Annotated in this window: 57 protein-coding genes and 4 tRNA genes (1 of these 61 cut by a window edge); 28 read left to right on the top strand and 33 right to left on the bottom strand. The window is 67.0% G+C overall.

Translation table 11 applies throughout. The annotated features are described in order from the left end of the window. Nucleotides 1-185: 185 nt before the first annotated feature. From KIK09_RS57480 to KIK09_RS08060, 3 genes are read right to left on the bottom strand one after another with little or no spacing between them, the layout of a single operon-like run. Complete coding sequence (locus tag KIK09_RS57480; RefSeq protein WP_214318092.1) at nucleotides 186-947, bottom strand: SGNH/GDSL hydrolase family protein; 762 nt, start codon at nucleotides 945-947, stop codon at nucleotides 186-188. Beyond that, on the bottom strand, nucleotides 944-1,609 hold the full coding sequence (locus tag KIK09_RS08055) for a hypothetical protein (RefSeq protein ID WP_214318093.1): 666 nt from the start codon (nucleotides 1,607-1,609) through the stop codon (nucleotides 944-946). The genes KIK09_RS57480 and KIK09_RS08055 overlap by 4 nt, the downstream gene beginning before the upstream one ends. Continuing rightward, a complete protein-coding gene (locus tag KIK09_RS08060; protein WP_214318094.1) occupies nucleotides 1,609-2,349 on the bottom strand; it encodes an SDR family NAD(P)-dependent oxidoreductase in 741 nt (246 codons plus the stop codon). The genes KIK09_RS08055 and KIK09_RS08060 overlap by 1 nt, the downstream gene beginning before the upstream one ends. Before the next feature lie 69 nt (nucleotides 2,350-2,418). On the opposite strand from KIK09_RS08060, the gene KIK09_RS08065 reads away from it, so the two are divergent. Both KIK09_RS08065 and KIK09_RS08070 read left to right on the top strand, forming a co-directional pair. Next, nucleotides 2,419-2,871, top strand: coding sequence for a MarR family winged helix-turn-helix transcriptional regulator (locus KIK09_RS08065; protein ID WP_214318095.1), 453 nt, complete (start codon nucleotides 2,419-2,421; stop codon nucleotides 2,869-2,871). A 103-nt stretch (nucleotides 2,872-2,974) separates the two neighbouring features. Next, the gene (locus tag KIK09_RS08070; protein ID WP_214318096.1) at nucleotides 2,975-3,463 is read left to right on the top strand and encodes a DUF6790 family protein; all 489 of its coding nucleotides are present in this window, start codon (nucleotides 2,975-2,977) and stop codon (nucleotides 3,461-3,463) included. A gap of 209 nt (nucleotides 3,464-3,672) precedes the next feature. On the opposite strand, the gene KIK09_RS08075 is transcribed toward KIK09_RS08070, so the two are convergent. Next, nucleotides 3,673-4,125, bottom strand: a complete 453-nt coding sequence (locus KIK09_RS08075; RefSeq protein WP_214318097.1) for a cupin domain-containing protein — start codon at nucleotides 4,123-4,125, stop codon at nucleotides 3,673-3,675. A gap of 87 nt (nucleotides 4,126-4,212) precedes the next feature. On the opposite strand from KIK09_RS08075, the gene KIK09_RS08080 reads away from it, so the two are divergent. Then, on the top strand, nucleotides 4,213-4,734 hold the full coding sequence (locus KIK09_RS08080; protein ID WP_214318098.1) for a GNAT family N-acetyltransferase: 522 nt from the start codon (nucleotides 4,213-4,215) through the stop codon (nucleotides 4,732-4,734). Nucleotides 4,735-4,785: 51 nt separating this feature from the next. Here KIK09_RS08080 and KIK09_RS08085 read toward each other — a convergent pair whose 3' ends face one another. Together KIK09_RS08085 and KIK09_RS08090 are read right to left on the bottom strand one after the other, a co-directional pair. After that, a complete protein-coding gene (locus KIK09_RS08085) occupies nucleotides 4,786-4,944 on the bottom strand; it encodes a hypothetical protein (protein ID WP_214318099.1) in 159 nt (52 codons plus the stop codon). Nucleotides 4,945-4,949: 5 nt separating this feature from the next. Further along, nucleotides 4,950-5,387 (bottom strand): VOC family protein, encoded by a 438-nt coding sequence (locus KIK09_RS08090; protein WP_250572859.1) that lies wholly within the window; start codon nucleotides 5,385-5,387, stop codon nucleotides 4,950-4,952. Nucleotides 5,388-5,576: 189 nt separating this feature from the next. Here KIK09_RS08090 and KIK09_RS08095 point away from each other — a divergent pair, with 189 nt between their 5' ends. After that, nucleotides 5,577-6,671, top strand: coding sequence for a VanZ family protein (locus KIK09_RS08095; protein WP_214318101.1), 1,095 nt, complete (start codon nucleotides 5,577-5,579; stop codon nucleotides 6,669-6,671). On the opposite strand, the gene KIK09_RS08100 is transcribed toward KIK09_RS08095, so the two are convergent. The 4 genes from KIK09_RS08100 to KIK09_RS08115 form a co-directional block, all read right to left on the bottom strand. Then, nucleotides 6,659-9,040 (bottom strand): ATP-binding cassette domain-containing protein, encoded by a 2,382-nt coding sequence (locus KIK09_RS08100; protein WP_214318102.1) that lies wholly within the window; start codon nucleotides 9,038-9,040, stop codon nucleotides 6,659-6,661. The two genes, KIK09_RS08095 and KIK09_RS08100, sit on opposite strands and share 13 nt — an antisense overlap. Before the next feature lie 144 nt (nucleotides 9,041-9,184). Next, a complete protein-coding gene (locus KIK09_RS08105) occupies nucleotides 9,185-9,595 on the bottom strand; it encodes a VOC family protein (RefSeq protein WP_214318103.1) in 411 nt (136 codons plus the stop codon). A 5-nt stretch (nucleotides 9,596-9,600) separates the two neighbouring features. Continuing rightward, complete coding sequence (locus KIK09_RS08110) at nucleotides 9,601-9,981, bottom strand: helix-turn-helix transcriptional regulator (protein ID WP_214319564.1); 381 nt, start codon at nucleotides 9,979-9,981, stop codon at nucleotides 9,601-9,603. 664 nt (nucleotides 9,982-10,645) lie between these two features. Further along, nucleotides 10,646-11,629, bottom strand: coding sequence for an ArsR/SmtB family transcription factor (locus KIK09_RS08115; RefSeq protein ID WP_214318104.1), 984 nt, complete (start codon nucleotides 11,627-11,629; stop codon nucleotides 10,646-10,648). Nucleotides 11,630-11,740: 111 nt separating this feature from the next. Here KIK09_RS08115 and KIK09_RS08120 point away from each other — a divergent pair, with 111 nt between their 5' ends. Beyond that, nucleotides 11,741-12,574, top strand: a complete 834-nt coding sequence (locus KIK09_RS08120) for an isocitrate lyase/PEP mutase family protein (protein ID WP_214318105.1) — start codon at nucleotides 11,741-11,743, stop codon at nucleotides 12,572-12,574. Between the two features lie 49 nt (nucleotides 12,575-12,623). Here the strand turns inward: KIK09_RS08120 and KIK09_RS08125 are convergent, their stop codons facing one another. Further along, a complete protein-coding gene (locus KIK09_RS08125; protein ID WP_214318106.1) occupies nucleotides 12,624-13,496 on the bottom strand; it encodes a permease-like cell division protein FtsX in 873 nt (290 codons plus the stop codon). A 12-nt stretch (nucleotides 13,497-13,508) separates the two neighbouring features. Then, on the bottom strand, nucleotides 13,509-14,087 hold the full coding sequence (locus KIK09_RS08130) for a hypothetical protein (RefSeq protein ID WP_214318107.1): 579 nt from the start codon (nucleotides 14,085-14,087) through the stop codon (nucleotides 13,509-13,511). Between the two features lie 59 nt (nucleotides 14,088-14,146). Between KIK09_RS08130 and KIK09_RS08135 the strand changes: the two genes are divergently transcribed. After that, nucleotides 14,147-15,163: a fatty acid desaturase family protein gene (locus KIK09_RS08135; RefSeq protein WP_214318108.1), complete on the top strand. Its 1,017-nt coding sequence runs from the start codon at nucleotides 14,147-14,149 to the stop codon at nucleotides 15,161-15,163. Then, nucleotides 15,160-16,605, top strand: coding sequence for an MFS transporter (locus KIK09_RS08140; RefSeq protein WP_214318109.1), 1,446 nt, complete (start codon nucleotides 15,160-15,162; stop codon nucleotides 16,603-16,605). Before KIK09_RS08135 ends, KIK09_RS08140 begins: the two co-directional genes overlap by 4 nt. On the opposite strand, the gene KIK09_RS08145 is transcribed toward KIK09_RS08140, so the two are convergent. After that, a complete protein-coding gene (locus tag KIK09_RS08145; protein ID WP_214318110.1) occupies nucleotides 16,561-17,106 on the bottom strand; it encodes a TetR/AcrR family transcriptional regulator in 546 nt (181 codons plus the stop codon). The genes KIK09_RS08140 and KIK09_RS08145 overlap by 45 nt on opposite strands. 476 nt (nucleotides 17,107-17,582) lie before the next feature. Here KIK09_RS08145 and KIK09_RS08150 point away from each other — a divergent pair, with 476 nt between their 5' ends. Next, complete coding sequence (locus tag KIK09_RS08150) at nucleotides 17,583-18,401, top strand: hypothetical protein (protein ID WP_214318111.1); 819 nt, start codon at nucleotides 17,583-17,585, stop codon at nucleotides 18,399-18,401. Nucleotides 18,402-19,179: 778 nt separating this feature from the next. After that, the gene (locus tag KIK09_RS08155; protein ID WP_214318112.1) at nucleotides 19,180-20,304 is read left to right on the top strand and encodes a hypothetical protein; all 1,125 of its coding nucleotides are present in this window, start codon (nucleotides 19,180-19,182) and stop codon (nucleotides 20,302-20,304) included. Between the two features lie 226 nt (nucleotides 20,305-20,530). Here KIK09_RS08155 and KIK09_RS08160 read toward each other — a convergent pair whose 3' ends face one another. From KIK09_RS08160 to KIK09_RS08195, 8 genes are all read right to left on the bottom strand, one after another. Beyond that, a complete protein-coding gene (locus tag KIK09_RS08160; protein ID WP_214318113.1) occupies nucleotides 20,531-21,742 on the bottom strand; it encodes a vWA domain-containing protein in 1,212 nt (403 codons plus the stop codon). After that, a complete protein-coding gene (locus KIK09_RS08165; RefSeq protein WP_214318114.1) occupies nucleotides 21,739-22,947 on the bottom strand; it encodes an AAA family ATPase in 1,209 nt (402 codons plus the stop codon). Before KIK09_RS08165 ends, KIK09_RS08160 begins: the two co-directional genes overlap by 4 nt. Nucleotides 22,948-22,977: 30 nt before the next feature. Continuing rightward, nucleotides 22,978-24,219, bottom strand: coding sequence for a hypothetical protein (locus KIK09_RS08170; protein ID WP_214318115.1), 1,242 nt, complete (start codon nucleotides 24,217-24,219; stop codon nucleotides 22,978-22,980). A 309-nt stretch (nucleotides 24,220-24,528) separates the two neighbouring features. Then, the gene (locus tag KIK09_RS08175) at nucleotides 24,529-25,176 is read right to left on the bottom strand and encodes a hypothetical protein (protein ID WP_250572860.1); all 648 of its coding nucleotides are present in this window, start codon (nucleotides 25,174-25,176) and stop codon (nucleotides 24,529-24,531) included. An 828-nt stretch (nucleotides 25,177-26,004) separates the two neighbouring features. After that, nucleotides 26,005-26,433 (bottom strand): hypothetical protein, encoded by a 429-nt coding sequence (locus KIK09_RS08180; protein ID WP_214318116.1) that lies wholly within the window; start codon nucleotides 26,431-26,433, stop codon nucleotides 26,005-26,007. 248 nt (nucleotides 26,434-26,681) lie between these two features. Next, a complete protein-coding gene (locus tag KIK09_RS08185; protein WP_214318117.1) occupies nucleotides 26,682-26,912 on the bottom strand; it encodes a hypothetical protein in 231 nt (76 codons plus the stop codon). A 3-nt stretch (nucleotides 26,913-26,915) separates the two neighbouring features. Then, nucleotides 26,916-27,062, bottom strand: coding sequence for a hypothetical protein (locus tag KIK09_RS08190; RefSeq protein ID WP_214318118.1), 147 nt, complete (start codon nucleotides 27,060-27,062; stop codon nucleotides 26,916-26,918). Continuing rightward, a complete protein-coding gene (locus KIK09_RS08195) occupies nucleotides 27,059-27,571 on the bottom strand; it encodes a MarR family winged helix-turn-helix transcriptional regulator (protein WP_214318119.1) in 513 nt (170 codons plus the stop codon). Before KIK09_RS08195 ends, KIK09_RS08190 begins: the two co-directional genes overlap by 4 nt. Before the next feature lie 87 nt (nucleotides 27,572-27,658). Between KIK09_RS08195 and KIK09_RS08200 the strand changes: the two genes are divergently transcribed. After that, a complete protein-coding gene (locus KIK09_RS08200) occupies nucleotides 27,659-28,852 on the top strand; it encodes an FAD-dependent oxidoreductase (RefSeq protein ID WP_214318120.1) in 1,194 nt (397 codons plus the stop codon). Here the strand turns inward: KIK09_RS08200 and KIK09_RS08205 are convergent. Continuing rightward, complete coding sequence (locus KIK09_RS08205; RefSeq protein WP_214318121.1) at nucleotides 28,833-29,051, bottom strand: hypothetical protein; 219 nt, start codon at nucleotides 29,049-29,051, stop codon at nucleotides 28,833-28,835. The two genes, KIK09_RS08200 and KIK09_RS08205, sit on opposite strands and share 20 nt — an antisense overlap. 194 nt (nucleotides 29,052-29,245) lie before the next feature. On the opposite strand from KIK09_RS08205, the gene KIK09_RS08210 reads away from it, so the two are divergent. From KIK09_RS08210 to KIK09_RS08235, 6 genes are all read left to right on the top strand, one after another. After that, entirely contained in the window at nucleotides 29,246-30,049 is an 804-nt protein-coding gene (locus KIK09_RS08210; protein ID WP_214318122.1) for an alpha/beta fold hydrolase, read from the top strand. Nucleotides 30,050-30,054: 5 nt separating this feature from the next. Beyond that, nucleotides 30,055-30,828 carry a MerR family transcriptional regulator gene (locus KIK09_RS08215; protein ID WP_214318123.1) on the top strand — a complete coding sequence of 258 codons (774 nt, stop codon included), beginning with the start codon at nucleotides 30,055-30,057 and terminating at the stop codon, nucleotides 30,826-30,828. Between the two features lie 696 nt (nucleotides 30,829-31,524). Beyond that, on the top strand, nucleotides 31,525-32,991 hold the full coding sequence (locus KIK09_RS08220; protein WP_214318124.1) for an alpha/beta fold hydrolase: 1,467 nt from the start codon (nucleotides 31,525-31,527) through the stop codon (nucleotides 32,989-32,991). Between the two features lie 158 nt (nucleotides 32,992-33,149). Next, the gene (locus KIK09_RS08225) at nucleotides 33,150-33,473 is read left to right on the top strand and encodes a tyrosine-type recombinase/integrase (RefSeq protein ID WP_214318125.1); all 324 of its coding nucleotides are present in this window, start codon (nucleotides 33,150-33,152) and stop codon (nucleotides 33,471-33,473) included. A gap of 105 nt (nucleotides 33,474-33,578) precedes the next feature. Further along, nucleotides 33,579-33,998: a site-specific integrase gene (locus KIK09_RS57485; protein ID WP_372455658.1), complete on the top strand. Its 420-nt coding sequence runs from the start codon at nucleotides 33,579-33,581 to the stop codon at nucleotides 33,996-33,998. A gap of 197 nt (nucleotides 33,999-34,195) precedes the next feature. Next, entirely contained in the window at nucleotides 34,196-34,387 is a 192-nt protein-coding gene (locus KIK09_RS08235) for a hypothetical protein (RefSeq protein ID WP_214319662.1), read from the top strand. 520 nt (nucleotides 34,388-34,907) lie between these two features. Here KIK09_RS08235 and KIK09_RS08240 read toward each other — a convergent pair. Together KIK09_RS08240 and KIK09_RS08245 are read right to left on the bottom strand one after the other, a co-directional pair. Then, the gene (locus KIK09_RS08240; protein WP_214318126.1) at nucleotides 34,908-35,087 is read right to left on the bottom strand and encodes a hypothetical protein; all 180 of its coding nucleotides are present in this window, start codon (nucleotides 35,085-35,087) and stop codon (nucleotides 34,908-34,910) included. A gap of 794 nt (nucleotides 35,088-35,881) precedes the next feature. Continuing rightward, nucleotides 35,882-39,862 (bottom strand): DNRLRE domain-containing protein, encoded by a 3,981-nt coding sequence (locus tag KIK09_RS08245; protein ID WP_214318127.1) that lies wholly within the window; start codon nucleotides 39,860-39,862, stop codon nucleotides 35,882-35,884. 690 nt (nucleotides 39,863-40,552) lie between these two features. Here KIK09_RS08245 and KIK09_RS58990 point away from each other — a divergent pair. The 4 genes from KIK09_RS58990 (at nucleotide 40,553) to KIK09_RS08260 (ending at nucleotide 42,857) form a co-directional block, all read left to right on the top strand. Next, on the top strand, nucleotides 40,553-40,678 hold the full coding sequence (locus KIK09_RS58990) for a hypothetical protein (RefSeq protein ID WP_275956068.1): 126 nt from the start codon (nucleotides 40,553-40,555) through the stop codon (nucleotides 40,676-40,678). 483 nt (nucleotides 40,679-41,161) lie between these two features. After that, a complete protein-coding gene (locus tag KIK09_RS08250; RefSeq protein ID WP_214318128.1) occupies nucleotides 41,162-41,320 on the top strand; it encodes a hypothetical protein in 159 nt (52 codons plus the stop codon). 269 nt (nucleotides 41,321-41,589) lie between these two features. Then, nucleotides 41,590-41,922, top strand: coding sequence for a PadR family transcriptional regulator (locus KIK09_RS08255; protein WP_250572861.1), 333 nt, complete (start codon nucleotides 41,590-41,592; stop codon nucleotides 41,920-41,922). Beyond that, complete coding sequence (locus KIK09_RS08260) at nucleotides 41,919-42,857, top strand: hypothetical protein (RefSeq protein WP_214318129.1); 939 nt, start codon at nucleotides 41,919-41,921, stop codon at nucleotides 42,855-42,857. Before KIK09_RS08255 ends, KIK09_RS08260 begins: the two co-directional genes overlap by 4 nt. A 97-nt stretch (nucleotides 42,858-42,954) precedes the next feature. On the opposite strand, the gene KIK09_RS08265 is transcribed toward KIK09_RS08260, so the two are convergent. Continuing rightward, nucleotides 42,955-44,100, bottom strand: a complete 1,146-nt coding sequence (locus tag KIK09_RS08265) for an IS30 family transposase (protein WP_372455622.1) — start codon at nucleotides 44,098-44,100, stop codon at nucleotides 42,955-42,957. A gap of 817 nt (nucleotides 44,101-44,917) precedes the next feature. On the opposite strand from KIK09_RS08265, the gene KIK09_RS08270 reads away from it, so the two are divergent. From KIK09_RS08270 to KIK09_RS08280, 3 genes are all read left to right on the top strand, one after another. After that, complete coding sequence (locus tag KIK09_RS08270; protein WP_214318130.1) at nucleotides 44,918-45,166, top strand: hypothetical protein; 249 nt, start codon at nucleotides 44,918-44,920, stop codon at nucleotides 45,164-45,166. 202 nt (nucleotides 45,167-45,368) lie between these two features. Beyond that, nucleotides 45,369-45,821: a VOC family protein gene (locus tag KIK09_RS08275; protein ID WP_214318131.1), complete on the top strand. Its 453-nt coding sequence runs from the start codon at nucleotides 45,369-45,371 to the stop codon at nucleotides 45,819-45,821. A gap of 74 nt (nucleotides 45,822-45,895) precedes the next feature. After that, a complete protein-coding gene (locus tag KIK09_RS08280; RefSeq protein WP_214318132.1) occupies nucleotides 45,896-46,171 on the top strand; it encodes a site-specific integrase in 276 nt (91 codons plus the stop codon). A gap of 243 nt (nucleotides 46,172-46,414) precedes the next feature. On the opposite strand, the gene KIK09_RS08285 is transcribed toward KIK09_RS08280, so the two are convergent. The 4 genes from KIK09_RS08285 to KIK09_RS08300 form a co-directional block, all read right to left on the bottom strand. Beyond that, nucleotides 46,415-46,491 (bottom strand) — tRNA-Phe (locus KIK09_RS08285). A 5-nt stretch (nucleotides 46,492-46,496) separates the two neighbouring features. Continuing rightward, nucleotides 46,497-46,571 (bottom strand) — tRNA-Asp (locus KIK09_RS08290). Nucleotides 46,572-46,632: 61 nt separating this feature from the next. Continuing rightward, a tRNA-Glu gene (locus tag KIK09_RS08295) sits at nucleotides 46,633-46,705 on the bottom strand. A gap of 75 nt (nucleotides 46,706-46,780) precedes the next feature. Further along, entirely contained in the window at nucleotides 46,781-48,223 is a 1,443-nt protein-coding gene (locus KIK09_RS08300) for a metallophosphoesterase family protein (protein WP_214318133.1), read from the bottom strand. Nucleotides 48,224-48,256: 33 nt separating this feature from the next. On the opposite strand from KIK09_RS08300, the gene KIK09_RS08305 reads away from it, so the two are divergent. Both KIK09_RS08305 and KIK09_RS08310 read left to right on the top strand, forming a co-directional pair. Continuing rightward, complete coding sequence (locus KIK09_RS08305; RefSeq protein WP_250572862.1) at nucleotides 48,257-48,607, top strand: metallopeptidase family protein; 351 nt, start codon at nucleotides 48,257-48,259, stop codon at nucleotides 48,605-48,607. A 142-nt stretch (nucleotides 48,608-48,749) separates the two neighbouring features. Continuing rightward, nucleotides 48,750-50,030 (top strand): MFS transporter, encoded by a 1,281-nt coding sequence (locus tag KIK09_RS08310; RefSeq protein WP_308163979.1) that lies wholly within the window; start codon nucleotides 48,750-48,752, stop codon nucleotides 50,028-50,030. Here KIK09_RS08310 and KIK09_RS08315 read toward each other — a convergent pair whose 3' ends face one another. Next, nucleotides 50,031-50,309, bottom strand: coding sequence for a PspC domain-containing protein (locus tag KIK09_RS08315; protein ID WP_214318136.1), 279 nt, complete (start codon nucleotides 50,307-50,309; stop codon nucleotides 50,031-50,033). Nucleotides 50,310-50,401: 92 nt separating this feature from the next. Here KIK09_RS08315 and KIK09_RS08320 point away from each other — a divergent pair, with 92 nt between their 5' ends. Next, a complete protein-coding gene (locus KIK09_RS08320) occupies nucleotides 50,402-51,556 on the top strand; it encodes an acyl-CoA dehydrogenase family protein (RefSeq protein ID WP_214318137.1) in 1,155 nt (384 codons plus the stop codon). Here KIK09_RS08320 and KIK09_RS08325 read toward each other — a convergent pair. Further along, a complete protein-coding gene (locus tag KIK09_RS08325; RefSeq protein ID WP_214318138.1) occupies nucleotides 51,553-51,825 on the bottom strand; it encodes a DUF8108 domain-containing protein in 273 nt (90 codons plus the stop codon). The two genes, KIK09_RS08320 and KIK09_RS08325, sit on opposite strands and share 4 nt — an antisense overlap. 63 nt (nucleotides 51,826-51,888) lie before the next feature. Here KIK09_RS08325 and KIK09_RS08330 point away from each other — a divergent pair, with 63 nt between their 5' ends. Together KIK09_RS08330 and KIK09_RS08335 are read left to right on the top strand one after the other, a co-directional pair. Beyond that, a complete protein-coding gene (locus KIK09_RS08330) occupies nucleotides 51,889-53,037 on the top strand; it encodes an alpha-hydroxy-acid oxidizing protein (protein WP_214318139.1) in 1,149 nt (382 codons plus the stop codon). Nucleotides 53,038-53,095: 58 nt separating this feature from the next. Continuing rightward, a tRNA-Lys gene (locus tag KIK09_RS08335) sits at nucleotides 53,096-53,168 on the top strand. A 347-nt stretch (nucleotides 53,169-53,515) separates the two neighbouring features. Here the strand turns inward: KIK09_RS08335 and KIK09_RS08340 are convergent. Further along, nucleotides 53,516-54,367, bottom strand: a complete 852-nt coding sequence (locus KIK09_RS08340) for an oxidoreductase (RefSeq protein ID WP_308163981.1) — start codon at nucleotides 54,365-54,367, stop codon at nucleotides 53,516-53,518. Between the two features lie 131 nt (nucleotides 54,368-54,498). Beyond that, nucleotides 54,499-55,117: the 3' portion of a helix-turn-helix transcriptional regulator gene (locus KIK09_RS08345; RefSeq protein WP_214318141.1), read on the bottom strand. 245 nt of this gene lie beyond the right edge of the window; only the last 619 of its 864 coding nucleotides appear in the window; the start codon falls outside the window, past its right edge; its stop codon occupies nucleotides 54,499-54,501.

The raw sequence follows: 55,117 nt of genomic DNA on the forward strand, positions 1-55,117 counted from the left end.
CTGCGGATACGCCTGCAACGCTGACGTGAACGCGGCCAGAAACATCCGATTGGCCGCCGCAGGGCATGCGGTGGATGCGCGGGGAGGCGACCGGGTTGCCGGGCCTGCGAACCGTGAACCTCAACCCATCCTCCTGTCAGCGTAGAGATGGGTTGAAATCCCCTCCTTCAGGCGGGTGGAGGATGTCAAGAGAGCGCGTCGACCACGGCGGCCGCCACCGCGCGCTGGCCGGCCGGCGACAGGTGCACGCCGTCCTCGATGAGGTCGGCGCCCTCCGCGACGACCGGGGTGGCGGGCATGACCTTGGCGACGGCGGCGACGTCGTCGTTGGCCCAGGTGAGCCTGGCCTGCTGGAAGGGCTGGTAGGCCGCCACCCGCGCCTCGTCGACCGCCGTCGGCGCGACCCACACCCAGCGCGCCGGCACGCTCGCTTCCAGAGCGCGCAGGTTGCGTTCGGTCTCGGCGATGCTGACCTGGGTCGGCCCGTGGGGGGCGGCGACGCGCATGGCGTCGTTGCCGCCCAGCATGCACAGCACCCAGTCGGGGCGCTGGAAGTACAGGCCGGGCAGCGCCGCCAGCGCCTGGGTGGTCGTCTGGCCGGATACCGCCAGGTTGACCAGGCTGATCCCGTCCCCCGGACGTCGCAGGGCCAGCAGGTGGCGCAGGATCTCGAACCACGACTGCAGGTCGGCCGTGGTGCTCTCCCCCACCGCCGCCACCCGCTGGCCCGGCTCGAAGGGCAGCCTGTCCACCTTCTCCGCGAATCCAGGTACGGCGAGCAGTTCCTCCGCCGTCTGCCGCGCACTGGCGTCAAACGCCTGGAGGATGCCTCGATAGGCCTCCAGGTCCAGCCCGAACAGTCCGGCTACGCGCTCCTCGTCGAGCCTGCCGAGGTAGCCAAGCACCTTCTGCGGCTGCTGGAAGCGAATGAGTCGTTCCGTGTTCACTTGATCTCCATCCTCTTACGTGTGCGCGGCAGCATGAATCCCGCCGCGATCAGCCATGCCAACCCCGTGAAGCGCGCCACGGGCAACAGGAACGCCGCATCGGAAACCAGCAGCGTCAAGGTGGACAACTCCGCGATCGCCGCGATGACCAGCCCCGCCAGCGCGAACACCCGCGGCAGCAGTACGGCCAGCCACCCGGGCACCGCGATCCCCGCCACCAGCAATCCCAGGAACACCACGTGCCCGGTGCCACCGGTGGCGAACGACAGGTCCTGCAGCACGGGGACCACCGCGGGCGCCTGCCCCCTGGACAGCGCCCACCCGAACATCGCGCACAGCGCCAGCAAGCCGCTGGCCAGCAGCCCTCCCGCCAGCGCGATCGTCGCCCCCGGCGCCCGGATCCCGAGGTCGCGCAGCCGTACGGAAACCGTGGCGGCGTAGATCGCCATCGGGACAGCGGCCGCGAACTGCAGGAACGCGCTCACCTGGACCGCGTCCCGGTGATCGGCGAAGTAGGCCAGGATCTGCGCCTGCTCCGCGAAGGGCGAAGGGAAGGTGACCCCGCCCGCCATGGCCGTGCTGATGCCGATCCCGGCCACGAACAGGGCCGTGAACACCACGGCGAGGATCCCCAGCGGCGGACCGCCCTGCGTGCGCGCCATCACCCGGTCACCCGCCCGCCCGTCAGGTCGAGCGTCACGCCGGTCACCCAGGACGAGGCGTCGGAGGCGAGATACAGCACCGCCTCGGCGACGTCCTCCGGCCGGCCGACGCGTCCCAGCGGGAAGGCTGCGGCCAGCTCGTCCAGCTGCTCGGCGGACATGTAGCGCCGCATGCGGTCGTTGAGCACCGCCGAGGGAGCCAGGCAGTTGACCCGGATCCCGTGCTTGCCCACCTCGTTGGCCAGGTGGCTGGTGAGCATCACCACGCCCGCCTTCGCGGCCGCGTACGCGATGTTCGCCCCGCCGGGCCTGCGTCCGGCCGAGGAGGACATCGTGATGATCGACCCGTGGTTCTGGTCGATCATGCCGGGCAGGAACGCGTTGATCGTCAGGAACGCCGACGTCAGCTCGGACTCGATGACCGCCCGCCACCCGGCGGCGTCGATCTTCATCGGCCCGCCCTGACCTCCCGCGAACGTCGCCAGGATCTGCACCGGCCCTACCTGGTCGCGTAGCCGTTGGAGGACCTTCTCGTCGGTCACGTCGCCCGGCGCCCTTACCGCCTCACCCCCTTGGCCGACGATGTCCGCCACCACCGCGTCGATCGCCGCCTCGTCGCGGCCGTTCACCGCGACCTTGACCCCGTTCGCGGCCAGTGCGCGGCAGGTCGCCGCGCCGATCCCTCTCGAGCCACCTGTGACCAGGGCGACCTTGCCCGCCAGGTCCGGATAGTGGGCCATCACAGCTCCATTCTCTCCACTGAACTATTCATAGCACAGAACTGTTCTGCCTGGGATACCATCGCTTCCATGACCATGCCACGCCCCGGATCGGCGTTCCTGCTCGCGCAGATCGGAGCCCACGCCGCGGCCCGCTTCGCCGACCGCATCGGCGAACTGGGCGTGGTGCCGTCGGACGTCGGCCTGCTGCGCATGATCGCCACCCAGCCGGGGCGTAGCCAGCAGTCCCTGTCGGAGGAAATGGGCGTGGTGCCCAGCCGGGTCGTGGCCTTGATCGACAACCTGGAACGCAAGGGCCTGGTCGAACGCCGCCGCAACCCCTCGGACCGGCGCCACTACGAACTCCACCTGACGGAGGCGGGCAGCCACGTCATGACGGAAATGCGCCGCCTCGGGATGGCCCACGAGAACGACATCTGCGCGGCTCTCGACGACAAGCAGCGCGTCCGGCTGAAGGAACTCCTGGAAGCGATAGCCGCCCAGCAGGGCCTCACCTCAGGCGTCCACCCCGGCTATCGGTGACCTTTACGGCGATGGTCATGTCCGGGGGATGAATAGATCATGCGCCGACATATCGGTGTCGTGATGCCGGAAGGCTGTCAGGGTCACTCATAGTGTTCGCCACATGGTGGCCTTCATGATCCTGCTGTTCCTGGTGCTCATCGTCGCGCCGCTCGTCCACGTGCTCGTCGACCGGAGCCCGGCCCGCCGTACTCGCCACCGAGTTGTGGAGCTGTGGCTGCTGTGGTGGGTCGGCGGCAGCGGCGCCCTGGGAGTGCTGGCGGGGCTCCAGCACATCGGCCCGTTCGCCCCGGAGATCGCGGACGGCATCGGCTTCGCGCACAGCCCCTTCCAGTGGGAGGTCGGCTGGGCCGACATCGCGGTGGGCACCATCGGCTTCCTCAGCATCTGGAACCGAGGATCATTCCTGACGGCAGCCGTCATCGCCCTGTCGATCCTCTACCTGGGCGACGCCATCGGCCACATCATGCAACTGATCGCCCACGGCAACATGGCCCCGGGCAACGTCTGGACCATCCCCACGGACATCCTCCAGCCCTTGGTCGCCATAGCCCTCCTGATCGCCTACCGCCGCACACCCCGCACGCCGTAAGTGGTGAGAGCTTGGCTGAGACGATTCGAAGGGGTCATGGTCGCGATCGCATTGGAGTTCACCATGAGTGCGGAGTTTTCGTCTGGTCGTACCGAGGCGGCCTGCCGGGCGCGGGAGATTCTTGATCGGTCATCTCGTCACCTGGGCCGAGGACAACCTCCAGGAAATCGATGCGGCACGGGTCGCCTTCGACGTCCGTGCCGAGGAAATCAGATCGACAGCTTCCGGAAATCGATGAGGGACGGCGCGGGCAGCGGATCGTCCTCCGTGCCCGGTGCCGGGCTGCGCTCGAGGAGTTGCGTTCCCACGATGCGGCCTGCGAATACGGCGTGCAGTCTGACGCTGCCACCGGATCTGTTGCGGAATCCGTGTGCCACCCCTGGCGGCACCATGATGACGGCGCCCGGGCCGACCGGCTGCCATTCCCCGTCGTAGAAGGCTTCGGCTTCACCTTCGTCGATGATGAGGACTTCTTCGTTGGTGTGGACGTGGACCGGGATTATCTCCCCTGCCGCCAGGCGCTCGAAATTCAGCACCAGATCTTTGACGTAGGTGCCGTCAGGGCGGGCGGGGTCGATGACCAAGGAATGGCGGGACTCCGGCTTGTAGTTGTGCGGGTCCGGCGGGAAGGGGACATATTCCAGGTCGCTGATAATGGTCATGAAGTCAGCTTGCACGCCGGCACTTCAAGCCGGTAGATCGCACTTTTTCGTTACCTGGTAATCCCCGGGTAACCAGGGAGGAACCGCGTGAGCAGTATCCAGGCCGAGGTCATCACCACCGAACGGCTGGACCTCCTGCCCCTGCGCGTCGAACATGCCGAGGAGATGGCCACGGTGCTGTCCGACCCCGCCCTGCACACCTTCATCGGCGGCACTCCGGACACCCCGCAAGCCCTGCGCACCCGCTACCAGCGGATGGTCGCCGGCTCCCCCGACCCCGGCGTCACCTGGCTGAACTGGGTGATCCGCCTCCGCGACGAAGCCTGCCTGACCGGCACGGTCCAGGCCACGATCAACGGTCCCATCGCCGAGATCGCCTGGGTGGTGGGAACGCCGTGGCAACGAAGAGGCATCGCCACCGAAGCCGCCCACGGCCTCGTCACCTGGCTAGCCAGCCAGCCAGTGGAATCCATCATCGCCCACATCCACCCAGCCCACGACGCATCCGCAGCCGTCGCCACAGCCCTCGGCCTCACCCCGACCGACGTACGACAGGGCGCCGAGATCCAGTGGCACCGACGCTTGACCACACCGGAGGCCTCGGAATAGGTCGGCGGTGCATACTGCTCGCTCGGCGGTCCCGGCTAGATCACCCCGTGTTCAGGTGGTGTTGGACTGCTCTTGCAGCATGTACTGCGCGTACCAGGTCGGCCAGTCCGGGTCGGGGTGGCCGAGTTGTTCCTCGTACCGGCCGTGGGCGGCCTCCGCGCGGCGTAGGGCCTCGGCCAGGTCGGCGGCGGATTCGTAGGTTGCTCGCATCTCGGTCACCGGCCCGGGAGGCGGGTGGTGACCTCCTGGAGGAGCCACCCGTTGCCGTCGGGGTCACTGAAGGAGACGTAGGAGCCGTAGCTCTTGCGGCCGGGAGCCGGACCGGACGCCCGTCCTTCGGTTCCTGCGTGGGGGAAGATCCCGCCCGCGTCGTGGAAGACCTCGCTCACGTCGACGCCGCGGTCGACGAGCTCGGCTCGCGCCGCTTCGATGTCGTTGACGATCAGGTACAGGCCTTGCGCTGATCCCGGTTCGGCCGCAGTGACCCTGGTGCCGAAGATGATCGAGCAGGGCGAGCCCGGTGGGGTCAGCTGCACCGCGCGGAAGTCGTCGCCGGTCGCGAAGTCGGCGTCCTCCCGCCACCCGAGCGCCTTGTAGAACCCCTTGGCCCGATCGACGTCGGCGACCGGTATCACCACAACCTCAAGCTTCATGTCCATGACCTGTGCTCCTCCCGTTCGATACCAGCGTCGGGGGGAACCAGGTTCCACCATCGCTCCTCTTGAGGGGCGAAGTCCAGTTGATCATCAGGCAGCCCTGAGGGCCTCCCACCTCAGGTGCGCCACAGATCACACGTGTGCGATTTATGGTGATATGTCCATTTTGGTTAGACTTCGCGGCTTGTGGAGATCTACCTGACCCAGGCGAAAATCGCCCTGTTGCTTGCCCCGCTGGCCATCGCGCTGCTGTCGCTGCCCTTCGTGTCGCGCCAGTACCAGCGTTTCGGGCGCATCGGGCGATGGTCGGGGATCGTCACGGCGATGCTCATCCTGTACGCCTGCGGCGTCGTGGCCTTCACGCTGTTCCCCCTGCCCGAGGTGACGCCGGACTTCTGCGCCATCCGGCAGAGCCTCGCCACGCCACGCATGCAGCCGCTGTCGAGCATCCACGACGTGATCAGAGAGAACGCCGGCCAGGGTCTGCTCGCCACGCTGTACAGCAGATCGATGCTGCAGATCGTGTTCAACGTCGCTCTGTTCGTACCCCTCGGCTTCATCCTGCGCTACCGCCAGCGGCTCGACGTCACGCGCACCCTGCTGTTCTCCCTGGCCGGTTCGCTGGCGATCGAGCTCACCCAGCTCACCGGCCTGTGGGGCCTGTACCCCTGCGCGTACCGGCTGTTCGACCTGGACGACCTGATCATCAATACGGCCGGCGCCGGGCTCGGCTGGCTGCTGGCCGGTCCGTCAGCCCGCCTGCTGCCGGACCCGTGGCCGTCGCCCCGCCCGGACCTCGCGCCGCCGACCACCGCCCGGCTGGCGCTCGCCATGGTGCTCGACGGGGTGGTGTGGTTCTTCTCCTCGCCGGTGTTCGGGCTGCTCGCCGTACAGGGCCATCAGCTCGTCACAGGTGGCCCGATGCCGGCGGACGCCCTGCTGCGGGACGTCCTGCCCGGCTTGTCGTACGCGATGACCGGGCTGGTCATCTTCGTCGTCATCCCGGCCGTACGGCAGGACGGCGCCACACCCGGCAGGGCGGCCGTACACGTGGCGCTCCGCGACGCGCCGACCGGCCGGCCGGCGCCTCCGCTCCGGAAGCTGGCCCGGTCCGGCGCGCCGTACCTCGCCCTCAGCGTTGGCGCGGCCGTCAGCGGCTTCCTGCCGGTCCTCGCCCTCCTCACCATCCTGGAACTGGAACGCCGCGGCCTCCTGGCACGCTGGACCCGGACGCGGTTCGTCACGCGAGGCGCGGCCGTCCAGGAGTGTCAGCTGACGTAAGCCGCGAGGTGCTCGCCCGTGAGGGTGGAGCGGGCGGCGACGAGGTCGGCCGGGGTGCCCTCGAAGACGATCCGGCCGCCGTCGTGGCCGGCGCCGGGGCCGAGGTCGATGATCCAGTCGGCGTGCGCCATGACCGCCTGGTGGTGCTCGATGACGATGACCGACTTGCCGGCGTCGACGAGCCGGTCGAGCAGGCCGAGCAGCTTCTCGACGTCGGCGAGGTGCAGGCCGGTGGTCGGCTCGTCCAGGACGTAGACGCCGCCCTTGTCGGCCATGTGGGTGGCCAGCTTGAGCCGCTGCCGCTCGCCCCCGGACAGCGTGGTGAGCGGCTGGCCGATGGTGAGGTAGCCGAGCCCGACGTCGGCGAGCCGGCCGAGGATGGCGTGCGCGGCCGGCGTGCGCGCCTCGCCCGCGCCGAAGAACTCCCCGGCCTCGGTCACCGACATCGCCAGCACCTCGCTGATGTCGCGACCGCCGAAGTGGTATTCGAGCACCGAGGCATCGAACCGCTTGCCCTCGCAGTCCTCGCAGGTGGTGGCTGTGCCGGCGACGACCCCCAGGTCGACGTAGATGACACCGGCGCCGTTGCAGCCAGGGCAGGCGCCCTCGGAGTTGGCGCTGAACAGCGCCGGCTTCACGCCGTTGGCCTTCGCGAACGCCTTGCGGATCGGGTCGAGCAGTCCCGTGTACGTCGCCGGATTGCTCCGTCGCGAGCCCTTGATCGCGGCCTGGTCGACCGAGACGACGCCCGCGGAGACGGGGATGGAGCCGTGGACCAGCGAGCTCTTGCCGGAGCCGGCGACGCCGGTGAGGACGGTGAGCACCCCGAGCGGGATGTCGACGTCGACGTCGCGCAGGTTGTTCGCCGACGCGCCGCGGATCTCCAGCTTGCCGTTGGGCTTGCGCACCGTCTCCTTGAGGGAGGCCCGGTCGTCGAGATGGCGTCCGGTGATGGTGCCGCTGGCCCGCAGTCCCTCGAGGGTCCCCTCGTAGGAGATGGTGCCGCCCGCCGTACCGGCGCCAGGGCCGAGGTCGACGACGTGGTCGGCGATCGCGATCGTCTCCGGCTTGTGCTCGACGACCAGCACCGTGTTGCCCTTGTCGCGCAGCCGCAGCAGCAGGTTGTTCATCCGCTGGATGTCGTGGGGGTGCAGGCCGATGGTGGGCTCGTCGAAGACGTAGGTGACGTCGGTGAGAGCGGAGCCGAGGTGGCGGATCATCTTGGTGCGCTGCGCCTCGCCGCCCGACAGCGTGCCCGCCGGCCGCTCCAGTGAGAGGTAGCCCAGCCCGATCTCCACGAACGATTCGAGGGTGTGCAGCAGCTTGCCGAGCAACGGCGCCACCGTCGGCTCGTCGAGGCCGCGGACCCATTCGGCCAGGTCGCGGATCTCCATCGAGCAGGCGTCGGCGATGTTGATGCCCCTGATCTTCGAGGAGCGGGCCGCCTCGTTGAGCCGGGTGCCGCCGCAGTCGGGGCAGGCGGTGAACGTCACCACCCGCTCCACGAACGCCCGGATGTGCGGCTGCATCGCTTCGACGTCCTTGGACAGGAACGACTTCTGGATCGACGGGATCAGACCCGAGTACGTCAGGTTGATGCCCTCGACCTTGATCTTGGTCGGCTCCCTGTAGAGCAGGTCGTCGAGTTCCTTCTTGGTGAACTCGCTGATGGGCTTGTCCGGGTCGAAGTAGCCGCTGCCTCGGAAGATGCGGCCGTACCAGCCGTCCGTGCTGTACCCGGGGATCGAGAGCGCACCCTCGTTGAGCGACTTGCTGGCGTCGTACAGCTCGGACAGGTCGAAGTCGTTGACCGTGCCACGGCCCTCGCAGCGCGGGCACATGCCGCCGTGGTAGACGGCCTTGCGCACCACGATCCGCTCGCCCCTGCCCTTGTCGACGTCCATCGCCCCGCTCGCCGTACGCGTCGCGGTGTTGAAGGAGAAGGCAGGGGGCGGGCCGATGTGCGGCTCCCCGAGCCGGCTGAACAGGATGCGCAGCATCGCGTTGGCGTCGGTGGCCGTGCCGACCGTGGAACGGGGGTCGGCGCCCATCCGCTGCTGGTCGACGATGATCGCGGTCGTCAGCCCGTCGAGCACGTCGACGTCGGGCCGCGCCATCGTCGGCATGAAGCCCTGCACGAAGGTGCTGTAGGTCTCGTTGATCATCCGCTGCGACTCCGCGGCGATCGTGTTGAACACCAGTGAGCTCTTGCCCGAACCTGAGACGCCGGTGAACACCGTCAGCCTGCGCTTCGGGAGCTCGATGCTGACGTCCTTGAGGTTGTTCTCGCGCGCGCCGTGCACGCGGATCAGGCCATGGCTGTCGGCAACGTGCGGCGCAGGCGACTGCGTGTCCGTCTTGGGGGTCATCGTGTCTCCATCGGTTTGTACTGTCGGCGCCGTCACGGCAGCGGTCCCCTGTCTACCTGATCGTCGGGGGGTTGCGCGACGTCGGGACAGGTACGGCATGCCGGCGTGGCTGTGCGCGGCCGGGCTTCTTCACGGCCGCCTGTGTCAGCGGGCTTCGTTGATGCGGATCTGGTTGCCCGCGGGATCGCGGAAGGCGCAGTCGCGGATGCCGTACGGCTGGTCCATCGGCTCCTGGACGACCTCGGCGCCGGCGGCCTGCACCCGCTTGAAGACGCCGTCGAGATCATCGGTGGACAGCACGAGGCTGGCGAAGGTGCCCTTGGCCATCATCTCGGCGATCATGCGGCGCTCGTCGTCGGTGATGCCGGGGTCGGCGCCCAGCGGATGCAGGACGATGGACGTATCCGGCTGGCCGACCGGGCCGACCGTGATCCAGCGCATCCCCGCGTACCCGACGTCGTTGCGCACCTCGAAGCCGAGAATGTCCCGGTAGAAGGCCAGCGCGGCATCCGGGTCGTCCTGCGGGAGGAAGCTCGCCTGAATGGTGATGTCCATGGCATTCAGGTTAGTTGCGACCCCGTGACCTGCGCTTCTCGATTCCTGACGGGTCGGGTCACCTGCTTGGCCACGCACGACGGGATCCCCTCCGTCGCGCCCGCCGCCTCGCGCCGGTAGACGCTGGGCGGGACGCCGACCAGCTCGGTGAAGCGCGTGCTGAAGGTGCCCAGCGACGAGCAGCCGACCGCGAAACACACCTCGGTGACGCTGAGGTCGCCACGCCGCAGCAGCGCCATCGCGCGCTCGATGCGCCGGGTCATCAGGTAGCCGTACGGCGACTCCCCGTAGGCGAGGCGGAACTGGCGGCTGAAGTGCCCGGCCGACATGTTCACGCCCCGGGCGAGGGCCTCGACGTCCAGCGGCTGCGCGTACTCCCGGTCCATCCGGTCGCGGACGCGACGCAGCCGCGCCAGGTCGCGCAGGTGCTGCTCGGTGGTGGGTCTGCTGGTCACCTGCTCGATCGTGCCACGTCAGACCCGCGATTGCCTAGCGCCGCCTTCGGTCAGGCACAGTACCGGTTCAGACGATTCACGATGATGAGGCCCTTCTGCTTGGTAGTCCCGCTCCAATGCTTGAGCTCGTCCAGGATCCTGTTACGGAGAACCCGCCAGGAACCACTCGACGAACGACCGACCGTTCGCAGCCAGGACCTCGCATCGGCGATGGCACTCCCGCAGGAGCTGGCGGCCACCGCCTCTGTCCTCGATACCTGAGCCCTCTCAGCTGCCTGCGCACCCGTCACCGGCAGGGTGGCGATTGCTGCGGCTACCAGTGCGGCACTCACGATGCCGGCGCGGCGAACGTTCACGTGTCGTCCTTTCACGATGGAGTCATGATCCACCCGCAAGATCGTCAAGAGCCTAGTGGCTGCAGGCCGACCGCACACGCCGATACCCGATGAAAGCGCCACACTCGGCTTTCGGGTTGAACATCACCGAGAGCGAGCAAGGCGGCCTCGGCGTGGTGCGCTCTGGGGACACGCGGTCCGCTGGGCCGCCTCGAGCGAGTGTCGGTGGTCGGTGTGGCCCTGCCGTACAGGGCGATTGTTCACGTCTGCGCGGTGAGCAGGGCGTCGGCGAGGCCGGTGCGGGCGTAGAACACCGAGCGGCCCGCTCGGTGGGTGCTGGTCAGGCCGGCGGCCCGCAGCGCGGTGAGATGCTGGGACACGCCCGCCGCGGAAAGGCCCGACCGTTGGGCCAGTTCGGTGGTCGAGGCGGGCGAGTCCAGTTCGGCCAGGATCAGCGCCCGGGATCGGCCGATCACAGCGGCGAGGGCTTCCATGCGCGCATGCGTCCGGCGCTCCCACAACGTGCCGATCCCCCGCGCCGGGTAGGCCAGCTGAGGCGGTTCCGACGCGACGGAACGGGTCAGCACCCGCGGCCAGGCGAAGACCGACGGCACCAGAAGCAGCCCGGCTCCGGTCTCGATCCTGGTGATGGCGCAGTGCCGCTGTACCAGGTGGAGGCCGCCGCTGACCCAGCGCACCGTGTGGTGCAGCTGGTCGAGCGCCTGGGCCGTACCGTGCTCGGCCACCTGGCGGCCGCGGTGGAAGACGTCCGCCTCCAGCACCGAGTGGATCCTGGCCCAGTAAGGCGCCATCGCGAGCTGCCAGTAGACCTCGATCTCCGCGACGATCCTGGGCAGATAGGTCCGAGGGTTCCGGTGAAGGCTCAGCAGCCGGGAGGACAGCCGGCCATCGCGCTCGGCGGCCAGCTGGTCGAGGTCCCGCCGTACCTGCTCGGGGTCTGTGGCCTCGATGGCGGCCAGTTCTTCGGAAAGCTCGTGGGACGCAGTCGTCGGGTTGAGGAAGTCGGGGAGATGGCCGGTGGGCGGAATCATGTCCGCCAGCCAACCGCGATCGAGACCTGCGGCTGCGAGCCGAGGGCGCACCTGGTCGGCCCAGCCGCGATGCGGATCCGGCACCGCGGCGGCGGCCAGCGCTCTGCAACTGGTGACGACTTCCCACATGGGCGAGACGGCGAACCGGGTCTCGGCCAGATCGTCCACCGAAAAGGTCAGCCGCGCCTTCATGCCGCCTCCATAGCCCCCACGATTCGGTCCGAGCTTAATCAATGGACGCTCGCTCCTTCGCCCGGCAGCATCCCGTGCGCAGAAGCCGAACAACGTGAAGGGGTCATGCACATGTCCAATGCCGCGGCCAAGAGAAAAGCCGGGCTGTTCCGCACCCTGAGCACCGAGTCCGTGCTGGTGCTGCCCAACGCCTGGGACGCCGCCAGCGCGGCTGTGATCGCCGCGGCCGGCGCCACGGCGATCGCCACGACCAGCGGCGGCGTGTCGTGGTCCCTGGGCCGCGGCGACGGGCAACGGCTCAGCCGAGACCAGATGGTGGAGGCCGCACGGCGCATCGTGGACTCCGTCGACTTGCCGGTGACGGTCGACGTGGAGGGAGGGTACGGCCCGGCCCCGGCGGATGTCGCCGCGACCATCCGGGCGGTGGTCGAGGCCGGTGCGGTGGGCGTCAATCTGGAGGACTCCGCGGCCGTGGGCGGTCCTCTCTTCGATGTCGCCGAGCAGAGCGGCAGGCTGCGCGCCGCCAGGGACGCCGCGGCCGCGGTCGGCCTGCCGGAACTGTTCATCAACGCACGCACCGACGTCTTCCTGTTCGCGATCGGTCCATCCGATGAACGGCTGGGCGAGGTGATCACGCGCACCGTGGCCTACGCCGAGGCGGGAGCCGACGGCATCTTCGTTCCCGGCCTGCTCGACATCGACGTGCTGAACACTCTCTGCGCCAAGTCGCCGCTGCCGGTCAACGCGATGGCCGTCGCCGGCGGACCGAGCGTCAGCGAGCTCGCACAAGCCGGGGTCCGAAGGATCAGCCTGGGCACCGGACTGGCCCAGGCCGCCTACACCGCCACCCGCAGAGCCGCCGCGGAACTCCTCGGCACCGGAACTCTCTCAGCATTGAACGACTCACTGAACTTCGGCGAACTCGACGCCCTGTTCCGCCATTGATCGCAGGTGTCCAGCAGGCTTTTGCGCCGGCTCAGCGTTGTCAAGTCGGCTACCCGCAGCTACTGCGCCGGAGGCCGTACTCCGACCAGAGCCTCAGCTTCTGGATCAGGCATCTCTGGTCATGCACCTGGCTCACCCCCGGCATCCGCGCCAGCCGGCGGATCGGGGCGTCCCAGTCGGCCTCCGGCCGCATCGACAGCCAGTAGGACTCGGGCATGTCCGACACCCTGGTGGCGGAGACGAGCGCTTCGTTGTCCGCATACGCCTCGACGAATTTCCGGTACGCCGTCGCCTGGTCTTCATACTCGTACGACTCGAGTCCGGGGATCCGCTCGATGACGGCGACGATCGCCTTCTTCTCCTTGGCCGTGGCGACCAATCCGTTCGCCTTGCCTCGCCCCTGCCGGCAGGTACGCCAGACCGTGTCCTTCATGCAGAGGAATACGGCAATCTCCGCCTCTTCGGGTAGCACCGTGGCCTGATTTTCGGCCTGATCGACTGCGAACCCTACTCCTGGCCGCCGGTTCGCCGACGTGGCGATCCTGGCCCGGTCGGCCGCTCCCGACACCCGTACGCGGAACGACTCCGGCAGGTCCCTGGCCCGCACGCTCGCCAGCGCCTTCTTCTGGCCGGCGAACTCACGACGGAGGCTCGCATACGCCGAGGCCCGGCTCACGAAACGCACCTCGGTCACCTCGGGCGTGGACTTCAGGAACCTCTCGACGTCGCGCCGCTGCTTGGCCGTGGCGTAGCGCTTGTGACACCCGTACGAGGACGGCGTACACAGGAAGACCGCGATCTCCCAGTCGTCGCTGACGCTGGCCTCCGGCGGCGCCGCCGCGCGAGCCGGCACGACCGACCCGGTCATCCCGGAAAGTGCGACGACACCCGCGAGCATCACCCGCGATAACCAGCGCTTCACCGAACTCCTCGCTCAAGGATCAGGGGTCGCCTCGCGGGGTGCTTCACCGCCTACCGTTCCCGACCCGCATGATCGTAGCAATCGACCGCAATGCCTTTCCGGACCCGGACACCCTGGCCCCTGCATGCTCACGCCTCGCTCGACGCTGGGCGATCCGCTCGTCGGTCGAGGGCGGCGGGTGGTGCTGAACCAGGTCTCCCCGGAGCGATCTTCGCTTCGGGGCTTTCTTGCTGGTCGTAAGTAAGGATCGGAACCAGCGCCGTCTGACCCTGCGCTTTCAAGCGTGCGTCTCAACTCGAGTTCGCCGGCGAGCAGTCCCACCCTGCGCAGCCCGTCTTCGTCGTTCGCGTCGCACAGGGTCCAGAACTGTTCGGCCGCCTCGATCATCTCGATTCGCCTGCTGACGGACCAAGTGTCGATCATCTCCAGCAGCGCCAGTCCTGCCACCGCCCAGCGGTCGGGATCCCCCATCGCGGTGACCTTCGCGACCTCGGCTGGAAGCAGCGCCGCCTGGAGCCGGCGGTCGTCGGCGCGCAGGCCATTGACGGCGTCCACGAGCAGGAGTGCCTGTTTCAACGTGAGCGAGCTCATGCCGTCCACTCTAACGCACGTCACAAACATCTGTTTAAAACATGTGTATGGTTGGCGGCATGGCGCAAGCAACCATGGCCAGCGACTACAGCTGCCTGTCCAGACGCATCAGGCAAGCCGGGCTACTCGATCGGCGGCCGCTCTACTACTTCGCGCGCCTCAGCACCGTGGCCGGGCTGTTCGCCGCGGGACTGATCGCGTTCTTCGCGCTCGGCGACTCCTGGCTGCAGATTCCCCTGGCCGCCTATTTCGCGATCGTCTTCGCGCAGGTCGCGCTCGTCGCCCATGACCTGGCCCACCGCCAGATCTTTGTAATGAAGGGCCCGAGCGACGTGCTCGGGCGCCTGGCTGGGAACCTTGGCATCGGCCTCGGTTACGGCTGGTGGATGAACAAGCACACCCGCCACCACGCCAACCCCAACCACGAGGACCTCGACCCCGACGTCGTGCCCGACGTACTGGTCTGGTCGCAGGAGCAGGCCAGGAACAGCAAGGGGCTGGCCAGGTTCATCGGCCGCAGGCAGGCGTTCCTGTTCTATCCGCTGCTCCTGCTGGAAGGGCTCAACCTCCATGTGAGCGGGGTGCGGGCGTTGCGGCAGCCGTGGATGAAGCACCGCGTACTGGAGGGGACGCTGCTGTTCGCCCACTTCGGGCTGTATCTGGCGGCGCTGGCCCTGACCCTGTCGCCGGGCAAGGCACTGGTGTTCTTCGCCGTCCATCAGGGATTGTTCGGCGTCTACATGGGCTGTGTCTTCGCCCCTGGACACAAGGGCATGCCGACGCTGACCGGCGAGGCCGACCTTGACTTCCTGCGCAAGCAGGTGTTGACCACGCGCAACGTGCGGGGCGGCTGGTTCGTCGACATCGCGATGGGCGGGCTGAACTACCAGATCGAGCACCACCTGTTCCCGAACATGCCCACCCCCAGTCTCCGCGAGGCGCGGCCGATCGTGCGCGCCTACTGCCGCCAGCTCGGCCTGCCGTACTGCGAGACCGGCTTCGTCTCCTCCCACGTGGAGGCCATCAGGCACCTGCACGACGCGGGTGCGCCCATTCGAAGGGAAGCGACCTCATGACCGTCGCATCGGCCCAGCGGGCCGGACGCAAGCAGTGGATCGGGCTGGCCGTACTGGTCCTGCCGGTGCTGCTGATCTCCGTCGACCTGCATGTGCTGTCCTACGCGTTGCCGTTCATCAGCACGAGCCTGGCGCCGACCGCCGCGCAGTTGCTGTGGATCATCGACATGTATCCCTTCATCCTGGCCGGGCTGCTGCTGCCGATGGGCACGCTGGGCGACAGGATCGGCCGGAGGAAACTCCTGATGATCGGGGCGGCCGCGTTCGGCGCCGCCTCGGCCGTGGCCGCGTTCTCCCCCGACGCGGGCACCCTCATCGCCACCCGCGCCCTGCTCGGTATCGGCGGCGCGACACTGATGCCCTCGACGCTGTCGCTGATCAGGAACATGTTCCACGACGAGCGCCAGCGCCGCGTGGCCATCGCGATCTGGACCGCGGCGTTCGCCGGTGGCGCCATGCTGGGTCCGCTCATGGGTGGCGCTCTCCTGGAGTACTTCTGGTGGGGCTCGGTGTTCCTGGTCAACCTGCCGGTGATGGCGCTCCTGCTCCTCCTGGCGCCGCTGCTGCTGCCCGAGTCGCGCGACCCGCGTCCCGGCCGGTTCGACGTGCCCAGCGTGGTGCTGTCGCTGGCCGCGATCCTGCCGACGATCTACGGTATCCAGCACATCGCCGCCGATGGCCTCAGCCTGCCGTCCGTGCTCGCCGTAATGGCGGGGCTGGCGCTCGGCGCCGTGTTCATCCGCCGCCAGCGGCTGGTGCCCGATCCGCTGCTCGACGTGTCGCTGTTCCGCAGCCGCGCCTTCGCCGCCGCGATCGGCGCCAACACGCTCGGCGTCTTCGCGATGGTCGGCTCCAGCCTGTTCACCACCCAGTACCTGCAGATGGTCATGGGCGTACGGCCCTTCGTGGCCGGGCTCTACGCGTTGCCGTCCGCGGGCATGGCGATGCTCACCGCGGGACTGGCACCCGCTCTGGTACGGAAGATCCACCCCGGTCTGGTGGTCTGCGCGGGCCTGCTCGTAGGCGCCTCCGGCTTCGCGTTCCTGGCACTGCTGGACACCGGCGGGCACGCGCTGCCCCTGGTCGTAGGGATCATGCTGATGGCCGGAGGCGTCACGCTTGTGTTGACCGTTTCCTCCGACCTGATCATCGCCGCCGCCCCGCCCGAGCGCGCAGGGTCCGTCGCCGGCCTGTCGCAGGTCGCCACGGAGTTCGGCGGCGCTCTGGGCATCTCGATCCTGGGCAGCATCGGAGCCGCGGTCTTCCGTGCCCAGGCGCCTGGAAGCCAGACCCTGGGTGCCGCGCTCGAGGCCGCCAAGAACCAACCCGCCCTGGCCGCGGCAGCGCGCGAGGCGTTCGTCGCGGGGCAGCACTACGCCATGATCACGGCCGCCGTGCTATTGGTCCTGATGGCGATCCTGCTGCGAGTTCAGCGCACCTAGACCGCGGACGAGTTCCCCGGCCGTGGGCGCGTGATCGGGGTCGATCATCCACTGCACCAGCATGCCGATGACGAGGGTGAGCAGCGCCTTGGACTGCTCCCCCTCATCCCCGCTCAGCGTCTCGGCCAGCTCGGCCCGGGCGCGCGCCTGGCCCTCGGCGAGTTGGCCGCGCAGCTCGGGCGAGTGCGGCGCCTGTGCCAGGGCCACGACGTTGGCTCGCCACAGCTCAGGACGCTCGCGGAAGGATCTGGTCATTCCTTCCCAGAACGCCTCCAGGTTCTGCGGCCCCTCGGGCATCGCCTTCAGGATCTCCTGGACCGCGTCGCCGGTCGCCTCGATCATCGCCTGGTTGAGCAGGGCGTCCTTCGAGCGGAAGTGGTAATTGATCGCCGCCAGGTTGCTGCCCGAGATGGCGATGATGTCGCGTACGGTCGTCTTGGCATAGCCGCGTTCGGCCAGGCACTGCTTGGCCGCGGCCAGCAGATCCTCAGGAACTCCCACAGGGAGTACCCTATCAAACATTTGTTTCAAACAGACGTTTCGCCATTCCTGTGACGACGACAGCCAAGACGAACGCCCAGCGCCCCTTCAGCGACGTGGCCGACGTTGCCGCGACCAGTGCCAGGCGGCGATCGTCCCGGTCGTGTACGGCGGGCAGCGAAGTGAGCGATCGTCACGACCACCCACAGTCCTCTGATCCGCAGGGAAGCTCCAGCGACGTGCGACCATGCCGCAGACCAGGCGCCGATGTGCGCCTACATGCCTCGCTCGGCCGTCATGGGGCCTCACCAGTGCTCTGGGTGTCTCGCCGCAGCTTGCCTTCCTGGAGATGGCCACCGAAATACGAGAGTCCCCATCGTGGGATATCGCCGCTTGGGGCCAACAGTCTGTACAAGATCGTTACGGGAAATCACTTATCTCGTCAACATCATCCACTTACTCTTTTCCCTGCTATATCCCCCCAAACAAGGACGCTGATGAAGCTCTTCTTCGCAGGCCTCGTCGCAACGGCCGCGACCGTGTGCGCGGTGGCCTTACCCGCTCAGGCGGCATCCGTGCAGGCCGCTCCAGTGGACCCGGTGAAAACCCTGAAGGCCCAACTGGTCCCGGGCAAAGGCGTAAAGATCAACGAATCAAGCAGCATCACCGTCGATTTCACCGTCAACGACCAGTCCATGCAGGTACAGGTGAACACCCGCACGATCGGCACCCTGGCTTTCGGCAAGGGCAACGCAGCGGCTGCCGACCTCCGTATCCGCATGTCCTCACGTCAGAAAGGGCCCAACCCTCCCTACCGGGTCATCACTGAGGGCAGAAACGCCTACGTGACCAACGCCGGCATCGCCAAGGCGCTGCCTTCCGGTCGTTCCTGGATCCAGTCGAAGGCCAGTGGGCACGAAAACGCCCTCCTCAACACGGGCGTCACTCCAGCGGACCTGCAGTTCATGCTGAACAACGCATCAGAAGTGGCGACCGGCGAATATGAGGGCACCGCCACACTCGCCGCCTTCCGGCACGACAAGTCCGCCGGGGAAGGCAACGTCGAGTTCCACCTGTACTTCGATGCGCACAACCTGCTCACCCGCACGGTCGTCGACACGACGGCCTACCCGGACGGCGACAGCACGGCCTATGACCAGATGGTCTTCCACACCGATACCAAGTATTCGGGCTGGGGCGCCAAGGTGAAGATCGCAGCACCGGCGGCCGGCAAGGTCATCAGCGAGAAGAAACTCGACGCGAAGACCCGCAAGGCCGTCATCAAGGCCGGCTATCCGGAGCACGGCCCCTTCTAACCTGCGCCACGCTCCGACGTCGGCCGGGCAACCCGCGTACATCTTTCCCCGAGTCCTCCAGAGGGGCAGGGAATCCGACAGGGAGGCGCAGAGCCTTCTCATCCGTGGCTGCGCCAGCCAAGAGCACGTTCCTGAGAAGCTGGCGAAAGGCCCGGGAGACGGCTCGGAACGGCGACGACCACGCCTCTCCACGTGGCTCAACGCGGGCGTTCCGCCGAAGCAGGTAGCCGAGTGGGGGACGATCAGTCGGCATCGCCCGACAACAGCCGGACGCCGAAACGTGATCTACAAGCGAAGCCCTGGCCATCTCAGCGATGACCAGGGCTTCCGCTACGCGCGGCCAAGGGGACTCGAACCCCTGACCTTCTGATCCGTAGGGCAAGGCGGCACCGTCGGCGCGAGCCTGGATCACGTGGCTACTCGCTCCGCGCGGACCCGCCCGAGGCGACCGCGGCCGAGAAAATCTTGAGATTAGCACACGATTCGGCGGGCCATCCGGAATTCACCACGAAAAGCCGTGAGCGTAACCGCACGCACCTCTCATTACCTTGCGTGATTGACTAATCGCCGAACATGAATATTGACGGGCCCTGATGAAGATTGCTAACGTTCCGCCCACCTGTGGCCCTCCCGAACCGCACGGAGTCCTGGTTGAAATAACAACCAGACGACTTCGTCGGCCCGACGTCGTGAAATTATATCGACGACACTGGAGAATGACATCAAAACACCACTTCGCAGCGCTCCGCATAAGCGCCGCCGTTTTCCAGCCGACCGCATGATCATCCGGAGTTGCGCCTCCGCCGCTGCCGCTCTGGCGTTCATCGCGTCCACCCTCACCACCGACGTCGCCGCCAGCGCCGAGTCCCGTGTACGCACGTCGACCGGCAGCGCCTCGGCCATCGAGGCACGGCCCAACGACGGCTCCGGATATTGGCCGGACTTCTCGAACACCGGCTATGCCAGTACTCCGGCCAATGCCGGGGGTCTGGGCTTGGGGGCGTACCCGGGCCGCCTTACCAACTATGCGTCGAACATGAGTGCCAGCAAACCATTGACACTCAGATTTCCGAATAACAGCGTCATCTCCTTCAAACGCTTCCTGGCTCTGAAGACAGTCATCTACGGCGACAATCTCACGTTCGTCGGCTGCGCGTTCGAGGGCACCGATCCCAACGACAATCTCGTCCAGATCTACTCGGACCACAACGTCAAGTTCCTGTACTCGACGTTCAAGCCCAACTCCTACTCGAGGCCTCCCGGAAACAACGGCAGCGTCTCGTCATCCCATTCCAAGCCTGGCACGCCTTTCAACAAGTCCTGGCAGCTCGCGACGACGATGAAGGAAGCCGTCGTCGTCATGGACCACAACGACATCTGGGGCAACGCGGGCATGGAGATGGTGACAGGCTTCCCCGGACGCCCGTCGACCTGGACGAACAACTACATCCATGACATGGCCGATACGTCACATGACGTCTATCACCACGACGGCATAGGCCCGCAGAGCGAAGGCAACGGCGGCCCCATGATCATTCGCCACAACACCCTGGCCTCGTTGGGCAACACCAATGCCCTGGCCCTGCAGGGCAGCGGCGTCTACGATCACATCTCGTTCACGGACAACTACGTCTCCGGCTGGGGTTATGCCCTGAGCTTCGGCGTCGCCAACAACGCCACCAACATCACTGTCACCGACAATGTCTTCTCGGCCGAACTCAAACAGTTGTACGGCTTCCTGTACGGCAACGTCTGGGGCGGGTCGGCCCGCGGCTCCACCTGGCGCCGCAATCGCATCCAAGCCCGTGCGGGGGACGACAACCGAGCCTTTTCGACGGCCGACAACGGCAAGTACCTGTGGCCGACCGGCGGTAAGAGCCATACCACCGACTACAAGGGCTGAATCTCCTCCCAACGGGTAGCTCTTCTCGAAGAGCAGCGCGAGCCGTACCGCACGAGCTTGGACGGCAATGATCGAGCGCCGCAAGTGAGCGGAGATCAAGAAGGCCACTTGCGATCACCGCAAGTGGCCTTCCAGCGCCTTATTCAACACGAGGTGGACGGAAGCTCGGCACTCCTGCCCACGTAGCTCGGTGGTGCCGGACGTAGGACCGCCAAGGCCGACTTGCCTAGCCGATGTCGACCACCCGTGCCCATGAGGGCGGGGTGTCCGGCATGTAGTCGGGATCGTCCTCGTACGACCGCTTGGTCCGGGAGAACAGCCCCACCACCATGCGGGCCGCCGGCCGTTCCTGCGGCCACGGGGTGTAACCGTCGGTCAGGACCACGATGACGTCCGGCCGCGGGCTCGCCCGCAGCGCCTTGGCGATGCCCGCACGCAGGTCCGTGCCGCCGCCGCCCACCAGCGTCATCCCCTCGGCCTGGCACAGCGGTTGCGCGACCCGGGCCGCCGCGTCGCAGGACAGAACGCTGACCAGGTCTCGCCGGCCGCCCACGGCGCGGACGATCGCGGCGACCTCCAGCAACGCGCTCCCCAGTTCGGCGTCGCTGACCGACCCGGAGGTGTCGATGACCACGCTGATCCGCGGTGGCCTGCGCCGCAGGCTCGGCAGGATGACGTCGGGCAGGCCGGCCGAGCGCCGCGGCGGCCTGCCGTAGGTGTAGTCCTCGCCCACGCCGGGTCCTGACACCGCCGAGCGGATGGCGGTGCCGAGCAGTTCCCGCCACGGCTGCGGCGGGTGGAAGGCCTCCTCTGCCCACCGCCGCCATCCCTTCGGCACGTTTCCCGGATGGCCGTTGATGCCCTGCGCCACCCGGAACCGGACCGCCTCCCGCTCGTGGTCGCTGAGCCCGTTCGCGCCCTCCGGGCCGAGATCCCACTCCCGCTCGAGTCCGTCGGCGCCGCTGCCGCAGTCCAGCCAGACCAGACCCTGCGTGCACGGCCCGAGCCGGAACTGGCGCAGATAGTCCTCCATGAGCTCGCCTTCGGGCAGCCCCAGCATCTTCGGTTGGATGGCGTCCTCAGGCCAGGCCAGCCCGTCACCGTACACGTCGTCGTTGATCTCGAAGTCAGCGGCGATGTTCATCCGCAGCCGCTCTCCTGGTCCCGTCAGCTCCCGCTGCCGGGCGACCCGGTCGCTGCGGCCGTGATGGTCGCGCAGCAGGTGGGAGACCTCGTGCACCCACACGCTCGCCAGCTCCTCAACGGGGGTCCGCACGACGAACGCCGGTGAGACGTAACACCGCCAGTGCCGATCCACGGCCATCGTGGGCACGAACCGCGACTCCACCGGGTGCAGCGCGAACAGCGCCGTCGCCAGATAGGGCCGGGCTCGCACGGCGTACAACCGGGCGGTGAAGAGCTTCTCAAGGTCCATCATCCCGCCACCCGCGCCGCGACCTCATCCGCCTTCCTGCTCAAGGAGACCACCCCGGCGAGCCTCTCGATCGAGGCCGGGACCTTCCAGTCCGCGCGGCGCAGCGCGGCGAGCGTGGAGGCGGGCACGACCACCAGGTCCGGGGCGCCGGTCTCCAGCGCTCGCACCAGCAGCGCCCATGCCGCGTCCCACCGGCCCTTCTCCGGCCGCTTCCGCACGGCCGCGACCACACCGTCAAGTACGGCCTGCCGCAGGTCACCCCGCTGGGGCAGCTCGGCCGTCGCCGGGTCGGCCAGCAGCGCCTCGGGGTCGGGGAGGTCCATCCGATCCATGGCGGCAAGCAGCTCCAGCCCAGGCCCGTCCCCCACCGTGCCCCTGACCAGCATGGACAGCACGTCCTTGGACGCGTCGGCCGCAGTGGCGAAGGCGGTCAGGCACAACGCCATCTCCCAGCTGCGAGGTGAGGGCCACGGGCCACCCCGGTGCGCCTCGTTGTTCGGCAGCCGGTGCACGAGATCGGGGCGGGCGGTGAGGAGCCCGCACACCGCACGCCGGGCGAACGTCACCGCCTCGGACAGCCGCTCCGGGTCGAGCCACGGCAGGCTCGCGCGCGGCCAGGTCCCGCCGAGGCCGCGTACGACGACATCGTGATCGTGACGCCATTGCAGGTGGACGAACCGGTTCGCGAGCGGTGGGCTCAGCTCCCAGCCATCGGCGGCAGAGGAACGTGGGTTGGCGGCCGCCACGATCCGGACACCTGCCGGGAGCCGGAGGGCCCCGACCCGCCGTTCCAGAACCAGGCGGAGCAGGGCAGCCTGTACGGCGGGCGGTGCCGTGGACAACTCGTCCAGGAAGAGCAGCCCCCGCCCCGCGTGAGCCAGCCGTACGGCCCAATCCGGCGGCGCCATCGGGACGCCCTGCACGGCGGGGTCGTCACCGACCACCGGCAGGCCGGAGAAGTCGGACGGTTCGTGCACGCTGGCGATCACCGTCGTGAGCGGCAGGTCGAGCGCCTCGGCGAGTTGCTGCAGCGCCGCGGTCTTGCCGATCCCCGGCTCCCCCCACAGCAGGACGGGCAGGTCGGCCGCCACGGCCAGGGTCAGGGCCTCCAACTGCGTGTCGGTACGTGGCTCCGTGGTGGTGTCGCGGAGCAGGGAAAGCAGATCCCCGGCGACTTCAAGGCGCGAGGCGTGAACAGAAGAAAGCATGATGAATCACCTTGGAGGTCTAGGAAAGCGTCAGCGGCATGTGGCGTGGCGCGGGCGTGCCCGGCCCTTACGGGAGCGGCGGTCCGGTCGCTCGGCCGGTCCTGGCCCCGACCCGAGCCCGGCACGGAACAGCCCGTGGTCGATCCGCCGCCGCGCCGCCTCCTCCAGCACGTCGCGCAGCGCACCCTCGGGCAGCCGCGCAGCAGGTCCGAGGAGACGGTCGAGGGCGGCCTGAGCGCCGGCGGCGTCGCCGTGTTCCAGCCGCGCGCGGACGTCGGGGAGACTCTCCGGGGAGCGGCGGGCCTCCTCGATCAGTTGCAAACAGGGCATCGGGGTGCCGGTCATCTCGGCCAGCAGCTTCTCGCGCCGGATCTCGGTCGCGTCGTGGTCCAGGGCGACCAGCACGCCGTTCACGACCGCGATCCTGTGCCGGGCGCCGCGGCACTCGACCATTCGCGGCCCGTTCTCGCTCTGGTGGCCGTGTGGCTTGCCGTCCGGCGAATGGCCGGGTACGAGCGCCGCTGCGACGAGCGGGTGCAGTCTGTCGACCTCGATCAGCCCGGCACGCAGCAACGCCAGGTCGGGCAGCACCCAGGTCGCCGCATCAGGCAAGATCGCGCGTTCTTCGTTGCTGACCCGGGACGCGTCCATATCGAGGAGCACCTGACGCCGTCCGCCGACGCGGATGGCGACCGTACCCCCGTCCTGCCCTTCTGCACGGAGCAGCAGCCGGGCCTCGGCCGGCCACCGATCGACGGCCCAGCCCCGTGCGTGCGGCGCCGTTTCGGAACGTGCACGCAGCTCACCGGCCCTGCGCGCATCCCAGAAGTGGCGATGCAGGTCGAGACGGAAGCGTCGATTCGGATGGGGGTGCGGATGCGGTCCGGACCGGGAACCGTCCCAGAGCGCCAGGCTGATCCGCTGACCGGCATCCGCCCAGGCCGGCGGGGTCCTGGCCACGAGGTGAACCGTGTTGTCCTTCTCGTGGTACCGGGCCAGCGAGAGGGTCAGGCCCGGACGTAACAGGCCGTTGGGGGCGATCCTTGGCATGTGCCAGCGCAGCAGGTCAGGTGCCAGGTGGCGGAGGTCGCTTCGGAGGTGGGTGGCCAGTTCCTGGCCGTGGAGGCGCGCTATGTGGCGCAGGTTGAGATCGACGTCCACGTGTGCTGCCGCGCACGCTGCTGCCCAGTCTCCGGTGGTACGGCGGGCGGTCGCTGACTCGATCATGGAGGGCGGCACGGCGAACTCGCGTACGCGCAGCCAGAGGGCCACGCGGGGATCCTCGTTCGGGGTTGAGTGCGGCATCAGCACTCACCTTGCGTGAACGGGGCCCCCAATCTGATGTAGGAGGTATTCATCATGATCAGCGTAGCGTCTTCCGGTCCGTGCGAGAAGAGCGGCTCTGGCAGGAGCGCCTTCACCGGTGAGCCCGGTGAATGTTCTACGCGCTGTTCTGCCTGCGTTCGATGGGGCGGCGGCCCTCCAGTCGATGGAGGCATGCCAACGTCCCTGCGGTGGCCTCACCCGTCTTCGCTGCTTGAACGCCGGCCACCCACGATGACCCTGCGAACCCGCGCAGGGTCATTCGTCGTCTGGATCTGCCGGTTCCGCGGTCGGTGCGATCTGCAGCGGTGCAGCGGCCCCGCCGGCGATCTCGCGGCCTTGGTTCAGCGTGTAGTCCAGCTGCCTGGCCAGGAGTGGGAGGGTCGCCGGAGGTAAATACGCATCAGCGCCGGCGTCGAGCAGTCGTCGGACCGGGCCGTGGTACTGAACTCCGAGCTCGTGGTCCTCGATCTCGGTGACGATGACGCGAGCTTTCGGGAACATCGATCGGAGCGCTGCGATCAGTTGCGGGCTGCCTGGAGGTACCAGCAGCACATCGGTCGTCGCGGGAGCCGCATGCATGTCGAGCACTACGTAGTCGGCCCCGAGTTGGGTGGACAGCGCGACCCGAGCCGCGGTCGACAGCTCCATCGCGGTGGCCACGACTGTCACGCTCTCGTAGTCGATCGGTGCTTGATCGTCAGCCTCATCTGGCGCGTCGCGATCGACGATGGCGCCTTGGACCACGTCAATGGTGCTGGAGATCGCCGCGATCGACGCGCCGTCACGCGTGATCACCAGGTTCTCATCAGGCCCGAGGGCGTCGATGAGCGCCACGACGTCTTCGGGAAGGCGGGTCACGTCGATTCGCTGCGTGGAGCGTGGAGCGCGTTTGCGGATCACCATGACTGGGACCCGCTCACGGCTGCGAGGGCCCCTGCGTCATACGCAGCCCCGGTCGCCTGTCGAATGTCCCATGGTGGCGCTCAACCCGATGATCACATGAGTCCCTTCAGATGCTGTGATCTTGTTGGATGCCACTGCACGCTCATTGGTTCGAGGCCGCGCCGGACTTTCCTCATCGACCATGTCTGCACCCAGCAACGGCGACGCGAAGGTGGGGCCGGCGCATCAGCTCGCCAGAGATGCGAAGAGTTAGCCGATAGGGAACGATCTTCACGACCTGGAGTGCGTCCTGTCGCCCGAAAGGTTCGACAAGGTGCGCGTCTCTCGCGCACGGGCTGCACGGACGCTGTCCGGCGTCACCTGAACGAGATGCCAAGCCCAGGGGCATCTTGAAATTCGCCCTCGGCGTCGCGATCTGACGTCGCTGTCGTCGATCAAACACAAACACCCCGGAGCGATCTTCGCTTCGGGGCTTTCTTGCTGGTCGGAAGTGTTGGTCAGGGGCAGGATCGAACCGCCGACCTTCCACTTTTCAGGCAAGCTCGAACACATATTCGCCTCGCACATGAGGCTCCTAAGCTGCTTCGGGCCGTCCCCCAGCGTCCGTGATCGTTTTCTGCCGTTGTCACTCAGATAATTACTCACGCCGGAGGCCCGAAGAGGTGCTACGCCCGCCCTTCTGGCACTTCGCGCGGGAAGGCTTCGCGTCCAAAAGCGGTTGAGAACACCCTTTTTGTTGATCACGCCCTCCCCGCCGTTGCGTTTTCTGTGGTTGTTACTCAGCTAGTCGCTAATGAGCCTGGGGCCATGTTGGGGTAAGGCCACCGCTCAATAACCAGGATGATGAACCTTAGGATGACGCCTGAGCATCTCTTGTTCTTCATCTCTCTCTTGGCGCGCGTGACTCTTCCCGAAAAGCTTGTCCCTCAGCCGCCGCTGCCACGTCCACTTTTTTTCTTCCCATTCCCGCTGCTCCCGCTGCTCCCGGAGCCAATTGCGCCGGTGGCGGCATCTGGAGTCTTGGCATGCCCCCATCTTGGGAGTGTCGTCGTCGATATGGGCCTTGTGTTTGGGCTGGTCCGGTGGATTCGGGTCGTCCGGTGGGTTCAGGGTGGTCGGGCCGTTGAGTGACATCGTCGTGGCCGCTTGCGACATCCGGGCGTCAGCCGCGTTCGCCGGCACCACCGCGGCCCCACCGGCGACGGCCGCCGATATGGCAACCAACGTCAGCTTTCGCGCGCGGGCGATCTTGTCCATGTATGGTCATCTTCTTCGACGCCCGGCCGAAGACTCTTGCTCAGACGACAGACCTGGGTCAGGCAGAGGCTTGGCCAGGGCATACGTGTATGGGACCGCTCCCCGCAATGCAAGGAGACAGCGCTGTCTTCTGGTTGGTCCTACGTTGCATGCCACAACCGCAGGCTGGACGGGTCCACCCCTGGGAGTTCAAGGTTCCGGCATCATCCCGTGGTGCTGGTCTCCAAGAACTCTGAAGGCATGGACTGTCAGTCGGAACTGCGCTGATCGCGCGCGCTCATCGACAGCGCCCGAACCCAGGGATCAAGACCCTGACGCTTGGTGCGCGCGGCAACAACCACGGCGCCATCGCCCCCTACGAACGGCTCGGATTCCGCGAATGGACGAGTTTCATCCTGAATCCGCAGGTGAGTGGCCTCGTGTGAGTTCGATTGGCGGTGCTCGGGCAGATGAGACACCTGATCACGACGGGAGATCATCCGTCACCGAGTGATCTCGCTGGCGACCAGCACCAGCAGGGCGCGCAGCATCATGGCGGCCCGGGCGGCACCCAGGCGGCGGGGCAAGATCAGTTTGGGGGTGCCTTCGGAGTGCCGAACGGCTACTGCCTGATACGTGTCAGGTTTCACGTGCGTTCACGCTTCTCAGCCGCAACCCTGCGCGTGGCATGCGCCTTGCCGCTCCTGCGCAGCAGGGCGGCTTGGTCGAGAGCGACGTCCCTGGCCGTGCAGGCGAAGTCGGCGATGAATTGGAGCTGGTCGACGGTGCAGGCAGCCAGCCGCTCCTGGAGGAAGACGGCCATAGGCCGGTAGAGCTCGGCGAGCTCGGCGAGTCTGTCGGGCAGCGGGCTGATGATCACACGCCGGCGGTCGCCGGAGTCGTGCTCGCGCCGGATCAGCCGCTGTTCCTGCATCCGGTCGAGCATCTTCGTGACGGCGCCAGTGGTCATGCCCATACGCTCGGCGAGCTGCGTGGGTGTCACGGCCTGCCCCGAGCTCACCAGGTTCAGGCAGTGCAGGTCGTTGACGGGCACGCCGAGCTGGTCGGCCACGGCGTTCTGGAACAGCGTCGTCGCACTGACGAACTGCGGGATCTCCGCAAAGGCGGCGGCCTCCAACTCTTCTCGCCCTGTTGACATCTCATCCTCCCGAAACTAGCTTCCCAAAGAAGTAGTACTCTCGAGGAAGCTACTTCTTGAAGCGGGATTTCGCCTGAAGGGTAGACCATGAAAGCTGTGATCATCGGCGGCGGCGTCGCCGGGCCGGTGGCGGCCATGGCGCTGCAGAAGGTGGGCATCGACTCGACCCTCTACGAGGCCCATCCCACCGGCGCGCACGGCGTGGGCGCCACGATGGGCCTGTCCATCAACGGGCTGGCAGCGCTCCAGATCCTGGACGCGCACCGCGCCGTTGCCGACGCCGGGTTTTCCTGCCCCCGAGGCGTGATGTGGCTCGGCAACGGCCGGCGGCTCGGAGAGGACGTCCCGACCTCGCTGCCGGACGGCACGACGGCCATCCAGCTCCTGCGCGCCGACCTGTACGCCGCACTGCACGAGCACGCCGCTACCAGGGGTGTGCGCATCGAGTACGGCAGGCGTCTCGTCGAGGTCGACCACCGCGGAGACCAAGTCGTCGCGCGCTTCGCGGACGGCGGCGAGGCAGTAGGCGATGTGCTCATCGGCGCCGACGGCATGCGTTCAGCGACCAGGCGATTCGTTGCCCCCGACGCGCCCCGCCCCCGCTACTGCGGCATCTTCGGCACCAACGGATTCGCGCACAGCCTCGACCTGGACACCGAACCCGGCACCTTCCACATGGTGTTCGGCAGGCGAGCGTTCTTCGGCTACGTGCGGCGCGAGGACGGCTGCGTCTGGTGGTTCGTCAACGTCCCCGCCTCCAAGGAGCCCGCACCCGCCGAGCTTGCGGCGATCGCTGCCGAACAGTGGCAGCACCGGCTGCACGAACTCCTTGCGGTCGACGCCTCCCCCGCTGCCCGGATCATCCAGGCCACGCCGCCAGGCTACGACTGGTTCGTTTCCCATCAGATGAAGGCGCCCAGGACCTGGCACCGGGGCCGGGCCGTACTGATCGGCGACGCCGCCCACGTCACCTCCCCCAGTTCGGGGCAGGGCGCCGCAATGGCCATAGAGGACGCCATCGAGCTTGCCCGCTGCCTGCGCGACATGCCGCTGACCCTGGCCCTCCCGGCCTACCAGCAGCTACGTGAGGGGCGCCTGCGCAAGGTGCACGCCGGCGCCCAGCAGGTCAACCGGAGCAAGTCCGCCACCGGCTTGGGTCGGGTGCTCCGCGACGCAATGTTCCCGGTGCTCATGAAGCGGTTCGGCAGCCCCCAAGCCCTGGCCTGGCTGTACAACCACCGCATCGACTTCGACAGCAAGGTCACATCCGGAATGGGATGACCTGACAGTCGCACGAGCTTCCCACATGGCCCGCGAGCACCGACAGCAACACAGCGCGGGGCGGCCCGCCACGCGGCAGTTTGCCGTCACCGGACACAAAAACGCCCGGAGCGATCTTCGCTTCGGGGCTTTCTTGCTGGTCGTAAGTGGTGGTCAGGGGCAGGGTCGAACTGCCGACCTTCCGCTTTTCAGAAGTCACGATCGCCCAGTGAAGTGGGTTCGACCAGGCGCCGTACTGTAGCCGCGGGTGCTCCCGTACGGGCTCGGTGCTCGACGTCGCCGTCATTCCGTCCCTACAGACCACCGCGTCGCCCGTAGCAGAGGTCTCGTAGTAGTCCGAGGGCGGGAAAGCCAGCTTGACCTTGACCTTAGGTCAGGGTCGACGCTGTCGGCATGACGATCTCAAACGCGAGCCACTCGGGCTGGAGCGGCATGTTGCCGGTGGAAGACACCGCGCTGGCCGTGACCGACACCTGCGGGACAGGTACCCCCGTGGTCTACCTGAACGGTTCCTACGCCAGCCAGCGGCACTGGCGGCCTGTCATCAACGACCTGGGGTCCGGATGGCGACACATCACCTACGACGAGCGTGCACGCGGCAAATCGAAGAAGTCGGCGGACTACTCCTTCGAGGCCTGCATCCGAGATCTCGACGCCGTCCTGAAAGCCAGGAGGGTGGAGCGGCCGATTCTGGTGGGCTGGTCCTACGGCGCGCTGCTCGGGGTGCACTGGGCCGCTCGGAATCCGGGCCGCGTCGCCGGCGTGGTCGGGGTCGACGGCCCATATCCGACCGGCTGGACCGACGATGCCGACCACGAACGCATCCGGCAGCTGTTCCGTAAGTTCCGGTGGGCGTTGCCGATGGCGCGCCTCATCGGCAACGCCGCGCGGATGAGTGCCGCACAGCATGCCGACATCAACATCGAGGCCCACATCATCCACGCCGCCCTCGAACCGGTCCTCGACAGCGTGACCGTCCCGGTCCGATACGTGGTCGCCTCCGGGGAGGCCCTGGGCAGCAAGGATGACGAGCAAGAGCGGATGCGCACTACCCTCAACCCCGTGCTCGCCCGCAACCCGAACCTCACGATAAGCGCGAAGGTCGCCAGCAACCACGGCACGGTCGTGCGCAAGGACTTCCGCGCCATCGCCGCGGCCACCCGCGAGGTCGCCGCCCTCACCCGCGAAAGTCGCTGACGACCATGACCAGCGGCGTCACGATCGGCCAGGCGGCAGCCTTCGCCGGCGTCACGATCAAGACCATCCGCCACTACCACCGGCTTGGCCTGGTCGACGAGCCGCGCCGTGACAGTTCTGGCTATCGCCGCTACGGGTCGTCCGACCTGCTGCGGCTGGTCCAGATCCGGACGCTCGCTGAGTCCGGCGTACCGCTGTCCGAGATCGGCGCCCTGCTCGATGCCGATCCGCAGCGGTTCGCCGCCGACCTGGCCGAGGTCAAACGGCGGCTGACCGAGCGGATCGAGGAGTTGATCGCGCGCCGCGACTTGCTGGACCGGCTGGCCAACGGTGACCGGGCCCTGTTGCCCGACCGGGCCTGCGCGCTGTTGGACCGGGCTGCCGACCTCGGCTTCACCCCGGACGAGGTGGCGGCCTACCGCGAGGGCATGGTGCTGGCCAGGGCCCTGGTCCCTGACGGCTTCGACGACTTTCTCACCAAGGGCGAGCACGCCCTCGACGACACCCGGTTCGTCGCCTTGAACAAGCAATGCTGGGCCGCCAAGGACTTGGAACCCGACGACCCCCGCATCGAGGAACTCGCGACCGCCGTGGCCGACCACTTCCTCGCCAACCCCGCGTTGCTCGCCATTTCGAACGGCCTCCAGGCCCGTACTGACGCCACCCGGTACGGCCTGCTCAACCACCACGGCGAAGACCAGGGCCCGGCCATGGCCCACCTGACCGCGCTAGTCGAGACAAAACTGCGCTCCGCCGGAGTAGACATCCCACGCCAGTAATGGCAGCCCCGCAGGCGCGCTCATTCCCGAGCATGCCGGCGCCCGGCGAGCTTGCCCCACACGGATACGGCAGCGATGCAGACAACGGGCACGAGTGGTTCCCCATGATGAGCACCCATCGGGAAGATCCACGACAGCAACGCCCACCGCGGATGGGCCTGCGACGTCCTTCCCGGCGGCAGCATGAAGCCGAGAGAAGGAAGGATCACGATCAGCAGACCAGCCACCTCGACGAGCGGGGCGGGGCACCCACCCGTCCTCCATGCGAACGCGGCTGACCGGGCATGCGCGACCACGCGCGAAACCCGACTGGCGGCCACCTCACGCGGGTCACCCTAACAGTCCCGAATACCTCAGGCCGCTTTCGAACTTCGCCGCGCTCAACTCAAGGTCGCAGCCGGATCGGCATGACGAGAGGACTCGACACGTCCGCGCAGATAAACACAGCCGACGCGTCAACGGCGGAGCCGCCGAACTGTTAGATTCGGGAGTCATGATCAAGGAGAGGTGCGCGCCACGAACCATTGACGCGTAGCAGGGGACTCCTGGGTTCGAGGAGGATCGACAACCCTTCGACGGGGCTCTATTCCTGGCCGAGCGGCCGGTCACTGCAGCAAGGTCAGGACCGGTCGTGTGCCGTGTGAGCAGCCAGGCCAGCCGATCAACAATGGGGGCAATGTGCCAAGAAGAACTTCCATGCTCGCCACCGTCCTCGTGGCGATGGCGACGCTGTTATCCGGTCCGATGGGCGGGGTGGCCAACGCGACGCCGACCGGAGGGGATGCCGTCGGCAAGCGCGGCATCACCTGGGGGCCGTGCGAGGAGGAGCCCACCGTCGAGTGCGGCACGCTGGCCGTACCGATCGACTGGTCCAAGCCGAACGGACCCACCGTCGACCTGGCCCTCGCCCGGCGCAAGGCCACCGACCCCGCCGCGCGGATCGGATCCCTGCTGACCAACCCGGGCGGACCCGGCAACTCCGGCGTGAACGACATCCTTCGCCCCTCCGGCTTCAGTGAGAACGTCCAGCGGCGGTTCGACATCGTCAGCTACGACCCCCGGGGCGTCGCCCGCAGCGGCTCAGTGACCTGCTCGGCTTCGGTGTACAACGCTATGCCGTACCCGGTCATGACCAGCCAGGCCGACTACGACAAGTGGGTCGCCTTCGACAAGAAGCTGTACGCGGACTGCCGCAAGCTCACCGGCCCCCTGTACGACCACATCGACTCGGCCAACGTGGCGCGTGACATGGACGCCATTCGCGCCGCGCTCGGCGAAGACAAGCTCACCTCGTACGGCGTCTCCTACGGCACGCTCGCCCAGCAGATGTACGCCGAGCTCTTCCCGAACCGGATCCGGGCCATGGTGCTGGACAGCAACATGGACCACAGCCTGAACGTCAAGGCGTTCCAGGCGACCGAGGCGGCCACCGTCCAGGACAGCTTCGCGGAGTTCGTCGCCTGGTGCGACCGGGACACCGACTGCGTCCTTCACGGGCGCGACGTCCGGGCGCTGTGGAAGGGACTGCTCGAGAAGGCGGGTCGCGGCGAGCTGTACTGGCCTGGCGTCACCGACCGCCCAGTGAGCGCCCACAACCTCCTCTGGCTGGGCGTGGTGCTCAATGAGGCGCCCGTCTGGCGGCAGGAAGCCAAGGTGCTCCTCGCCCTGGACGGCGGGCCGGTGCCGGATGACATGCCGGGCCCTCCCGGCAACGGGCCCGTGAACGGTGAGTTCGCCGAACTCCCCACCGCGATCCTCTGCGAGGACTTCAACCTGTCGCTCCGGAACTACAACGAGTACGCCGACGTGATGCGCAGCTCCAACGCCGTGGCCCCGGACATGCGGTACAACCCGATGCCGATGGGCGACATGCCGATCTGCCAGGGCCACCCGGTCAACAACCCGCAGCACCGGCTGCGGTACACGGGTAGAGCTCCGCTGTTGGTGGGCACCTCCATGCACGACCCCGACACGCCGTACGCGTGGTCGGCCAACGTGGCCCGCCAGCTCGGCTCCAAGGCCGCGCTGCTCACGTACGAGGGTTGGGGCCATGGCGTTTACGGCATGACCCAGTGCACCACGGCTGCCATGGACAGCTACCTGATCTCGCTGACCGTGCCCGCACGGGGCACCCGCTGCCCGGCGGAAGAGCCCCAGGGGTAGGTCGAACAGCGGCAGACCGAGACGTGAACGCCGGTGCCAGGCTGACGCGGATCAGCCCGGCACCGGCCATCGGCAGACCAGCCGCCGGTCGGCCTTGGCGCCAGTCCCTCTCACGCCCGGTCGTTGATCTCTGTGCAGGCCGCCTGATCACCGAGCCCATGCGTTTGGAAGCATTCGGAGTGGACGACTCCGACCTCGTCTTCACCACCAGGAACGGCACGCCGGTCGAGCCGCATAACTTCAACCGCGCCTTCGAGGCGCGTTGCCGCAACGCCGGTGTCCCTCACATCCGTGTGCACGACACCCGGCGCACATGCGCCTCACTCCTGGCCGCCCTCGACGTCCACCCGCGCGTCGCCATGCGGCTCCTGCGGCACTCGCAGATCTCCATGACGATGGACGTCTACACGCAGATCCCGTCACCCAAAACCCGCAAGGCCCTCGACCGGCTGAACGACAGCCTCGGGAATCGGATGCCGTAGCTCGGCTCCGTTGCGCATTCGCTGCTGTACAAGATCAAAGAGCAAGCGCGGCTGGTCCACAAGGCGTCGCAGGACGACCGGTTCCACGCCCTGTACATCCTGGCCATCTGCCTCGGCCTACGTCGTGGGGAGCTCCTCGGGCTGCGCTGGGAGGACGTCGACCTCGACACGGGCACTCTAGAAGTAGTTCAGACCCTCCAGCGAGTGGACGGTGAGCTCGGCTTCGCCCGCCCCAAGACGGAGAACTCCGAGCACACGATCCCGCTACCTCAGCTCTGCCTCGACGCCCTCAAAGAGCACCACACGCGCCAGCTCGCCGAACGATCGGACGCCTGGCCGGACTGGGAGGACCACAGCCTTGTCTTCCCATCGCGCCGCCTCACACCGATGGAACCTGACAACCTCCGGCGAAGCTGGGGAGCCGTCCGCAAGGCCGCCGGCCTCGGTGAAATGCGCCTGCACGATCTGAGGCACACCCGCGTGAGCCTGCTCCTTGACCTGGCAGTTCCTCCGCACGTGGTCTGAGAGATCGTCGGACACAGCGATATCGAGGTCACGATGACGATCCACGCTCACGCCTCGCTCGACGAGAAGCGCAAGGCTCTGGGCAGGCTCGGCCAGACCTATCTTAATTCCCGCACATTTCATCAAGCACAACAATGCACTCTTGAGCAACTCGCGCGAGCCGATGCCCACCGCCCCCTGAAAGAAGGAGACTTCGAATGGCACTCGGTTCTGGACGGCGCGTCCTTGTGGTCGCGCTACTGCAAGTGCCAACGCTCCTGATCATCATGATGCTGCTGCCCTTCTGGGTAGCACAGGCGATGCGGCGAGACACGGGGGATTCCGTCTCAGCCGTGGTCTCCCAGTTGGCCGACTGGGCCAAGACCATCACCGACATGGCGAAGAAGTAACTGACGGCCGCCCCACAGCAACGCTGCGGGGCCGTTTGTTTCTATGGAGGAAGACCATGGACGTTGCCGTCAGTGGACACAAAAATGCCCCAGAGCGATCCTCGCTTCGGGGCTTTCTTGCTGGTCGTAGGTGGTGGTCAGGGGCAGGGTCGAACTGCCGACCTTCCGCTTTTCAGGCACCCGAACGCACGTTCTGATCACGGCGGCGCGCTCCTGACGTGCGTACAACCGTCCGCCAGTGTCCGCTCACGTCTGTGATCAACTCCTGTCGTTGTCACTCAGTTAGTCAGGCAGGCTGAAACACGCTGGGGGTCGGGGCAGTGCGGTGGTGTCGCCTTACCGGGTCGCTGATTGCTCGGCGGAATCCACTACCGCGACGCAATCCGCGCGTGCCCTGCGCTCGCGCGGACGTGGGTCAGATGCACGGTGTTGATGCCGCCCGCGCAGCCTATGCGCTGTCGTTTGACTCCCGCTGTGGCGGTGCTCTTCTCCGCACTGGACTCATTCAGCACTCCCACGGTCAGGCTGCCGGGCCGGGCGGCGGGTCGAGACGGGCCATGGCGAAGCGATGGATGGCGCTCATCGCGCCCGACGTGTCCCAGGTGACGTGACTCAACAGCCGCTGGGTGGCGTGGGGGCTGCTGTCGCCCGACCACTCTGCGATCGTCCAGCCGGTGCGTCTGGGCAGGTCGGAAAGCACGGTTCGGACGTGTTTGGCCACCTGCGGCCGCGGTTTGACCCTGGTGAAACGTCGGCGCCAGCGCGGTTTAGTTCCTCGGTGTTCCGCTATATCCGCGTGGCTTCTACGGTGAAGGTGGCAGCCGCCTTCGATCTTGTTCTCGTCACACAGCCATGATCAGATCACGAGCGGCCGCTCCCAGGTGCTGGAATTCTCGTCACAAGATCGTACGGGCCCAGAGCGCATCATCTCAGCTCAGCCAACGTATGGTAGCTGCCGCACTAGAATTTGCGGAGGGGTTCAGTAGCTACCTATCCGTTGCCATAGTCGATGATCCGCCAACGCTCTGACGGATTGTTCCGTCCGACGGAGAAATCGTAGAAGCATTCCCCGTCCGTTTCTGGTCCTGCTTCCTCCATGTCGACTGTGTATCTAGTGGGAACTGAGAACACACTTGTGGCGTATGCGGAGGTGTCAGCGTGAGGCTTTCCCACCCAGGTCAGCTCTAGGCGGCGATAGTAGCAACCGATGCCGTCACCGCCATGCCTCTCGAGGAAGGAGGTCGTTGCCAACGCTCGTACCGCGTTGTTATCCCTGGCCGCTACGGCGTTAAGATACGCAACGACCACCTCTTTTGGGCCAGCGTCCGAGGGGGGGACGGCGACGGTAGAGCGCTTCTCGGGAAAGAGCTTGCACCACTCCACTCGTAGCGTCGGAAGCACTTCACGTAAGATCGCGACACCCGCAACCGCCAGGGCGACGACGGTCAGTAGCCAGATCACGCGCGTCGCCCTGGCAGTCACGTTGCAGTCCTCTCAGCGGTTGATGCGAATGCCGTAGACCTTACCGTTCGGGTAATAGCTGTGCCACCAAGGGCGACCTTGCTCGAACGAACGATATGAGTGGTCTCCGTCGTGCTGAGCGTAGAAGACGCGCCCCTTCGAATCGATGTTGCTAACGATTGAAAGGTGGTGCCATGGATTGCTCGCTATCCCAGTTCCCCAGAGCAGGATGTCCCCCTGTCGCAGCTCCTTCCAGGAAGGTACCCAGGACGCGCGTTTTTTGTTGACCAACCAGTAACGATACCAGTTGTTCGCCGCCGACCACGAATACGATGTTCTGAACTTGATGGGGTCCCATCCCGGAGTTTGCCACCAATAATTGTTGTTTCCTCGCGTGAGGACAGTTGGGAACGGGTGGAAGTCCTTCGGCGCTCCGCCGCCAAGGTTAATCGCTCGTGAAGCGAAATTGGTGCAATCGTTGTCGGGGAACCGTTCTGCCTGGCTATGGGCGTTGGCGACGGCCCAGAGCTTGATACCTCTGTAGTCGATGCCGGCCAGACTGGCCTTGGCGGGCTCCTGGTCTGAGGGGGTAGGAGCGCCCGCGCTGTAGTCGGAAAACCCTACCCCGTCGACTGCGAGGGGCGTCGCCTCCGGCGGCAGCTCTATTGGCGGACTACCGGCTGGCTCGGCTGTGATTTCACCCGCGGGACTCTCGGTGTCGGAAGCGTCGGCGTTCATGGCCTGGATGAGCTGCGGCTGGCTGCCGCTCGGGCGGAAGAGGTACTCGCGTCGCTCGGTGGTTGAGTCAGTCGTGGTTTGGGTCGGAGTGGCTCCGGTTGCGTCGGCGAAGACCGAATCGCCCGTCACCGTGCCGTGTACTGTCACTGCTCCGCTGCCATCGACCGTGACCAGAGAGTCAGTGATCGATACCGTTGAACTCTGCTGACTGAACTTCCTGGCCGATGCCAACGTCGCCCATCTGCTTTGACCTGGCCCGCTTGTGTATGCGAGTGCTCGCACCATCGCAGCCTGGGGCTTGCTGGACAACGCCTGGTCAACTGTGGCGCTCTTGGCCTCCGCGAGCTCGTTGTCCACTTGGGCGAGTTGTTTGACGGCGTCAATGTACTGCTGCGCGCCACCTGGTACGGCCTGGGGCACCGCCGCACCGCTGAGCGTCCAGGGACCCGCGCCACGGGAGTTGACCGCCCGTACCTGGAATCGGTAACTGGTGCCGTTCACCAAGCCGGTGATGACAGCTTCGGTTCCCTTGACGGTGACCTGCTTGACCACCTGGTTGCCAGAGTCGAGTGCCTGGACGTCGTAACTGTCGACCCCGCTGGTCGTACCCGTATCGCTGGGAGCGAGCCATCTCACAAGGGCTCCACCGTCCCCCGGTTTAGCCTTCGGCACTGAGGTGGCGCCTGGTACTCCCGGAGGGAGATATTCGATGACGAGAGAGGTTGGGGTGACCGCGCCGGATCCGCCGAATGAGACGACTGGAACCTGGTCGCCAGAGCCGCGGATAACGACTCCATAATTGGTGCTCGGTTGTGCGAGCCAGGCGCTGACCAGGGCGGTCAGGTCGATGGTCGGCTGCGAGGCTGAGGCAGGGGAACTGGATTCCGGGTTCAAAGTCTGACGGAGGCTCGCTCCCGTTGCGTCGTCAGCTACGCCCACGTTCGGCGCGTACGCAACAACTGCGGCGTTGGCGGGGCAGGTTCCCCCTGCGCAGGAGGCGGTGCCAAGGTTTAGTGCGGCCCGAGTGATTCGGGCCCCCTCAGGAACCGAGGAGAGGTCGGGGTTGACTAGCGACAGTCGTTCCTCGGAGCCGCTGCCACCCGCCTCGATCGCTGGGCTGATTGTCAGCGGGCATGGGCTGCCCGAGCAGGCGTCGGGTGCCGTTCGGGCCGATTTCACCGTTATGGAGGTTCTACCGACAGTCACCGTGGCCGACCCGGTGGGCGGAGGAGGTGAGCTTGTAGGAACCGTGAAGGAGTTGGGCGGGCTCTGGGCAGTGCAAGCGTCCTGAACACATGACTGGAGTCGCCAGGTGTAGGACTTGCCGGACTGGACGAGGCCATCGGGTAGCCTCAGGGAGATGCGTTGACCCCCTTCGACGGTTCCCTCGCCTACGGGGCTTGGCCCGACGGGGTTTCCCGCGCTGTCATAGAGGTAGAACTTTCCGGAGACCTGTCCCCTGGACGGTCGAGAAAGCAGGCCGTACAAAACAGGGTTGGTCGGGGAGGCCAAATCGACACCCATGGCTCCGGGCGGGAACGGAGCGTCATTGCTGATCCGGTAGGCGGGCGTTTGACTGCACACGTTCAGCGCCACGCATGCTCTCACCGAGAACTTGAAGCTGTGCGGGTTGCCAAGTGTGACGCTCTGCCGTACGGCTTGGCCGCTGGGTCCGGTGACTGGAGCAGGTGTGGTGAGTTGGCCAGTGGTGTCACTGACCGTCATCGAGTACTCGATGGCAGTTCCGTCGGTACTGGTGGATGAGTAGGTGAGACCGACAGAGCCGCTGCGCACGATCGCGTCGGTGTCGTCCATCGAGTCGACGAAATCGCTGCTGACCGTCGGGATCTCGGGGGGCAGCCCGTATGTGACGCTCAGCTTGGGGATGCCTTCGCCACCCCATTCGGCCGAGTCGAAAACTCGACTGTAGTCAGGGCTAGCTGCTGACTCGTCTGCGCCTCGGAGCAGGATTCCGTAGTTCGGCGCGCCGCTCGCCCAGGCTTGTGCGATAGCCGGAACCTGCCACGTCATGGTCTGAACTTCTCCGCATGCAGCGGCATCTCTGGCTGTTACCTCTCCAGCTGTCGTGGCGGCCGGTTGGTTTGCCCACGTCAGGCTGAGTTCATTCCAGTCCGCGGTGATTCGCTGGGCCTTTATGGCGGAGTTCCCATCGCCGCAGCCTGTGGATAGGTGCTGTCGGAGTTCGAGTGCGGCATCCTTAATCGATCGACCGGCCAGCGCAGACGAGTCGAACTTCAGAAATGATCGGTCGACGAGGTTCGTACCCTCGAAGGGATCCTCATAGGCCCCGGCCCACAGCTGTATATCGCTAGACTGGGAACTGCCGTAAGCTGCGGAGTTTTCGATCCAGGTGTCGGCTTGTAGGCCCAGGCTGATGGTGGGGTCGATGGTTACCGGATATTTGGTAGTCGGCGCGCTCAAGAAACTCTCATCTGGAGCGATGACCAGGGCGGTGTCATTGTTTCCCTTGTCGACACTCACCTGCACGGTGGTGCGGTGTGCGCTGCGTTCGTGGCCGGCGTCCCACATGAGCGGCCGCTGACCATGACCAACGGTTCGCCCCTTACTGTCGGCTAGCTGAAGAGCGCCGTCTGCGGTTGTGCTTAGATCGAGACCTTTGCTATGGACCGGTAGGCGAATGGTTAATGATCCCGCCGGCCTTTCCTTCAGGACAATGTCGAACCGGAAACCAGTCGTCAGGGCAGTGACAATCAGATCAGCGCCGGATCCGACCGCACCGGCGTAGGTCGCGGTTTGTCCTTTAATTACGGGCTTTGGAAGAGGGGCGGGCCAGTCGAGCGCGAGCTGCCCGCCCTTATTTCCTTTCGTCAGGACGGCGAACGGGTGATCTGCGCCACCGGCCGAGAACTGTGCTGCAGCGGCCGCAGAAGGTGTGCGCTGTGTCAGAACGCCGTTGCGCTCGACGAGGGAGTTGTCGATCCAGGCCCATTCGCCGTTTGCCTGCTTCACACGCGCGGGCCCAGCGTAGATGTCGGATGTAAGATGGCCGTCTGGATAGGCCCAGGTCTTTCTGGATGCGGTAGCGTCCGCCGTGACCTCTACTTCTTTGCCTTGCTTCTTTGCGTCGGCGATCGCGGCTCGCAGCGCCGCATCAGGATCGTCGGGACGAGCGAATGTTTTGCTGTCTGATGCCAATGTCGTCGTGGACGTTGGTGTGGGGCTGGCTAGCGCGGCTGATCCCGGGACAACCGCCGCCGTAGCGGCCACCATGCTGCTGAGTGATAGTGCGATCATGGATTGCCGAAGGATCTTCGTGCCAGATAACGGGCGGGGAGAGGGTTCCACTTACACTCCGATCACGACAGGAGGTAATACGGCAAGAAAGAGGACACCCCACCGAATCCACCCGGTCAAGATCCACTCAGCGTCACCTGCATGTCACCCCCTCCCCTCCGCCCTTCGTCCGGCGGCTAGTCCCATCTGCGCAGACTCGACACGTGGGGAACACGCTTTCCGTCGCATATCGCCCAGTTTCGGAACCTCCTTCGATATAAAGCCGTTATAAGGAAATCTGGTGTGTCAGATTCGGCGGGCGCCGCTCGACAACGTGCTCGGCTGGGTATCCCGCCTGGTCGTAGGTGCTTGTGCGCTCACCCGTGACCGAGACGTGGCCTGTTCCGTCCTCTGTTCCGTGATGTCCGGCGCGGATTCTGTCGGGTACGGCTGTCCTGCCGCTGACCCCCCAGGTGTTTCAGCTCGCCGCGCGAAGAAGTCATGGCCCTGGCGGGGCCTCTCCGGGATGGACGAAGCTGGCGGTGCGTGCGTTACCCGCTGACGTCGCCGGCGCTTGGTCCAGTGATTGATGGCCGGAGCGAAGAACGAAGCGACCGCTTCTGCAGCGGAGTCGTTCGCGCAGGGGAGATCTGCCGGTGGTTTGTCTCCTACCCCGCCTACATTGACGTCACCTTGCGTCCACGCACTCGCGTGTCCGTAGTCAAGGTCGACGTCCAGGTCAAGGTCGAGGTCCAGACCCTCGCTAAGGAGGACCTCGACTCCGTCTGCTGCGCAACGGCCGGACCGGAGCCGGTCGAGATCACCGCCCGCGCTTAGGGTCAAGCGGGCTGAAACACTTGGGCGGGGCCGAGTCTAGATCAAGCTCCACGGAAACTTTCATGCTCGCGACGCCGTCGAGCCCTTCGGGTGATCGTTACCCAATGCCGCTATCGACCACGAAGAGTGATGATGGGGAGATCGTTGTCCAGCCCATCTGACGCCCCGCCGTCCGCCCGGATCCGATCGCTGCCCAAGAGGCCGTTGCGTCTGATGGTGCTCCAGGTCGCTGGAGGCATGTCGGTGATGTGCATGCTAGCCATTGCCGTGCTCATGGCTAGCCACAGCGCCGCCGACCCTCACCGTCCTCAGGCGGCTCGCACTAGCTCAGCCGTACCGGTCCCGGCGGGCCCGCGCCCTTCAGCCAGCCCGACTGTCACAGTCACGCGAACTGTCGTACCCACGCCAACGGCCGCGCGGAGAACGGCAACCCCAAAGGCGATCGAACGGCCGCGCGAACTGCGCCACAGCTTCGTCTCCCTGTTGTCCGCCCACGATGTGCCGATCGAGCAGATCTCACGGCTGGTCGGACACACCAACACGGTGGTCACGGAGACCGTCTACCGCAAGCAGATCAGGCCTGTCATGCAGGAGGGAGCGACGGTGATGGATGCGATCTTTCCGCTTATGCAGGAGTTGTAGTCACTCAGTTAGTCACGCACAACGAAAAACGCCCTGGTCATTCGAGGCGCATTCCAGGGGTCGTCGCAACACGATGATCAACTACTGGCGGTGAGAAGCATAGCGAGACGCTCGGCCGGTGACACGCCGCCGCACCCCGCTCGCCGCCAGTACGGTCAGCAGCCCGGCCATGCCTCTCGCGGGGGGCGCCGTCATGCGAGCCATCTTGACCCCTGACCGGTCGTGACGGTCGCCCGCCTATAGGTAGATGGCCGGTATATATTGATCACATGAGACAGATGCAGGAGCCGACCTTCCTGATCCTGACCTCGCTAGCTGCCGGTCCACAACACGGATACGGCATCATCACCGACGTGGAGCGCATCTCGGACGGCCAGGTTCGCCTTCGCGCCGGCACCCTGTACGCCGCCTTCGACCGACTCCAGGAAGAGAACCTGATCACCGAGGACCGAGAGGAGATCGTCGACGGCCGGGTGCGCCGCTACTACCGGCTGACCGGCGACGGCGCGGCGAGACTGGCGGCGGAGGCAGAGCGGATGCGCAGGCACGCCAAGACAGCCACCGCACGCCTGCGCGCGATCGGCTCGGGAGGAACGGCATGAGCCCGCTCGAAGCCCGCTACCGCCGTCTCCTGACCGCCTACCCGCGCGACCACCGGGCGCGGCACGAGGAAGAAATGATCGGCGTGCTCCTCGCCGGAGCGCAGTCCGGCCAGACCCGTCCGCATCCGACCGAGGCGGCAGACTTACTGTGGGGCGCGCTATGCGTCCACGGGCGGCGAGCCTTCGGCCCGGTCTCCGCGCCCGCCTGGCGCGCCGGGCTGGCGCTCGCCGTGGCGCTGTGGCCGTTCCTGATGCTGACAGGTGCGCTGGCGACCGGGCTGCTCCAGGGTGCCGAAGCCGTGGGGAACGCGGGGGCCGCCGCCGTGGAGCGGCCGATCTGGATCCTGTACCTGGCCGAGCCGATCGTCATCGCGGCCCTGCCGGTGCTGGCCGTGCTGCTCGGCCGACGATGGATCGCCGTGCTCGGCGTGGTCGCGTTCGTGCTGTACCAGGCCGACCACCCCCGCCTCCTGGATCTGGACACGCTGCTGTTCCCCAACCACGGCCCGGTCCTGCTGGCCCAACTCGCGACCGTCGCCATCGCCTTCGCGCCCGCGGCGCATCGCGCGATCACGGTCATTCCCCGGCACGCATTCCTGCTGTGGGGGCCGCTCGCCGTGGCCGGGCTGACCGCCAGCAAGGCCATCGTGCGCTGGGTGGACGTGATCGCCCACTACGACATCGTGACCTGGAAACCCGTGCCCTGGCTCGTCGTGGTCGGGCTGGCGGCCGGGTACGCGTGCCGGTCGGCCGTGGGGCGGCGGGCGGCGCTGCTGCTGTTCCTGCCCGCGGCGGCCCTGGGCGACCTCGGGGACCTGCCGTCGGTGCCCACCTTTACGGCCCTTGCCCAACTCGGGTGCGCGGCCCTGGCCTTCACCACCGCGGCTGCCTTGACCCGGCGGCGGAGCGACCAGAGAACGAGCCCCGGCTCCTAAAGGAAGAACGCCCAGCGGATCAACGACCAGGCAGCCTCGATGAGGTGGTGCCACCGTCGCTGAGCTTGGTACCAGAACTCACGCGTAGACCCAGGGTCTAGGTGCTTGCGGTGAGCAGCGTGGCGAGGCGCTCGGCTGGGGTGTCCCAGTCGAGCGTTTTGCGTGGTCTGGCGTTAAGTTCGGCAGCGACGGCGTCGAGCTGGTCGCGGGTGTGGACGGACAGATCCGTTCCTTTGGGGAAGTACTGGCGGAGCAGGCCGTTGGTGTTTTCGTTGGAGCCGCGCTGCCAGGGGCTGGCTGGATCGCAGAAGTAGACCGGCATGTCCGCGGCGACGGAGAACTCGTGGTGGCGGCCCATCTCGCTGCCCTGGTCCCAGGTGAGGGAGCGCCGGAGATGGGCCGGTAGCGTCGCGATGGTGTCCAAGAGGGCGTCGCGCATGCGCTCGGCGCTGCGGTCGATGGGCAGGTGGACGAGCATCACGTAGCGGGTGTTGCGCTCGACCAGCGTGCCGATCGCCGATGCCTGGTTCTTGCCAATGATGCAATCGCCTTCCCCGTGGCCGGGCACCACGCGGTCGTCGGCCTCGGCCGGCCGCTCGCTGATCATCACCATCGGCGTGCTGTAGCGGGGCTGGCGCTGCTGGGCCAGGCGGCGCGGCTTGCGCATCGCGCGGCCAGTGCGCAGCGCCCTCGTCAGCTCGCGGCGCAGCTCGCCGCGGCCCCGGACATAGAGCGCCTGGTAGATGGTCTCGTGGCACACGTGCATCTCCGCCCGCTCGGGAAAAGTCCGGCGCAGGCTCTGGACAATCTGCTCCGGGCTCCAGCACTTGTGTAGGTGCTCTTGGATGTAGGCCCGTAACTCCGGGTTCTGCCCGATCTTGCTCGGCTTGGGACGGGGCCGGCGTGCGTCGGCCCGCGCCTGGGCCGCGTGCGGCCGATACTGGCCGTTGGTGGGGTGTCGGTTGCGGCGGATCTCCCGGCTGATGGTCGAGGGCGCACGGCCCAGCTCGCGCGCGATCTCCCGGATCGACGCCTTCTCTCGCACCCGGTCAGCGATGTAGATCCGCTCGTTTTCCCGCAGGTAGCGGGAGAGGCCAGAAGGGGGCCCCGCCGGTCGTTGGACCGGCGGGGCCCCCTTCTTTTTCGCCTTGTTCGGCGCCGAGCCATTCCGCCACCGCTTCCCGGTGCGGTAGTTGATCCCGACGATCCGGCACGCTTCCATGCTGCTGAAACCTTGATCCATAAGCCGGAAGTATTCCTACCGCTCACGGGTCAGCTTCCGTCGCCCCTGAGGGGACCGGATCTCTCGGATCTCGAACTCCATCGCACTCCCCAAGCTGGGGTGTTGCGACGATCGCTAGAAGGGAGGCGATCATGACCGGGGCATTTTTGCTGTTCAGAAGAGGTGGTCAGGGGCAGGGTCGAACTGCCGACCTTCCGCTTTTCAGGCGGATCGAACGCCCTGGCGCCCGTGCCGTCGAACGAGGTCTGCGGTGGTGAGAGGTCCGTGGTGGCTCACGTTGTCGTCATGGTTGTCGTCAACTTTCGCGCGACCTCAGCCATGTCATCCGCGGGTTATGCTCGGCGAAGGACTGCGACACGCGATCGCTTCAGCCCTGTACGGCGAGCGCCAAAGTCGACCAACGTCACGACCTCTGCCATTACGCGACTTTCTGACGCTCCCATGTCAAGCGACCACTCGTTTGGCTTGCGACGGAAGGGCGAACAGGTCTTCTCGGCCGCCTGGTTTCGGCATGGGACCCGCCGACGTGGTTACGCCTTCTGTGGGCGGAGTACCGGGCTATGAGTGCAGTGACGAGTTGAGACCGGCCACGGCCAAGGGGATCAGTTCAGGTAGGTGGTGCGTTTCTCGCGCTCCTGCCGTGGATCGGGGCTGGAGTGGTTGCCCGGTACCTCCCATTGATGGCAGGGGTGTGGTGTCCGGCAGCTGTATTGGACGGGCCGGATGGATCGGACCAAGGTACGCGCGCCGGTGCGAGTGGGGACGGCACGCTGAAGCCAGGCAAACAAGCGCGAGTCTGTCGGCCGGGGAGGTATGCGTGGGCGCAGTGACCGGGGCGTTTCCCGGCGAGCCGAAGTTCCTGGGAACCTCGATGCGGACCGACCCTCCTGAGCGCGGGGCAGCCGTGCGCGACATCGACCTGGAGCGGCGCTTGGGCGGCGAGGTGGAGGTGCGCACCTTTGACGGGCGGGTGCGCGCCTTCGACCTTCCGAGGGCAGGTGTCGAGCACGGCCGGTCGATATGTAACGTTCGTTGCACGACTAACCCCTCGTCGGGCTGGGCATGACTCCCTCGCGCGACAACGGCGCACGACCGATCCAGCCAAGGGGGGACGGCTGGTCTGGCCACGGTTGCGCGTGGCCGACTGACACGAGACCCGCGACACCTTGCAACAAGGTCGCCGCCGACCCTCGCCCACCGGGACCGGGACGCACTGGAGGCCGACCCCACCCGCTGGGCGCACATAGCGCACCACAATCTGTGAGGGGATGAGCATGGTCGACCGCGAACAGTTGCCCGCGCCCGTCGAGGGGCTCGTGGTCACGCACTTCCTGGCCGTCCGGGACGTGGCCCGCTCGCGCGCGTTCTACGCGGACGTCCTGGGCGGCGAGGTCGTACTTGAAGAGAATCCGGCGATCGTGAAGGTCGCCAACACGTGGATCATCATGAACCCCGGCGGCGGCCCCACCCCGGACAAACCGGACGTCACGCTGCGGGCGCCCGAGCCCGGCGACCCGGTGACCGCGTTCATGAACGTCCGCGTCGCCGACATCGCCGCCTTCCACACGCACGCGACGTCGCTCGGCGCCCAGTTCCTCACCGCGCCGATCGACCGCAAGGCCGAGATCCGCTGCTACATGCGCGACCCGGACGGGCACCTCATCGAGGTCGGCCAGGCCACCGGCATGCTGCACGACGTCTACGCCGACCCGCCCGCCTGATCCGTCCGACCAAGACGCCTGAGTGCTGCGCCAAGAAGGGCGGCCAATGCTGCGAGTACAAGATCGAGGCCCGGATGGTCCAGTTCATCCACGCTGTTCTCAGGAACGCCCTGGGCAACGCCGTCCGGGAAGAGATCATCGCGCGGAACGTGGCGCAACTCGTCAAGATCTCTCCACCCAAGTACAAGGTCAACCGCGGACTCACAGTCCCGCAAGCCAAGGCGATCATTAAGGCGGCGAAGGATCACCGCCTCGGAGCTCTCTACATCCTGGCCGTCTGCCTCGGCCTGCGCCGTGGAGAGCTGCTCGGACTGCGCCGGGAGGACGTCGACCTCGACGACTGGAGGTAGTCCAGACCCTCCAGCGGGTCGGCGGGCGGCTCCAGTTCGTCGGACCCAAATCGGAGGACTCCGAGCGCACGATCCCGCTCCCCTCCATTTGCAGGGACTACAACTGGAGGGACTACGAAGCCGACTACTGGGAGAAGCGGCGGGCAGGCCAAACCTGAGCAGCACTGTCGTCAGCGTTGTCGTCAATACAACAAAAACGCCCCGGAGCGATCTTCGCTTCGGGGCTTTCTTGCTGGTCGTAAGTGGTGGTCAGGGGCAGGGTCGAACTGCCGACCTTCCGCTTTTCAGGCGGACGCTCGTACCAACTGAGCTACCTGACCCAGAGCGGTCCTGACGGGACTTGAACCCGCGACCTCCACCTTGACAGGGTGGCGAGCACTCCAAACTGCTCTACAGGACCTTGCTTTTGCCTCGCTTAGCTTACCAGCTTCCCGGTGGTCCTAAGACCAGCCGTTCCGCCGTGCCCCCAACGGGATTCGAACCCGTGCCGCCGCCTTGAAAGGGCGGTGTCCTAGGCCGCTAGACGATGGGGGCTCAGGAAACTCCCTGCGCCTTGCCGTCGGAGACCTCTGAAGCATAGGGGACGATTGCCCCTGATGCCAAAGTGGCTTATGACGGCGTGCCAGTGATCGTTCCCGATGGCGTCGGGGCGCTCGTCGGCACAGGAGAAATCATACGTCCCGGGTCCTGCTCCACGTGACGTTGGATGTACACCGATTGCTCCCCGAGGCCGCCGAGGGTGATGTCGTCCCACGCCTGCAGGCGGTGGGTCTTCTTGTCGAAGTACAGGACGGAGGCCATGACGGGCGTGGGTTCCGCGTGTTCCAGGGCACGCAGGCCGGCGCCGCCGGTGGAGCCCTGGACCATCAGGCGGGTGCCGCTGGGCAGGATCGTGGTGGATCTCTGGTGCTCGTGCCCGGCCAGGATCAGCGGGGTCGTGCCGGAGAACCCCCTCCCGACCACGGGATCGTGCACGCCCACGAGGTCGGCCTGCCGTACGGCATGCGAACGGCCGAAGGCCTCCAGGACGGCGGGATCCGAGTCGACGGCGACTGATTTGTCCGGGGTGAAGCGCGGATCGCCGAGACCGTAGATGGTCAGACCGGCCACGGTGCGCACGGAGTCGTCCAGCACGATGGCATTCTTCTGGGCCGCCACGGCCTTCTGGGTGGTCGCGGAGTCGTGGTTGCCGCGGATGAAGACGTACGGCACGCCCAGCCGCCCGATCTCCTCGACGAACTTGTTCTCCGGTTTGGTCCCGTGGTCGGAGATGTCCCCGGTGTCGATGACCAGGTCGGCCCTGAACTGGTCCTTGAGCGAGCGGATGACGTTCCAGGCGATCGGGTTGAGATGGATGTCCGAGACGTGCAGGACGCGGATGGATCGGGGGTCGGCGTCGTAGAGGGGCAGCGTCGACACCGTGTCGTACAGCTTTGAGACGTTCGTCACAAGCTTGGTGAGCTGGGAGCGGTAGGACTCGAACTTGGTCACGAGCGACTCGGCGCTGCCGACCAGGGACGGCGCGGCGGCGATCAGGCCGGAGTAGCGCGGCTCGACCAGGGATGCCGGCTTGAAGGTGAGCACCGCGATCCCGGCCGTCAACGACAGGGCCGTGGCGGTGGCCACAAGGCCGACGAATCCCAGCAAGGGGCGGCGGAACACCAGCAGGACCGCGATCAGGGCCCCCGCTCCGGCGCACAGCAGCGAGCGGATGACCAGGGCGCGCACCCCGTCCAGCAGGTCGCGCTCGAGGATCTCGGGGAGCCTGTCGGCGATCTTGGGGTCCTCGATGAAGGCTCTGGCCCGGTCCTGGTCGATGTTCTCCAGCGAGATGCGCAGGCGCAGCGGCGCGTCATGGGTGCGGAAGGTGAGCGTGCCGAGCGGGCTGGCGTCCACGATGGTCTCGCCGTGCCAGGCGGGACGCAGGGACATCCCGGTCTCCACCGGACCTACCTGGGCATCCACGGTGCCGCTGAGGAAGATTCCCAGCCATGCTCCGACCGCGGCCACGAACAGGACGGCCACGGCTCTCAGCGTTCGCAGGTACTTCATACGCTTTCTTGCTTACCCGACCGACAAGGCAGAATGGCAACCGTGATCCAGGTATCCCGGGAGAAGTTCGAAGAACTCGTGGCCGAGGCATTGGACACGATCCCGCCCGACCTGACCCGGGCGATGAGCAATGTCGTGGTCACGGTCGTCGACGATCCGCCTGATCCCCATCTGCTGGGCCTGTACACGGGGGTGCCCCTCACGCAGCGCGGCGACTGGTACTCCGCAGTCCTGCCCGACCGCATCGAGATCTACCGCAATCCGATATGCCAGATTTGCGATACGGAGCAGCAAGTGGTGGACGAAGTACGCATCACGGTCATCCATGAGGTCGGCCACCACTTCGGCATCAACGACGAAAGACTCCACGAGCTCGGCTACTGACCGACATGTCGCCGATTTCTCGATCGGCGATTACAGTTTGCAAGGGGCTGGCTGCTTTGGGTTGCGGCGTGCCAGGTGTTCGGGCACCTTAGGTAACATAGCGAACACTCTGAGTCAGGCACAGCGGAGTCCAATGGGGGCCATGCGGACAGGACGGCTGCCGGGGCGACATCGCCGTGCCGTCGAACGCCAAGCCACCTATGGCGAGGTCATCGCCATCAGAGAGTTCCGCGCGCTCTGGGCTGCCCAGGGCCTGTCGCTGCTGGGCGACCAACTGGCCCAGGTGGCGCTTGCCGTACTCGTCTACGACCGCACCCACTCGCCGCTGGCGACCGCGGCCGTCTACGCCCTGACCTACCTGCCCTCGATCGCCGGCGGGCCGCTGCTGTCCGGCCTGGCCGACAGGTTCGCCCGTCGCGGCGTGATGATGGCCTGCGACGTCCTGCGCGCCCTGCTGGTGGCGGCGATGGCGCTGCCGATCATGCCGTTCTGGGCGCTGTGCGTGCTGGTGTTCTTCGTGGTGCTGCTCAGCGCCCCTTTCTCAGCCGCCAGGGCGGCGCTGCTGCCCGAGGTGCTCGAGGGCGATCGGTACGTGGCGGGCTCGGCCCTGCAGAACATGACGAACCAGGCCGTCCAGATGCTCGGCTTCGCGGCCGGCGGCGCCGTGATCGCCACCATGGGCCCCTACCGCGCGCTGGCGCTCGACGCCGCGACCTTCCTGGCCTCGGCGCTGATTCTCATCTCCGGCGTACGGCGGCGCCAAGCGGCGGCCAGGCACGACAAACCGTCCATGTGGACCATGACGCGAGCCGGAGCGCGGCTCGTGTTCGGCGACAGGAAGCTGCGGACCCTGGTGCTGTTCGCCTGGTTGTGCGGGTTCTACATCCTGCCGGAGGGGATCGCCGCGCCGTACGCGGCCAGGCTCTACACGGGCACGCTGCCGGTGCCCGTGATCACGGGGTTGCTGATGGCGGCCATGCCGACGGGCACCGTACTGGGTGCCTTCCTGTTCAGCAGGTTCGTCACGCCGTCGGGGCGGATGCGGATGATGGGCTGGCTGGCCGTACTGAGCTGCGCGCCGCTGGTGGTGACGGCGATGCGGCCGCCGCTGGCCGTGGTGATCGCGGCGTGGGTCCTGTCGGGGATCGGCGGTGCGTACCAGCTCGCGGCGAACGCGGCCTTCGTGCAGTGTGTGCCGGCCGAGCGGCGCGGCCAGGCGTTCGGGCTGGTGCAGTCGGGGCTGATGGCGGTGCAGGGCGTGGGGATCCTGGTGGGCGGGTTCGCGGCCGAGCGCGTCGGTCCAGAGCCGGTCGTGGCACTCGCGGGGGTCACCGGGGTGACGACCGCGGCCGTGCTGGCCATGATCTGGACCGAGTCGCGGGGAGACTCCTCCGCCCGGGTCCGAGCCGAGGCCACCGCCTGATCACTGCTGCGGCTTCTGCTCGTCACTCCAGGGGGACGACTGCTGCTGCTTGTTGAACAGGTCCTGGACGATCGAGGTCTCCCTGCCCTCCTCCGGCATCAGGAGCCAGCCGATCGCGTACACGCCCACGCCCACGCCGCCGAACAGGGTGGCGATGGCCAGCGCGATCCTGACCAGGTTGGCGTCGACGCCGATGTACTCGCCGATCCCGGAGCACACGCCCGCGAGGATCCTGCCGTTGTGGGTCCGACGAAGCTGCTTGGTGTTGTATTCGCTCATGCCTCAAGACTGCCCCCGGACCCGGTGTTCGCACATCAGGATTCCCCCTGGTAAAAACCCTGGTAGCCCCCTAAGCGAAGGAGAGGACCGTTATGGACGATCTGCTGCGCATCGATGAACGGCTGAGCGACGAGCAGCGCATGATCCGCGACACGGTCAAGTCCTTCGTCGCCGACCGCATCCTCCCCGACGTCGCCGACTGGTTCGAGCAGGGCGTTTTCCCAGCTCGCGAGCTCGCGCCCGTCCTCGGCGAGCTCGGGCTGCTCGGCATGCACCTGCAGGGGTACGGCACGGCCGGCACGGACGCCGTGTCCTACGGCGTGGCCTGCCGGGAGCTGGAGGCCGGGGATTCCGGGCTCAGGTCCTTCGTGTCGGTTCAGGGTTCCCTGGCCATGTTCCCGATCTGGAAGTACGGGTCGGAGGAGCAGAAGCAGGAGTGGCTGCCCCGGATGGCCTCCGGCGAGGCGATCGGCTGCTTCGGCCTGACCGAGCCCGACCACGGCTCCGATCCCGCGGGCATGCGCACGTTCGCCAAGCGTGACGGCGACGACTGGGTGCTCAACGGCGCCAAGATGTGGATCACCAACGGCACGATCGCGGACGTGGCCGTGGTGTGGGCGCAGACCGACGAGGGCGTCAGGGGCTTCGTGGTGCCCACGGACACTCCCGGGTTCTCCGCCCCTGAGATCCACAAGAAGCTGTCCCTGAGGGCCTCGGTGACCTCCTCACTCTACTTCGACGACGTACGGTTGCCCGGCTCCGCCGTACTGCCTGAGGTGCGAGGCCTGAAAGGCCCGCTCTCCTGCCTTTCCGAGGCCCGTTTCGGGATTCTGTGGGGCGTTGTGGGCGCCGCCCGGGCGTGCCTGGAGGCCGCGGTGGACTATGCGAAGACGCGGGTGCAGTTCGGCAAGCCGATCGGGGGCTTCCAGCTGACGCAGGAGAAGCTGGCCTGGATGTACGTCGGGACGGCGCAGGCCCAGCTCACGGCGCTGCACCTGGGGCAGCTCAAGGACGAGGGGAAGCTGGAGCCCCGGCAGGTCAGCTTCGGCAAGCTGGCCAACGTCCGCGCGGCCCTGGACATCGCCCGGCAGGCCAGGTCGATCCTCGGCGGCAACGGGATCACCCTGGAGTACCCGGTCATCCGGCACATGAACAACCTGGAGAGCGTCCTGACCTACGAGGGCACGCAGGAGATCCACACGCTGGTGCTCGGCGAGGCGCTGACGGGGATCGCGGCCTATCGCTAGATCTGGTGCACGTCGCCCACTTGGTCGACCACCAGCGTCACCCGGCGCTCCTTGGCCTTCACGGTCACGAACAGCCAGACGGGGAGCCACAGGCCGCAGCTCATCGCCGAGAACAGCGCGTGCATGCAGTGCCTGGGCTTCCCAGCCCTGACCAGGGTGGCCGCGTAGTTGGACTGCGCCTCCACCCGCCAGCCCCTGGCCGCCAGGTGTGCCACGGTCATGGCGAGGTTGCGCGTGGGGTCGGGATTCGGCTGGTATCTGGGTCGCATCTAAGGGTTCTGTCCGCCGGTCGCTCACTCCTCCCCGGACATGGTCCATTTATCGTGTTCCTTATGGGGTTTACGGACTTCCAGCGCGACATCTACGGGGATGCGGGGGCGCCGCCGTACAGCGTGAACCTCCCGGCACTCGAGGAGGCCGCGCGGGCCGTCATGAGCGTCGAGGCCTTCCAGTACCTGGCGGGGTCTGCGGGTGACGAGGCGACTGCGCGGGCCAACCGCGCCTCGTTCGACTCGTGGCGGATCGTGCCGCGGATGCTGACAGGTCCCGATGATCCCCCTTCGCTGAGCGTCGAGCTCTTCGGGCAGACATATCCGGCGCCTGTCGCGCTCGCGCCCGTCGCGGCTCAGACGATCATGCATCCGGACGGCGAGCGGGCGGCTGCCGCGGCCGCCGCCTCCGTCGGTCTTCCGTTCGTGCTGAGCTCCTTCGCGTCGCACTCGCTCGAGTCGATCGCTTCCGTGGGCGGGCCGCGGTGGTTCCAGCTCTACTGGCCCTTCGACGACGAGATCACGGCCAGCCTGCTCTCCCGGGCGTCCCAGTCGGGCTATTCGGCCTTGGTGGTCACGCTGGACGCGTGGGTGGTCGGCTTCCGGCCCCGGGAGCTCGACCTGGGCTACAACCCCTTCCTGAAGGGCATCGGCCTCGCCACGCCCCTTTCCGACCCGGTCTTCCGCGCCCGTACGGCCGGCCTCTCCGACGCCCGTCGAGCCGAGCTGTGGGCCAAGCTGGTGCAGGGACGGGCGCATTCGTGGGCGGAGCTGGAGTTCCTGCGCGCGAACTGGCCCGGGCCGATCCTGCTCAAGGGCATCCTGCACCCCGACGACGCCCGGCGCGCGGTCGACCACGGCATGGACGGGATCATCGTCTCCAACCACGGCGGCCGCCAGCTCGGCGGCACGGTGTCCTCCCTGCAGGCCCTGCCCGAGATCGCCCGCGCGGTCGGCTCCCAGTGCACCGTCGCCCTCGACTCCGGCCTCCGAACCGGCGCCGACGCCCTCAAAGCCCTCGCCCTGGGCGCCCGCTTCGTCCTCCTGGGCCGCCCCTACCTGTGGGGCCTGGCCCTCGACGGCGAACCCGGGGTCCGCCACGTCCTCCGCTCCCTCCTGGCGGACCTCGAGACCTCCCTGGCCCTCACAGGCCGGACCCTGTCAACGCTTACCCCCTCGGACCTCGTACGCGGTGACGGTACGTTATGGTGACCGGTTAACGGCGTCGCGGAGCGGGCGCGGATGTCGGTACCCTTCTGGGGGAACGTGAGGGGCGTTAGCTCAATTGGCAGAGCTGCGGACTTTTAATCCGTAGGTTCCGGGTTCGAGCCCCGGGCGCCCTACCTCAATAACTTGGGCGGACTCCCCGATCTCCATGATCCGGAAGCCCGCCCAGTTGCATTTCCCGTTGCAGTTGTGGCCGCGTCGTTGCGGTTACTCGTCCCACAGCGCTCGCCCCATTCGGGCCGCTGCCTCCGCGGCGAGAGTTTCGGTTATGTGGGTGTATCGCTTGGTCGTGACGCGTCCGCGCCACGGCGAGGATGTCGCGGGCCTCATCTCTGTCGAGGGGTTCGATCTCGTGGTCCTCACCCGTGGGCGCGTCGATCATGCCGCATATGTCATGTGTCGGATGTGTCGCTGTCTCCGGGTGGGTCGGTAGCCGGCCGCTGTCTTGGTGGATTGTCCAGCGTCAGGCGACCGTTACTCCGCCTTCGGTGGAGTCGGTGGAGCGGCTGAGTTTCTCCCAGGCGTCGAAGTCGTCCTGGACGCGTTGGCGCCCGGCGGTGACCAGGCGTAGCGCGTCCGAGCCGAGCAGGATATGCACGGGAGGCTTCTCCACATCCAGGAGGGTGAGGATGGCGTCGCCCGCGCGATCGGGGTCACCGATGCCCTGACCCGCGAGGGCCTGGCGGCGGGTCCGGATCGGGTCGAACAGTGCGTCGTAGTCGGCGATGCTGCGTGGTGCGCGGACCAGTGACCTACCTGCCCAGTCGGTTTTGAACGCGCCGGGAGCTACGGCGGTGACCCGCACGCCGAACTGGGTGACCTCTTGGGCGAGAGTGTCGGTGATGCCTTCCAGAGCGTGTTTGCTGCCTTCGTAGAACGCCAGTCCAGGGAAGGTGGTGTGCCCGCCCATCGAGGTGATGACGAAGATGTGGCCGCCGCGCCGTTCCCGCATGCTGGGTAGGACCGCTTTCACGGTCGCTACCGTGCCGAATACGTTGACCTCGAACTGGCGGCGCAGATCGGCCATCGATGACTCTTCGAAGGTGCCTTCGAGCCCGTAGCCGGCGTTGGCCACGAGCACTTCGATCGGGCCCAGTTCCGCTTCGGCGGCCCGCACCGTGGGCTCGATCCGGTCCGCGTCGGACAGGTCGAGGATGAAGGCCCGGGCGCGGTCGGGGTCCAGTGCCTGGAAGTCGGCCGCGTGCTGCTCGGTGCGCACGGTGCCCGCGACCCGGTGCCCGGCCGCCAGGGCTCGTCGGGCGATGGCCAGTCCGAGGCCGGTGCTGACGCCGGTGATCAGGAATGTCTTGCTCACTACGGGTGTCCTTTCGTGGATGAGTGTCAGGCCGCGGAGCGTGCGTGGGCACGGCGGCATCGACCCCCCACGGATATGGCGGGGTCGTGTCTGGGTGGTGTTGGTGCTGGATCGCCGGGATCGGGCGGGGCTCAGGACTCCCGGGTAGTCGCGGTGGCGGGTTCGCTGCCCCAGCTGGCCAGCAGTCGCAGGCGCTCCTCAGATGGCGAGCCGGACGGCGCGCAGTAGACGACGAGCGATTGGCCCGGGTCGGCGACCGAGGTGAAGATCTCGTACTGCAGTTCCAGGTCACCGGCGACAGGGTGGCGGAGGCGCTTGAGGCCGGTGCTGCGTTCCTGGACGCGATGTTCTGACCACCACGCCGGGAACTCGGGTGAGCGCATCATCAGCTCACCGATCAGGTTGGCGATGCGCTGGTTTCGCGGCTGGGCGGCGGCGGCCAGCCGCAACCCGTGTACGTAGTCGCGGGCGACGCGTTCCCAGTCGCACCACACCAGGCGAGCACGCGGATCCAGCAGCGTCCAGCGCGCCATGCTCCGTTCCCGGCGCGGCAGCTCGGCCACACCGGGAAACAGCAACGCCCACAACGTGTTCCCGCCGACGACAGTGAAGTTCCGGTCGCTGACAAGAGCACAAGCCAGATCCATCGACTCCAGCACCTGTCGCAGCGCCGGTCGTAGCCGTGACGAGTGCTCGGCCCGGTCCTTGCGCCCGGCTGTGGTGCCCGCGAGGGCGAACAGATGCCGCCGC

Origin of the sequence: Nonomuraea sediminis (genome assembly GCF_018531495.1) — a bacterium.
In the GTDB taxonomy this organism is placed as follows: Bacteria; Actinomycetota; Actinomycetes; order Streptosporangiales; family Streptosporangiaceae; genus Nonomuraea; species Nonomuraea sediminis.

Bases quoted from the DNA above. Each gene is read 5' to 3' on its own strand.
- KIK09_RS08055 (WP_214318093.1), bottom strand. From the start codon at position 1,609: ATGGCGCGCACGCAGGGCGGTCCGCCGCTGGGGATCCTCGCCGTGGTG.
- KIK09_RS08060 (WP_214318094.1), bottom strand. From the start codon at position 2,349: ATGGCCCACTATCCGGACCTGGCGGGCAAGGTCGCCCTGGTCACAGGT.
- KIK09_RS08065 (WP_214318095.1), top strand. From the start codon at position 2,419: ATGACCATGCCACGCCCCGGATCGGCGTTCCTGCTCGCGCAGATCGGA.
- KIK09_RS08070 (WP_214318096.1), top strand. From the start codon at position 2,975: ATGGTGGCCTTCATGATCCTGCTGTTCCTGGTGCTCATCGTCGCGCCG.
- KIK09_RS08075 (WP_214318097.1), bottom strand. From the start codon at position 4,125: ATGACCATTATCAGCGACCTGGAATATGTCCCCTTCCCGCCGGACCCG.
- KIK09_RS08085 (WP_214318099.1), bottom strand. From the start codon at position 4,944: ATGCGAGCAACCTACGAATCCGCCGCCGACCTGGCCGAGGCCCTACGC.
- KIK09_RS08090 (WP_250572859.1), bottom strand. From the start codon at position 5,387: ATGAAGCTTGAGGTTGTGGTGATACCGGTCGCCGACGTCGATCGGGCC.
- KIK09_RS08100 (WP_214318102.1), bottom strand. From the start codon at position 9,040: ATGACCCCCAAGACGGACACGCAGTCGCCTGCGCCGCACGTTGCCGAC.
- KIK09_RS08105 (WP_214318103.1), bottom strand. From the start codon at position 9,595: ATGGACATCACCATTCAGGCGAGCTTCCTCCCGCAGGACGACCCGGAT.
- KIK09_RS08110 (WP_214319564.1), bottom strand. From the start codon at position 9,981: ATGGACCGGGAGTACGCGCAGCCGCTGGACGTCGAGGCCCTCGCCCGG.
- KIK09_RS08115 (WP_214318104.1), bottom strand. From the start codon at position 11,629: ATGAAGGCGCGGCTGACCTTTTCGGTGGACGATCTGGCCGAGACCCGG.
- KIK09_RS08120 (WP_214318105.1), top strand. From the start codon at position 11,741: ATGTCCAATGCCGCGGCCAAGAGAAAAGCCGGGCTGTTCCGCACCCTG.
- KIK09_RS08130 (WP_214318107.1), bottom strand. From the start codon at position 14,087: ATGAGCTCGCTCACGTTGAAACAGGCACTCCTGCTCGTGGACGCCGTC.
- KIK09_RS08135 (WP_214318108.1), top strand. From the start codon at position 14,147: ATGGCGCAAGCAACCATGGCCAGCGACTACAGCTGCCTGTCCAGACGC.
- KIK09_RS08140 (WP_214318109.1), top strand. From the start codon at position 15,160: ATGACCGTCGCATCGGCCCAGCGGGCCGGACGCAAGCAGTGGATCGGG.
- KIK09_RS08150 (WP_214318111.1), top strand. From the start codon at position 17,583: ATGAAGCTCTTCTTCGCAGGCCTCGTCGCAACGGCCGCGACCGTGTGC.
- KIK09_RS08155 (WP_214318112.1), top strand. From the start codon at position 19,180: ATGATCATCCGGAGTTGCGCCTCCGCCGCTGCCGCTCTGGCGTTCATC.
- KIK09_RS08160 (WP_214318113.1), bottom strand. From the start codon at position 21,742: ATGATGGACCTTGAGAAGCTCTTCACCGCCCGGTTGTACGCCGTGCGA.
- KIK09_RS08165 (WP_214318114.1), bottom strand. From the start codon at position 22,947: ATGCTTTCTTCTGTTCACGCCTCGCGCCTTGAAGTCGCCGGGGATCTG.
- KIK09_RS08175 (WP_250572860.1), bottom strand. From the start codon at position 25,176: ATGGTGATCCGCAAACGCGCTCCACGCTCCACGCAGCGAATCGACGTG.
- KIK09_RS08180 (WP_214318116.1), bottom strand. From the start codon at position 26,433: ATGGACAAGATCGCCCGCGCGCGAAAGCTGACGTTGGTTGCCATATCG.
- KIK09_RS08185 (WP_214318117.1), bottom strand. From the start codon at position 26,912: ATGATCTCCCGTCGTGATCAGGTGTCTCATCTGCCCGAGCACCGCCAA.
- KIK09_RS08195 (WP_214318119.1), bottom strand. From the start codon at position 27,571: ATGTCAACAGGGCGAGAAGAGTTGGAGGCCGCCGCCTTTGCGGAGATC.
- KIK09_RS08200 (WP_214318120.1), top strand. From the start codon at position 27,659: ATGAAAGCTGTGATCATCGGCGGCGGCGTCGCCGGGCCGGTGGCGGCC.
- KIK09_RS08210 (WP_214318122.1), top strand. From the start codon at position 29,246: ATGACGATCTCAAACGCGAGCCACTCGGGCTGGAGCGGCATGTTGCCG.
- KIK09_RS08215 (WP_214318123.1), top strand. From the start codon at position 30,055: ATGACCAGCGGCGTCACGATCGGCCAGGCGGCAGCCTTCGCCGGCGTC.
- KIK09_RS08220 (WP_214318124.1), top strand. From the start codon at position 31,525: ATGCTCGCCACCGTCCTCGTGGCGATGGCGACGCTGTTATCCGGTCCG.
- KIK09_RS08225 (WP_214318125.1), top strand. From the start codon at position 33,150: ATGCGTTTGGAAGCATTCGGAGTGGACGACTCCGACCTCGTCTTCACC.
- KIK09_RS08235 (WP_214319662.1), top strand. From the start codon at position 34,196: ATGGCACTCGGTTCTGGACGGCGCGTCCTTGTGGTCGCGCTACTGCAA.
- KIK09_RS08245 (WP_214318127.1), bottom strand. From the start codon at position 39,862: ATGATCGCACTATCACTCAGCAGCATGGTGGCCGCTACGGCGGCGGTT.
- KIK09_RS08255 (WP_250572861.1), top strand. From the start codon at position 41,590: ATGAGACAGATGCAGGAGCCGACCTTCCTGATCCTGACCTCGCTAGCT.
- KIK09_RS08260 (WP_214318129.1), top strand. From the start codon at position 41,919: ATGAGCCCGCTCGAAGCCCGCTACCGCCGTCTCCTGACCGCCTACCCG.
- KIK09_RS08265 (WP_372455622.1), bottom strand. From the start codon at position 44,100: ATGGATCAAGGTTTCAGCAGCATGGAAGCGTGCCGGATCGTCGGGATC.
- KIK09_RS08275 (WP_214318131.1), top strand. From the start codon at position 45,369: ATGAGCATGGTCGACCGCGAACAGTTGCCCGCGCCCGTCGAGGGGCTC.
- KIK09_RS08280 (WP_214318132.1), top strand. From the start codon at position 45,896: ATGGTCCAGTTCATCCACGCTGTTCTCAGGAACGCCCTGGGCAACGCC.
- KIK09_RS08300 (WP_214318133.1), bottom strand. From the start codon at position 48,223: ATGAAGTACCTGCGAACGCTGAGAGCCGTGGCCGTCCTGTTCGTGGCC.
- KIK09_RS08305 (WP_250572862.1), top strand. From the start codon at position 48,257: ATGGCAACCGTGATCCAGGTATCCCGGGAGAAGTTCGAAGAACTCGTG.
- KIK09_RS08310 (WP_308163979.1), top strand. From the start codon at position 48,750: ATGCGGACAGGACGGCTGCCGGGGCGACATCGCCGTGCCGTCGAACGC.
- KIK09_RS08315 (WP_214318136.1), bottom strand. From the start codon at position 50,309: ATGAGCGAATACAACACCAAGCAGCTTCGTCGGACCCACAACGGCAGG.
- KIK09_RS08320 (WP_214318137.1), top strand. From the start codon at position 50,402: ATGGACGATCTGCTGCGCATCGATGAACGGCTGAGCGACGAGCAGCGC.
- KIK09_RS08325 (WP_214318138.1), bottom strand. From the start codon at position 51,825: ATGCGACCCAGATACCAGCCGAATCCCGACCCCACGCGCAACCTCGCC.
- KIK09_RS08330 (WP_214318139.1), top strand. From the start codon at position 51,889: ATGGGGTTTACGGACTTCCAGCGCGACATCTACGGGGATGCGGGGGCG.